Origin of the sequence: Acinetobacter sp. 102, from assembly GCF_037028485.1 — a bacterium.
Classification (GTDB): domain Bacteria; phylum Pseudomonadota; class Gammaproteobacteria; order Pseudomonadales; family Moraxellaceae; genus Acinetobacter; species Acinetobacter higginsii.
Genome location: NZ_JAZEZK010000008.1, coordinates 57,672 through 115,342, shown reverse-complemented (window position 1 = coordinate 115,342; position 57,671 = coordinate 57,672). Strand labels below are relative to the sequence as shown.

Below are 57,671 nucleotides of genomic sequence, written 5' to 3'. Positions count from 1 at the left end.
GATTATTTTGGCGATTGGAATTTTTTGATGTATTCGCATCGAGATGCTGAGCTTGGCTTTTGGATTACTCTATTTCGAAATGCTTATTATTGTGTGTTATCAGAAGTAAATCCGTATGCGCGTTACTTTGTACCAGATACGACGTATACTAAGAAATGGATGATTGAGCAGATTCTTGAAAAACTCAAGACACTATTTTGGACGACGGGCTTTATTGAGTTTTTACATCAGTGCAATGAGCAATATGAGAAGCATATCAATCAAATTCGAGATTCTTATATTGGGGTGAGCAAGACAAGTGTAGATGCACCAGATATTAAGTTTTATCTGAGCTTTCCTTCAGGGACAGAGCAACTGCAATCGATTGATTGGGTGATTAAATCCTTTCGAAAATTTGAAAAAAACTTGAAATGCCAACCTTGGTTTAGAGGCCAAGTCATATTTACTTACTATCACTTAATTCGTGATGGCTACAGAAACTGTTATGTGATTCGTTTTTATTTAACCTTTCAAAAAGTTTTTTATTCTATCGATACGAATTATTCAGCTTTGATACTGCGATTATGGCAGGAAGCAACTGATGGATTAGGAACATTGTTGATTGTAGATGAGGAGCGATCTAAGCAGCCATTAGGTAATCCTTTTGGTTTGGGTCGTGATGACGTTCTGGCATTTCCTGAGCCACAGGACCCATTAGATGATTTAGATAATGTGCCTGAAGTTGCTTCTAGTGTATCTGAAAAGATGAATAAGATTTGTATCCTAACACGTGGGTTTAAAGCCTTTCATGGCAAAAAATGGTGATTGAATCAAATCAAATGTAAAACAATTGACCTCTGTATCTATTTGATTAGATACAGAGGAGTTTGAGGGCATATATTTTTTTACGGTGATGGACATGATATGTGCAGAAAGCACGCCTTCATACCACATCTGAGTACATCAGATGAACGCGTTAAATTCACAAACATTTCAGATCAATCAAATTTTAAACATCAGGCAACTAGTTGAAATCACAGGGCTGAGTCGTGCCATAATTTATTCACTTCTAGACCCCAAATCAAAATATTACGAAGCCAGTTTTCCGCAGCAGATTAATTTAACGAGCAATCGAGTTGGTTGGGTTGCGCATGAAGTGAATACGTGGATTGATAAAAAGATCAGTGAACGTGGAATCAGTACTAATTGAATAAAAGCTATGAATTAAGATTGTTGCCCCATCAGTTGTAATACAAGCGCGTAAGCAAAATAAGGAAAAATTTATTCAGCAATGAAGAATGCTTGAGGTGGGGTAAAATCTAAGATTTGTTTACAGAAACGGGGCTGTTCATCTTTTTATTGATCACGAAAGGTGAATTCGTTATATGGATGAGAATATTCTTGCCTATACTTTGGACCACGAATACATTTGGGTCGCAACATTTATCTCCGTCAAGTTTACTACTGGTAAATTATATATCAGAATAGAACACTATGATTTTGGGTATATTAAGTTTATTTGTTATTCAAAATGACAAATATAATCTACGACTTCACTTGTATGAATCTTAAATTGGCTATGGGCTGGGATTTGAAACGACTCACCAGATTTAAAGATTTTTATGTCAGGCACATGACCAATTTGCACACTACATTCCCCAGAGATAATTTCCATACGTTCGGCTAGATGAGTCTTAAAAGTTAGTGGTTCCTCAGATGGAAGAATTACACCTAAAGTTTTTTTAGTTCCGTCTTTTAATACAATAGCATGGCTGATCGATGCGCCATTAAAATGAACATTGGCTTTCTTTTTTATTGAAATAAAATCAAATTGCTCTGACATAGGCTGGTTCCTAATATTTAATGTATTGAGACTATATTAATAAATTATACTAAAAATTCTCAAGGATTTAATGATTGATAAATTCTGACTAGATCATGGTTGATTCACTTACATTATGGCGTGTCGAATAAGCTATAAACAGCTAAACGTATTGACACCCTTTACTTCGCTGATTATCCTTTGCTTGCTGACCTACATTGTCAGTCGGTTTTGACGGACCGTTTTGTAAGACGACATCAGAGTTTTCCCTTCTGAGGGCTGACTTTGTGTGTACTTCTCGTCCTTCTCTCGTTGCGGTAGGGCGAGAGAGGGACACCTTCGGGTGTGCTGGAGTCTTACCCAGTCCGTCAACCCTTTCTCGTTCTGCCACCATAATCTTTGTATTTTGGGCAGAACTCCAAGTTGATAACGGAGTCGACCATGTGCACTACATTCTTAAATTATCATTCTATTTTTACCTCAGTGCTGTGTACGGCTTTGTCATCACTAAACCAATAACAGCATACATAAAACAATAATTTTATCTGGGGTAAACAAATGAAGGATGTCCATCCTCTGTTTGTCTGTGTGCTCGGATCATTTTTACTGATCGGCTGTGGAAATAAAAATTCTTCCACTGAAGTTTTAAGCCCTGACGAAAATGTAGCACTCAGCCAACGACTTGAACCAACACATCGACCTGTTCTGGTCGAAGCTAAAGCATTACAACCTTTCTTAAATCAACAACAACTGCCCGAAGCAGATGTCTCAGGCTTCCGTGACTATCTGCATGCCCAATCAGGCAATCGATCTGCATTGCTACAATTCCGAGAAAAACTGCAACTCAAGCCGAATCAAATTTTGGTCTTAGGGATAGAAAAACCAAGTCAGCAATCCTTACTGGAATTTCCAAAGAATGACCTATTTGCCAGTGCTAATGATCTGGTGATTAACCATGCACGAATGCTGAAGACCCCAGTTACAGGAGAGAGCAAAGGCGAATTTGAAACTACGGAGCAATACCAGCAACGGATTCAGGCAGAACAAGCCACTTTAAAAAAAGCCACAGCCAATCTCAATGTTGACCTTGGACGATTGGAGGATGCCTTAAATTATTTGGCTTACCCAATTGCGATCAATGTACTTAGTCCATCTAGTGAAGACTCAGCTCAGTATGATGCGGATCGGCAAGTCATGCATATACAGGCATCGAGCACCAATGCTGCGGGCTACTACGATTCGACTGTATCCAAGCTCAATCTAGTATTTAGTGCATCACCCAAAAATGCTGAAATTATCCTAGGCAATCTACGTGATGAACGAGATAAGCGAAACTATCTCGGTTTTATTTTGAGTATGCAGCAAGGGCAATTGGTTTTAGAACAAGCCATCCTCTATCAGCACAACAACAATGATCGCTATCTACGCCTTGCAACGATTAATCCGTCACAACTGTATTTGACCACCCGACCATTGAATGCAGATGAGTCCAACAAGAATCTCAATTCAGAACAACCATACTCACTCAAACAAAAGTTGTCCTTCCAGTTTGGGCTTAAGCATTACCGTAATCCTGAACAGCAGCAAGCTGAACCTGAATTAGAAGTCAGACCACCAACTGAGGAAGAAATCACCCAGCTTAACCTCAATGCAGGGTCAAGTGATATCGAGGGGACACTGTAAATGTTAGAGATCTTTAAAAATAAATCCGTTCGAAATATCCAACTCCTGTGTGGTCTGTTGTTACTCGGTAGCTTGTATGGATGTGGCAGTAAGGACATGCCAACGGAACTTCCCAAAGCAGATGCTGTACTTCAGTTATTACATGCTCAAGATGCTTCAGTGATCCAGATCAAGTTACAGCAATGTCAAGTCGGCAATTTATTTGCAGGTCAAGAAGGCACCAGTGCCAAGTACGACATCTATCGCTGTCAGATCACGGTTGAACGCTTTGATGATGAATATAAGCAATCCTTCCTCAAAAATCAGGTCATTGATTTACGTCCTTATGATTCAGAGACAGGCTGGCAATTGGTTGCATCGAACTAAGCACGATCACAAAGATGAAGAGAATAACTAAACATGAAAAAAGAATTTGTAATCCCTTACCTAAGTATCGCTGTGTTGTATTGGTTCAGTCTGCTATGGCGTATTGAGGACAGTGGTCCACTTGCAGCCTATCTATTGGGTCGTGCCCTGATGTGGCCGTTCCAATTATTGAAATTTATTTTTTGATTAAAGCCTTAACTTGCCCAAGAGTGAAAAAATAATGATGGACTTTAATCAATTTAAACAACAGTTTCCGCAGTTGGATTTATTACAGGCTGATCCTGCTATTTTCTTAGCACCCCAAATTCCCATGAATAAGATTCTGGGAGCAATGAGTTATTTGCCTCCCCAAACCAAAACTGAACAGGTATTGATCTTGGTGGATGAAACGGTATTTGGTCATGGCAAGAATGGATTGTGTCTGACGACGCAAGGGATCTATTTCAGGGAAGCCTTTGCCAATGCAAATACCTATCCAATGAAAGCAATCACTTCGGTGGGTTATTCGATGGGGATGCTTAGTAAACAGTTAGTGATCAATGGCACAGTTAAAGTGACCTTGGCTCAGCCTGAGAAAGCTGGGCTACGGCTATTGGCAGATTTCCTAAACCAATATTGTGCGCTTCATAAAACACAGACTGACTCATTGTCATCAGCATCCATACAGCAACAAAGCCAACCCACAACGATCCCAAACCTACAACCGATCATCAAACTGTATGCTTATTTATTACTGGGGTGGAGAGGTGAGTGGAGCAATCAGGTGAGGGCATTGATGCAACAGTTATTTGACCGTGAATTTGTTAATCCAGTGGATCAGGCATTTCTAGAACAGTTGATGCAACAAGATCAGCAGTTTGATTTTTTTGACCTCCTTGATGAAGTCACTGCGATTCAAAACAGCCTGCCACCCCAACTATGTCACAGCCTGCTTGAGGAAGTGCTAGTGTTGATGGAAAAAAGGAACTTTGAAATTGAAACAGCACGGGACCATTTCTTTCAGATCAGTACCGCTTTAAATGTTGATCAAGCAACTGCTACAAGCATTCTTGCACAATTCCCAGCATTTATAGCAGGGAATACTTAATCAGAATAAAGAAATTTCAAATACATATTACCTATGTGAAGACCCAGCACCCAGCCAAGACACAAGCTGACTTGGTGCTGTTTTAACATTCAAGAAGGTAAACCGAATAAAGGAAAAATAATTGTGAAACGATTAATGAAATTGATACTACCTACATTAATTACCCTGCCGCTGATGCTGACTGGATGTGGTTCAGGTTTTAACCCCGATCGTATGGAAGTCAACCTCAATACGGAATACAGCCAAGGAGGATTGTATGACCGTACCTATGTGATTCTAACCTTACGTTCACTGGACTCTGAGCCAATCACACTAAACAAGGTCGATGTAAACAATGGGCGCTGTAGTTATACAGGCAGATACAATGATCCAATCAAGCTGCCTGCCTATTTCCAAATTGGACAATCCCTACAGCTTTACTTGCGATGTTCCTACGATGCTGTAGTGAAGGTTGATATTGAGACTGATCAAGGTGCAGCAAGCTATAGCTTTAAATAAGCAGGCTCAAACCAAAATATAGACTTACCCAACACGCGACAAAGACCATGCCCAATATGGGCATGGTTTTTTTATGCCTGCAAATCTCAAGATTCGGATATCAAAATCAATATTCACCTCCACTGACAGGACTTTCGTGATGAGTACCGTACATTGTCCTTATTGCCATTCAGAACAGGTGATTCTTAGAGAATCTCAATCGAATGGTCCACAGTATTTTGAAAAAATCCTAGACGCATTTTCCCCGCCTGCGATGGCTGCACTGGGTATCAAACTGGCAAAAGAAGCAGGTATCCCTCCGTATATCGGTGGGCTGATTGGGGTGGTGGTCGGTGGAACACTGATCATGGTCAGCCAACATTATTTCTATCGCCATTATAAATCCGCTCAACATTATCACTGTCTGCAATGCGGACAGGACTTTGCTGTAGCTGCTTAAGCTTCATTACTCAATTATTGATTTATACAACCTGACTTCACTCAATTTTATTTTTAAACAACTTCACTTTTATAGAGGAATTATTTCTATGGCACATTTAGTTGAAACCATGGCATTTGTAGGACAAACCCCTTGGCATGGCTTAGGTAATCAACTCACACCAAACCAACCGATTGAGGTCTGGGCAAAACAGGCAGGCATGGACTGGCGGATTGAATCCTCGGATGTCAGTTATATGGCTGAAAACCATAAACAACAAAGCCTGATCTTGCCGTACCAAGAGCAACGGGTCTTATATCGCTCAGACACGCATGAACCTTTATCAGTGGTGAGTCAGCGCTTTCAGGAAGTACAACCCATGGAGATCCTACACTTCTACAAAGACTTGACTGAACAATCGGGCTTTGAACTGGAAACCGCAGGGGTACTGAAAGGTGGGAAGAAATTCTGGGCACTCGCTAAAACAGGACAAACATCTGCCTTAAAAGGAAAGGATGTGAGTAATGGCTATATTTTATTGGCAACAGCCTGTGATGGCACATTGGCAACGACAGCTCAATTCACATCTATTCGAGTAGTGTGTAACAACACTCTAGCCATTGCCCTCAAAGGGCAAAACACCAGTGCAGGTGTAGTTAAAGTTCCGCATAGCACCAAGTTCGATGCCGAGAAAGTTAAACAGCAACTCGGTATTTCGGTTCGTGCGTGGGATGAACATATGTATGAAATGAAGCAACTGAGTCAACGTAAAGTCACCCAGCAGGAAGCAGCAGCCTACTTTGATGCAGTGTTTAATAACACCAACTTGAGTATGGCTGAACAGGATGAAAGCATTATTCAGTTCTATCGCAATGCAGCCATGCCAAATCAAACAAGCTCAACCAAAGCCGACAATAAAACTGAACCGAATGGACGTGCGATGTCGAAAGTCATGACCATGTTTAACGGGCATGGACGTGGTGCTGAACTGAGTTCAGCGAAAGATACGGCGTATGGTTTATTGTGCGCAATTACGGAATTCACTGACCATGAACGTCGAGCGATGAGTACTGACCATCGACTCGATTCTGCATGGTTTGGCGCTGGGGCAGCGATCAAACAGCGCGGTTTAGAACAAGCACTTCGAATGATTGCCTAAATTCAGTTTCAGTTAAGTCTTCTACATTAGCCTAAGCATACGGTAACACCATACAAGTACAGCAGTACCCTTTGCCACATTTCCAGATGTGGCTTTTTTTATGCATAGATTTTGGTTCTGAGCTGAAATAATTTTCAATTCTTGATTGAAAAAATGAATTTTTGCTCAATCATAAAGGAAATAGCTGAGCGACAGCAGGAACTAAAATCACTATGCAGTATTCTAAAAATCTCTTTATCCAGCAAATTTCTGAGACAGAATTTGTGTTACAAGTAAACGATAGTAAATTAGCTGAAGAGCTAGAGCTGCGTTTACCTAATATCTTCGGGCGCTATATATCAGAGCCTAAATCCATCAGTAATGGTCAGGAATTGGAATATCACTTTAGTATTTCAGGCGTGGATTTAAACAGTTTTCAAAGACATTTAACTACTTTAACTCCTGAATTGCTTGATAGTTTATCGAGTCATTAAGCTCAACTATTGAGATTTTTTAAGATAAATCTTTATTGATTTGAAAAGACCACATCACGCGATGTGGTTTTTTTATGCCCAAAATTTAGTTTTTACGATTTTACCCATACAGGAATATTTCTAATGAATAGCAATACTCAAATTCAAAACACATTAAACCATCCACCGCTACAGCCGTATTCACCAAACCTGAATCCAACCACCCAAAACTCACTGACTCAACAGGTTGAAGTCGGAACTCGAACCAAACGAGACCGACTGAATACGCAGCCACGAAAAACTAAAGCTCCAGTAGCAAAACGTCTCGCCAATACCAAGCAGATGAATTACCAGCAATGGCTAGAGGTTAGAAAACAAGGTATTGGCAGTAGCGATGCAGCAACTGCCTGTGGACTTAATCCGTATATGTCGATGCTGGAATTATGGATGATCAAGACAGGGCAGATGCAGCAAAACATTGAAGACGAAAGTGCAGGCTATGCACCTTTGTACTGGGGCAAGCAGCTTGAGCCTTTGGTGGCACAGTACTACAGCATGCACACTAACCATAAAGTACGTCGAGTCAATGCAGTACTGCAACACCCTGATGAAGACAAACATTTTATGCTTGCCAATTTGGACTATGCCGTGGTTGGTAATGGTGAAGTTCAAATATTAGAGTGTAAAACAGTAGGTGAGTACGGTTCAAAACTGTGGCGAGATGGCGTACCACTGTATGTACTGTGCCAAGTGCAACATCAGTTAGCCGTGACAGGAAAACAGGCAGCACATATATGTGCTTTGATCTGTGGGCATGAAACTAAAATCTATAAAGTGACACGTAATGAAACCGTGATTCAGCACATTATCAATGCCGAACGCCACTTTTGGCAATGTGTGGAAACAGGTATTCCACCCAGTGTAGATGCCTCTGATTCAGCAGCCAAAGCCTTGCAACAGCTTTACCCAGAACAGATTCCATTAACAGTGGAAGACCTGACTCAAAATGAACAAGCCAATTACCTATTTAATCAGTTGCTTGAAGAGAGGTATAAGGTTGAGCAGCATCAACAGTATTTTGATGAACTCAAACATCAATTACAAATGATGATGAAAGAGGCAGAACGAGCAGTGTTTACAGGGGGATCAGTGACATGGAAGAAATCACAAGACTCAATCAGCCTAGACAGTAAATCCTTACTGAAACAACATCCTGAATATCTCCAGCAGTTTCCACAGACCAAAGCAGGAACACGAAGATTTCAGATTTATCCGAATGGTGGATAACGAATACCTCCAACCAAACCGATCCCATACCCTAATAGGTATGGGATTTTTTTTATGTCTAATTTTTATTTAAAGGAAATGACCATGATTAAAGGTTTAGCAATTACCCCACCTGTTTTGGGTCGTATCAGCATAGGCAAGATTGTAGAAAAGAATGGCAAACGTCTGCCTGAAAAAGATGACCAATTTACCATTACCAGCCAAATTCAAGGAAAAGACGGATGGATTAAGCATCCACTGGATGAACAACTACGAGCTAAAGCACAAAACCAAAAACTCAGAACCATACCTGTACGGATGATCTTCAATGATCCTGATCTCAACTTAAGAGCAGAGTACAGCCTATTTGACCGCCAAACTGGACGTTTAATTTGCTCAGGCAACGGTGAAAGCTGTCAGCGACTTGGACAACATGGGATTGAGCAACATCCATGTCCATCTCCAGATTTATGCCCATTGGCACAAGGTGGATTGTGCAAGCCCTACGGACGACTTTACGTCAATCTGGATGAATCGGATGAGTTTGGCACATTCATCTTTAGAACCACAGGCTTTAACAGTATCCGCACTTTGGCGGCACGGTTGCGTTATTACCATGCCGCATCGGGTGATTTGCTTTCGTGCCTGCCATTGCAACTCACTTTACGAGGCAAGAGCACCACGCAAAGCTATCGCACGCCGATCTACTACGTGGATTTAACCTTAAGGGATGGCATAAACCTGAAAGATGCAATTAGCTCAGCCAAACAGATAGATGAGCAAAGTAAGGCAGCAGGGTTTTATCAGGAAGCTTTAGATCATGTGGCACGGCAGGGCTATGGCAATGCCAGTTTTGAGGTGGGTGGTGAAGAGGGCTTGGATATTGTTGAGGAGTTTTATACGGATGAAACGAAGCCAGAGCAGCATCAACAATCTTATGATCTCACTCATGTTCAGGATATTCAGAAAGGGTTGCAGCAGTCGGTGCAGGCTTTGAATTGAAATGAATTTAATTAGAAAAGAGTACTCGTACTCTTTTTTTGCAGATTTTGGTCTGTAGATAAGAAGATATTCACTTCTAGAATATCTGAGAGATGGATTTACTTTAATAACGCTTTTTAGTATTTTGTTAGCAAATCAGAAGTATGTCCATCGTCATGCGTTCAAGTAGGTTGTCTAAGCTTATACTCGCATTTATCCTGTTTTTGTTTACGATAACAATTACGGGAGTTCATGCGTGGGCACCTGTTTTACTTGAAAATATTGAACACCAACATGAATTAAGTATTGTTGTGGAAGATGATGCATCAAGTCATTGGTCTTTGCAGCACTCAGGTGATTCTTTTACAAGTATGACTGATCATGATGTAGAAACACACACTTGGAAGAATTTTGATGAGCCAATCTACCATCACTCGGTGAAGCCTATTTCTTCTGATAGTGATCTAAGCATAGACCCTGTGTTTATTCTAAGTTTTATCACTGCTCTTATTTTTCTGTTCCTAAAGTTATCTGAACATCAGATTCGGGTATTTGACTTTAGAAAAAGAATATTTATTTTACGTAATTCTTATACCTATACAAAAGCTCTTATTGTTCTAAGAAATTGATTTTTATATACAAAAAATAATTATTCATTTTTTTGTATAGGTAAAGTCATGTCTAAAATTTATCAGCTATTCCTTAGCTGTGGTTTTGTAGTAACGGCAGCAAACGCATTTGCGGAAACGAATTATGCTGAACTACAAAAGCAGGTTATCGCAAGTGATGCTGTACTCAATAGCCTACAGCAGTCCGAGCAAGCTTATGAAATCAACCAAAAGTTTGCTGGCAGATTAAATAATCCTACTTTCAATGTGGAGTTGGATAATCTTGGTAATTCCAAATTGAAGGGTTTGGATGGCTCAACAACCTTGTTAGGGTTGTCACAAGAGATTCCTCTTAGTAATAAACTCTCCTTGAGAAAGCAAATTGCGAGTTTTCAAGGTGATCGTAATCAGTTCGAAATAGCAAAGCGTCAGGCTGAACTCAAAGCAGATTTAAGAATCTGTATGGCGAACTGGTATGTGGCAACTCAACGTGCTGAAGTTTATTCAACAGAAAGCAAGTTTAATGCAAGACAAGCCAATGTTCTTTCGGAAAGGCTCAAGTTTGGGCGAGTCATTCCTTCGGATGCTCAGCTCAGTGCAGCACTTTCATCTGAATCAAAACTACGTTATCAAAATGAAGTGAAAAAGGGGCAGTTTCAGAAGAATCTGTGCTCTAAGTTCACATCGAATCTACCAAGTAACGCTTTAGAAGTTCCTCTAAGTTTTAATTTCACAGACAAAATTAGTTTGGCTGAGCAAGAAGCGTTTCTGAGTTCAAAATTGAAAAAGACACAATTTGAACTCGCTCGTAAAGAAGCAATACCTGATATCACTTTGGGTGTTGGGGTCAAAAACTATCAAGAAACCAATGACAAGGTATTCCAAGTTTCAACCTCAATACCACTCAATATCTTCAACCGAAATAAAGGCAATATTGCGATTGCCCAAGCGGAACAGATGAAAGCTGAAACGCAGTCTGTATGGGTTAGCCGTAATTCTAAAATTGAACTGGAAAACAAGTCCATTGAGGTTTCTAACTTAATCGATGTGATCCACCAATATGATCAAACCGTTTTGCCCGCAACCAATGAAAGTCTTCGCATTGCAGAGATGGGATACCAAGCAGGGAAAAACTCGTTACTTGAGTTCAATAGCATTAAGCAAATTTGGTTAGACAAACATCTTGCTCGATTCGATTTGTGGTTGGCTTTGCAGACAGAAATTGCAGAAGTCGAGCGCAACTACATTACTCATTTAGATCAAGAATAAGGGCAAGAATATGAATAAACCAACCAATACTTTAATGGCTACGGGCATTATTGCCTTGCTTGTCGTGTTATGTGCTGTGGCATGGTACAAGACAGGTCAAAAGACTCAGTCTTCTTCAGCACATGGGGAAGCAACAGAAGTAAAAGTTGCAGTAGCAGGTGACGAGAAAGGACCTCATGGTGGACGTTTATATCGTGATGGCGATTTCTCAGCGGAAGTGAAAATCTTTGAGCAGGGCGTAGAACCACATCTCCGTGTTTATGGGTATTTCAAAGATAAACCGCTTAAACCTGAAGCATTAACGGCAAATGTCTACATCAAACGTTTGGATGCAGAGCAAAATATTCAATTTAAACCAGAGAGTGATTACTTGATCGGTAATGAAATTGTCTATGAACCACATTCATTTTTAATGATTGTCAACGTTGATTATCAAGGTAAAAAACATACGTGGAAATGGGACACCAAAGAAGGTCGTGTCACCATGTTGGACAGTAGTATCAAGAGCAGTGGTTTAGAGCTCCTAAAAGTTGAATCCATGATGTTTGAAAATGCTTTAGAGTTAAAGGGAGAATTGAAGTTCCCTGATAATTTTGAAAGTTTTATCACACCGAAAGCAAGTGGAACACTCATCAAAACATATCGCACGATTGGCGATAAAGTAAGTCAAGGTGATTTATTAGCTACAGTACAAAGCCAAGACTTGATCCGCTTAAATGCTGAGCGTTCTATTGCAGTAGATAATTTGCAATTTGCACGTAAAAAGATGGAGCAAGAGCGAACGTTATTTCAAAAACGAGTATCGCCTGAAATTGACTACATTAATGCAAAGCGTGAATTTGATAATGCTCAGATTCGTGCCAATGAACTGAACAATTTAATCAGCTCTTATGGTGGTTCAGGCAACGGTACAATTGAAGTTCGGGCTGCGATGTCTGGCACAGTCTTACAAGTGCTAGGGGCAGTTGGATCAAATGTCACACCAGCTTCGCCAATATTTAAAATTGCCAATACATCTCAGTTACTTGCAGTAGTCAATGTTCCTGCGGATAAGCTGAATACAATTAACCCGAATGCTAAGGTGACTGTAAAACCTCAAATTCAATCAGGCACAGAAGAAGCATTGGGGACGATCAAATACATCAGTGATATCATTGATCCAAAAACACGTACTGCTCAAGTCTTTGTTGAAATTGCCAACCAATTTAAATGGCGTTCAGGTCAATTGATCACCGCACATATTTTTGAAAATCAAAGCTTGAAGCCTATGGTGGTTCGTGAAGATGCTTTACAAAACTTCCGTGATTGGGATGTGGTGTTCATTCGTGTAGGCAATGATTTTGAAGCACGTCCATTAGAGTTGGGTGAAAAATATAACGGGTTTGTTGAAGTTAAGTCAGGCTTAAAAGCAGGTCAGGTTTATGCGGCAGGCAATTCTTATTTATTAAAAGCAGAGCTAGGTAAATCTGGCGCTACTCATGATCATTAAGGGGTAGTACTATGTTTGACCAAATTGTTAAGCTTTCGATTAAGAATCGTTGGCTTGTACTGATCGTCTTCCTATTCGTAGCTGCATTGGGTGTTTATAACTATTTTAAACTACCTATTGATGCTGTTCCTGATATCACAAATGTACAAGTCCAAATCAACAGTGAAGCACAAGGCTTGTCTCCTATGGAGATGGAGTCACAAGTCACTTACCCGATTGAAACAGCTTTGGCAGGTATCCCTAATCTTGAATATACACGTTCTGTGTCGAGATACGGTTTATCTCAGGTCACGGCGATATTCAAGGAGGGGACGGACATCTATTTTGCCCGTCAAATTGTCAATGAAAAATTGCAAGGCGTGACACCAACACTACCAAGCGGCATATCGACTTCAATGGGACCTGTTTCTACAGGGCTTGGCGAGATCTTCATGTATACAGTTGAGAATGCCAAGAATAGTCTAAACCCACTTTCACCCACTGAATTAAGAACCTTGCAAGATTGGGTCATTAAACCTCAGCTTCGAAATGTAGAGGGTGTGAATGAAATCAATACTATTGGTGGCTATCTAAAACAATTTGTTGTTCAACCTGATTATGCTTATTTGCGTAGTATAGGGCTGGATCAGAAAGCTATTTTAGAGGCGATCTCTAAGAACAGCATGAACAAAGGTTCAGGGTACATTGAGAAAAATGGTGAGCAGTATTTAATCCGTTCTGATTCTCAAATTAACTCGATTGAACAAATCCAAAATATTCCGATCACGACGAGCAATGGTTATATCCTCAGATTGAAAGACGTTGCAAAAATATCGATTGGTCATGAATTACGGACAGGTGCTGCGACCAAAGATGGGCAAGAAATTGTACTGGGTACAGCGTTCATGCTTATTGGCGAAAACTCTCGAAATGTTGCTCATGCTGTAGATCAAAAGCTACAACAGGTTCAAAAGTCGCTACCTGAAGGTGTTGAAGCGAAAGCAGTCTACAACCGAACAACTTTAGTTGATGCAACGATTCAGACAGTGAAGAAGAATTTACTTGAAGGTGCAATTCTGGTCATTGTGGTACTTTTTCTTTTTCTTGGACATTTCCGAGCAGCCTTGATTACGGCGATGGTGATTCCATTATCCATGTTGATGACAATTACAGGCATGGTTAACCAAAAGATCAGTGCCAATTTAATGAGTTTAGGTGCACTCGATTTCGGAATTATTGTTGATGGTGCGGTGGTTATTGTCGAGGCATCTCTCGCTAAATTAGCCATGAAGCAAAAAGAGTTAGGACGTATTCTGACTCAAAAAGAACGTTTTACGACTGTGTTTGAAGCAACAAAGGAATCTCGAAAAGCGATTCTTTATGGTCAATTGATCATTATTTTGGTTTATCTGCCTGTGATGACTTTGACTGGTGTTGAAGGCAAGATGTTTACACCAATGGCTGCAACGGTAGTTATGGCTTTAGTTGGTGCAATGATTCTGTCAATTACGTTTGTCCCTGCAATGGTGGCATTAGTTACTACAGGTGAAATTAAAGAAGAAGAGTCAAAGATTGTTCATTTTATTAAGAAATTGTATAGCCCAATTTTAGATTGGTCTTTAAATCACAGATATTTACTGATCGCCTTTGTCTCAATATTCTTTATATTCAGTGCAAGTCTTTCAACTCGTTTAGGTTCAGAATTTATACCTTCTTTAGATGAGGGGGATGTGGCATTACATGCTTTGCGTATCCCAGGTACTTCATTAACTCAAGCCGTTGAAATGCAATACACGCTTGAAAAAGAAATTGTGAAAATTTCTGAAGTTCAGACCATGTTTGCCAAAGTTGGAACAGCAGAAATCGCCACTGACCCAGTTCCACCCAATGTGGCTGATAACTTTGTCATGTTGAAGCCACGTAGCGAGTGGCCAAATCCAAAGAAACCAAAAGCGGAAGTCGTTGCAGATATTGAACGAGTAGCTAAAGGTGTTTATGGAAATAATTACGAGTTCACTCAGCCGATTCAAATGCGCTTTAACGAACTTATTTCAGGTGTCCGTACCGATGTTGCTGTGAAAATATATGGTGATGATCTAGGTCAACTACTTGAATCAGCAAACGCTGCCGCTAAAATTTTAGAGGGAGTGAATGGTACTGCTGACTTGAAAGTTGAACAGATGACGGGTTTACCCATGGTATCTGTCGAGCTGAAAAAAGACATGATTGCCAACTATGGGCTTGATGCTGAGGATGTACAGCAACAGGTTTCTAGCCTCATCACTGGTGAGACAGCAGGTAAGGTATTTGAAGGTGATCGAAAGTTCGATATTGTTGTTCGAATGGATCAAAACTCTGTCACAGACTTAGAAAAACTCTATCAAGTTCCTGTGAATCTGCCTGATGGTTCAAGTGTACTTTTATCAGAATTGATCGAGTTAAAAAATGTTCAAGGACCAAACCAAATTTCTCGTGAGAATGGTAAGCGTCGTATCGTCATCACAGCAAATGTCCGTGGTACAGATATTGGTAGTTACATTGCAGAAGCACAATCTAAGCTGAATGCAGATTTTAAATTACCAGAAGGCTACTGGCTGACTTGGGGGGGTACATTTGAACAAATGGAGTCTGCATCGAATCGACTCATGGTTGTTGTTCCAATTGCTTTAATTCTGATCTTTGCCATGATCTACATGGCTTTAGGTAATGTTAGAAACAGTGTCTTGGTATTCACAGGCGTACCATTTGCATTAACAGGTGGTGTGATCGCTTTAGCTTTACGGGATATTCCATTCTCAATTTCTGCTGCCGTCGGCTTTATCGCATTGTCAGGTGTGGCTGTGCTGAATGGCTTAGTTCTTGTTTCTGCCATTCAAAGGCTTCGAGTGCAAGGGGAAAGTGTCATTGATGCGGTGAGACATGGTGCAATGGAACGACTTCGCCCTGTGTTGATTACAGCCTTAGTGGCTTCTCTAGGCTTTATCCCAATGGCTTTAAACGTAGGTATTGGTTCTGAAGTTCAACGTCCAATTGCAACTGTCGTTATTGGTGGGATTATTTCATCAACCTTACTGACTTTGATTATTTTGCCGACCTTATATGTGTGGTTTAACCAAGGTTGGTCAAGAAAATCAAACGATGCTACTGAACAGGTTGTTTAGGGGCATCTTTAATGACAAATATATTGCGAGATAAACAAAGCAAATTTGTGATGATGTGGCTAGTCTGCATGATCAGTCTCGCTTTATGTTTGCACTTTAATGAGCATGTAACTGAAAATGAATTTCAGAGACACGTTTCAATTGACGCAATTCATTCTCATCATCATGAGGTCAGCCAACAACATTCACATGGTCATCAGGATAACTACTATGAACATTTTGTTGGTTATGACGTACTTAAATCGATTGCTTTAGCTCATCTATTAAAGGGGATATCGATTCTAGATTGGTGTAAAGAATATGTTTTTTTGATGATAAGCCGTATTTTTAAACCGCCCAAAAAGTGAATGGATTTTCAATTCATTTTAAATTTTGGAGTTTGATATACATGCAAATTATTGATTCACACATTGTGAAATTAAGTGCTTACATAAAGCGATTACTTACTTTATTCATTACATTGGCAAGTCCTACACTTTTTGCTCATGGTGTAGCAGAAGGTGATAAGGGCTACATTCAAGAAATTTATGGCGTTCATGTGATTCCATTCATCTATTTGGGTGCTAAGCATATGGTCACTGGATATGACCATTTATTATTTCTTGTTGGCATTATCTTCTTTTTATATCGAATGAAAGATATCGGCTTGTACGTCAGCCTATTTGCACTTGGGCATTCGATTACCATGCTCGTGGGTGTTTATTACAATATCTCGATAAATGCTTACATCATTGATGCAATCATTGGTTTTTCAATTGTTTATAAGGCTCTTGATAACTTGGGGGCTTATCAGCGTTGGTTTGGTTTTCAACCAAACACGAAAGTAGCGACTTTAATTTTTGGTCTGATTCATGGTTTTGGACTCGCAGTAAAAATTCAGGAGTATGAAGTTCCGAGTGATGGACTGTTGGCAAATTTAATCTCATTCAATATTGGGGTTGAATTAGGTCAGTTTATGGCTCTGTGCATCATCATGTTATTGATGACGTTTTGGAGAAAGACATCGTATTTCTTTAAAACAGCCTATCAAAGCAATGTCTTCCTCATGTTCCTCGGTTTTTTACTTGTTGGCTATCAACTTACTGGCTTCATTACTCAATAAGGATCTAAATTATGTATAACGCTGAAATTCCAAAAGATATCGAATTACCTTCATCAAGAAAGTTAATTAAATCAACAGCGATAGCTGCCGTTAGTGCTGTGGTCGTGTTGGTTACCTGTGTCATGCCTGCGGAGTATGCGATTGATCCGACGGGTATAGGTAAAGTGCTTGGCTTAACGAAAATGGGTGAAATCAAACAATCACTCGCTCAAGAATCAGTGAATGGTCTCAATGCTCAACAGGTAGTGAATAGTGCTGAAGAAATGTCAGTAGAAACTCCGACTCAAACGGCAATTGATACTGTTCAGATGACCATGCCTGCGATTAATAAAGAGAGCATTAGTATTGAGTTAAAACCTGGGCAGGCAACAGAGGTAAAACTAACAATGCCACAAAGTGCAAGTGTCAACTTTGATTGGAAAGCTGTAGGAGGTGGTCTTAACTATGATACTCATGGTGATCCCGTAAATGCCCCTAAAGGGTTCTATCATGGCTATGGAAAAGGCAAGAATGAGACAACTCAACAAGGTGTCTTAAAAGCAGCTTTTGATGGTAAACATGGTTGGTTCTGGCGTAACCGTACAGAAAATCCAGTGACTGTAACTCTACTTGTAGAAGGACAGTTTAGTGAAATGAAGAAAGTCTTTTAAGCTTTAATCAATCTCCTTGGAATAGTCTTCCAAGGAGATTTAATCGTTATAGATGTCAGATTCTAAAAAGGAATCCATAAAATGCTAGAAGTACTAAAAAATACCACATATCGGCATTTGTTCTTGGCCCAAGTGATTGCACTCATTGGAACAGGGTTAATCACGATCGCCCTAGCTTTACAGGCATACGATATTGCCAAGGGAGAAGCTGCTCAAGTTCTTGGTATTGCTTTGGCAATTAAGATGATTGCTTATATCGGTGTAGCACCTATAGCATCAGCATTTGCAGAGCGCTTACCAAGAAAACAGGTATTGGTTGGATTAGATATTATCCGAGCATTAACAGCTTTGTGCCTACCATTTGTGACACAAATCTGGCAAATCTATATTCTCATTTTTATTCTGCAATCTGCATCTGCTGCATTTACGCCAACATTTCAGGCAATGATTCCAGATGTTCTGCCTGAAGAAAAAGACTATACCAATGCTTTGTCATTGTCTCGACTAGCCTATGATTTAGAAAACATTATCAGCCCAATGTTGGCAGGTTTCTTACTCACTGTCATGAGCTACCATAATCTGTTTTTAGGAACAGTATTAGGTTTTATCGGTTCTGCTTTGTTTGTGGTAAGTGCAAAATTACCAGTCGCCAAAGTGCCTGAGTTTAGAGGTGTTTATAGCCGTATAAAGCAGGGAGCTAAAATTTATTTTAATACGCCGAGACTTAAGGCGTTGCTTGCTTTAAATTTAGCTATTGCTTCGGCGAGTGCTGTTGTGATTGTAAATACTGTTGTATTGGTTCAATCGACATTTAAACTTACCGAAAATGCAACGACATGGGCATTTGGTCTTTTTGGACTTGGGTCAATGTTATCTGCTTTTGTTTTACCAAAGATATTGGATAAATTTCCTGATAGATCAGTCATGTTGACGGGAACAACAATTCTTGTCATTGGACTATTCAGTGGTTCTTTGATTGCATCTTATAATGGTTTGTTAGCACTTTGGTTTGTCCTTGGTATTGGATATTCAGTTTCACAAACACCTACAGGTCGCTTGATTCGTAAGTCTGCATCAAGTGAGAATAGAACATCATTGTTTGCCGCCCAATTTGCTTTCTCTCATGCTTGTTGGCTGATCACTTATCCATTGGTTGGATGGTTGAGTACGAATATAGGCACATTACAGACTTTTATTCCGATGGCTGTTATTGCGATTATTGCTCTCATTCTTGCATTATGCTTATGGACAACTAAAGATGAAGATTTTCTAGCACATAGCCATGATGATTTACCCGCAGACCACGAACATGTGATTCAGCATCAAATTAATGGTGTACATGTGCATGAGTATGTGATTGATGACCATCATCAAAAATGGCCTAAATAATTCTTTTCGACTAATGGCTTAGAAGTAAATCGTTTGTTTGTTGTACAATTTCAAACTTGTTTTATCGTTCAATAAAAAGGGAAACAATATGAAAAAACTAATCTTGGTATGTTTAATGGGGCTTGCGGTAACAAATGCTTTTGCTCATTCAGGTGGTACTGATTCTTCAGGATGCCACACGAATAGTAAAACAGGGGATCGTCACTGCCACTAATGGTATAAAAAAAGGAAGCTAAGCTTCCTTTTTTATTAAAAATTATAAGTTTACGCACCAATGTACAAAATCAAACCACAGAATGCCGAAGCTAAAATGACATACATGACTTTGACTTCAAAATGGAACAAGGCGATGAATGCTGCAATCGCAATAACCATTGCTTCATAGTTGAATGGATGATCGAATCCATTTGGCCATAAAACGTGGTAACTGAAGAAAAGTGCAAGATTTAAAATTACACCAACAACAGCGGCAGTGATTGCCGTCAAAGGTGCAGTAAATTTTAATTCATTGTGGGTTGATTCAATCACTGGAGCACCAGCTAGAATAAAAATGAAAGAAAACAGGAAAGTAAACCAAGTCACAATCACAGCACCCAACGCACCTGCCAAGAACAGATGATCATTGCCTAACAGAGCATGATTAAAGCCACCTAAGAATCCTACAAACGCAACAACCATGATCAGAGGACCTGGGGTGCTTTCTCCAAGGGCTAAACCATCGATCATTTGTGTTGGACTCAACCAACCATAAAAATTAACAGCACCTTGATAAACATAAGGTAATACTGCATAAGCACCACCAAATGTGAGCAAAGCAGCTTTTGTAAAGAACCAAGCCATTTGAGTATAAGCATGATCCCAACCAAGCGTTAAAACCAAACTGAAAATTGGGGCAAGCCATAGGATTGCTCCAATCAAAAGTATCTTAGCTAAATGTTTCCAACTAAATATGGCATGTTCTGGGGTAGGTGTATCATCATCAATTAATGCGGGACCATAATCTTTTTTACCTTGCTGATGTGAACCTCCGCCTGTAAAAACGCTTGGATATTTTTTACTTGCTAAATATCCAATGATCGCAGCCGTTAGAACGATTAAGGGGAATGGCAAGTTAAAGAAAAATATAGAGATGAATGCAAGCGCAGCGATTGCCCATAAAAACTTATTTTTCAACGATCGGCTACCAATCCGATATGTCGCATGAAAAACGATAGCAACAACAGCTGGTTTAATCCCATAAAAAAGACCTGCAATAATAGGAACATCACCAAATTTTACATAGACCCATGACAGACCAATCAGGATAAATAGAGAGGGTAATACAAAAAGGATTCCTGCAACTAATCCACCAACGGTTCTATGCATCAACCAACCGATATAGGTTGCTAATTGTTGTGCTTCAGGCCCAGGCAGTAACATGCAGTAGTTGAGAGCATGTAAAAAACGCTTTTCAGAAATCCAACGTTTTTGTTCAACGAGTTCTTGGTGCATAACAGCGATTTGCCCCGCTGGTCCACCAAAACTAATAAACCCCAATTTAAGCCAAAATAAGAAAGCTTGCCAAAAATGAACTGGCTGTGCTGGTTCTTCATGTACAGCGGCTTGTTCTTGTTCCATGATTATTCTCTTTATAGGTTGGCATATAAGCCATCGAAAATGTGATTTGATAAGGCAAATAGGTGGTCATCGTCACTTATCTGGCTTCTAATTCCTTGAATAACCTTTTCAATACCGATTGCTTCGGGAGGCTCAATTCCACCGACATCTAAGTAATGAACAATTTCAGCAATTTTCTTTAATGCAGGTGTTTCTAAATTAAAACTATGTAAAAGAACTTCGAAGGTCACCCAATGATTGACATGACTGAAAGTTGCACCATCAAAATCGAATCCTAATGCTGCTTCTGGGCAGTCACTTGGCATTTCTAACCAAATGAATGTTGGTGAGGTATCAATAAATGTCTTTATTAGCCATGCAGAGGCTAGACGATCAATCCAAGGTCTTTTACGTGTTGCCCAAATTCTGTTTTGATAACTAGCTTTATCTAGAAGTTGAATATGAGCTTGTATCGCTTGAGGCTCATTCACTTCACCAAGACGTGCAATTGAAAGTTCTAATGAAGATAGCTCATTTAAAACCTGTGCTTGAGTCTCATCGGGGTAGAAGTCAATTTCTACAAGCGCATCGATACTTTTTCTCAGTTTACGAACTTGCTTGAGTAGCTCTTTCTTTTCATCTTTAGTCTGTCGATCTCTTAACTCAGAAAGTTGTTTATAGAGAGTGTCGTATTCTTCTTTTCGATTGAAGAAAGGAGCAAGTTCAAGATTTAAGGGTTGCTCAGCATGAAACACATAAGCAGTTCCTTGTTCTGAAATAACATCATTAGCAATAGGGTCAAACTTTTCACTATGCGAAATAGGGAGTAAGTAGACCCCATCTCTTAGAATTGCTGCGCCACTTGCTTTGAGAGATCGCCAGACTCTCATACGAGTGGTTGTGTTCTGCGTAGGCAATGAGGATATGAGTAAGGATATTTTCATGTAATATACTCAACTTATTTGTTTAATATATTACATATAAAAAATTAAAGGGCAAATACAAAGAAGTGATTTCTTATATCAGAAGAAATATTAAAGTGCGGAAATGACTAAAGAGCAGTTGTTTTTTAAGTTTATGATTTTATATAAATTATTTGGTTATATATTGTTTCAGCACACTTCAATATTTGTGAGTTTAGTACTACTTATCAAAAAAATTGTTTAAATTGCAGGGTGTGCAAAAGTTGACTGAGAATTAGGTTCTTTGTAAATCTCAGTCAAAATTTTAACTCTTAGAAGGTGCTTATCGATTTAAGATGACATCAGCTAATTGATGGGCAATTTCCTCAATACTATTTACAGAAGTATTTAAGGCGACTTTATCAGCTAAATTCGGACTATAATCTAAAACATCATTTTTAGTAATTCTGTGCCAAATCGGTAGAATCATTTTGTGACCATTCATTTCACGGGCTACTAAGCCATCAAGTTCATAGTTGGTCCAGTCTTTTTTTATAAAGTCAGTTGAAAGAACAACGGTACCGTATTTAGAGTTTCGGAGACCACTATCAATTTTACGACGCAAACTATCCCCAACTTTTAACGTGAATTCGTCGTACCAAACTTTTACTCCAAGTTGCTGTAATGTCTCTGCAAGTGGTCTGACAAAATCTTCTTTATCTTCTGAAGCGTGTGAAATAAACAAATCATATTCTGGTTCAATCTCAGGTATTGTATTGTTGTAAGATGGTATTGAAACATCAGTAATGTATTGGGTAGAAGCCTTAATAGCATCAATTTCACGTTTCAGTTTCTTTTGATGTTCAATTTCGTCTTTCTGATGTTTTTTAGTCAGAGCCTCTAATTTTTTTCTTTCCAGTATTTCTTCTTTTATAAGGTTCTGTTTTTCTTTCAGTAGCTTATTGTCAATATCAGTTTTCTTTTTTTGTAATTCTGAAAGTTTCGATTGTATACGAGCATTTTCTTGTTCTTTTCTATTAATTTCAGATAGCTTTAATTTGAGGGTGCTAGGACTAGTTGTTTTACCTATAGAATTTTGAATTTGTAAAATTTTGGAAGTGCTATCCGCTGCCTTTTTCTGTTCTAAGCTCATTCGATGAGTAATATCAGCTAACTCTTTGTTTAGTCTAGTTATGGTGCTGCTAATAGTTTGTATCGACATGTTCTCTCTACTATAAATATTTTAAAAGATAAGATTATTATTTGAGCTTATTAAATACAAGTCTTACGTATTGCATCATTCTTTAAGGTAAACAACAATATCCAGCCCAATCAGCCATCAGACCTTTCCGTTTTTCAAGATATGCCCCACGTAGATAAGCAGCTTCAACCTCATCTGGTAATTTATGTGCAAGTACCTCACAGACTTCACGAGGGTAATCAGTTTTATCAGCTGACCAGTCGCGAAATGTTGAACTTAAACTGTGTCTAGTGTTTGCAGGACTTTGTTTAGGCTCAATATAGCCTAGATGAACTTATACTGTACTTTATGGCCAAATGATCTTAGAACAAGTTAAGAGGCAAGTGATGAGTTTTTAATGTACAATCATCAAGTCAATTCATAAAAATAATTTTGATGGATTAAATGCCAAAATTATAAGTTGAATTTTTTGTAGTAAAAATAGTAGTAAAAAATTAAATTTAAATATTTTATATATATTTATCAGTAAACTACCATTCTAATGTGACTGCCACCGCTTCCGCCAAATACGAAAAAGCCCTTATGAAAATAAGGGCTTTTTTATTTCTCTGTGTTTTAGATTAGCAGCTTCGTTGCAATTGCCCACATCATAAGTCCAACAACAACATCTAGAATTCTCCATGAACTGGCCTTTTTAAACCAAGGTAATAAAACTCTTGCGCCATAGCCTAAAGCGAAAAAGAAGATCCATGAAGAAAGTATGGTTCCAGCTGCAAACAAATATAGATGATCTGCAAACTGAACTGAAATCGAACCAACCAGAATCACGGTGTCTAGATAGACATGTGGATTCAGCCAAGTGAAGGCCAAGCACATACCAATAATTTTAAATAGCGAGTCTTTTTCAATTTCACTGGGGTTGAGTGATGAGCTATTGTTGATGGCAGAGTAAAAATTTCTAAGTCCATATAAAAATAAAAAAGCAGCACCAAAGTATTTGGCAATGGTGACGATCAAAGGGAAGTCAATCACGATTTTTGAAAAGCCCATGACCCCTAAATAAATCAAGATAGAATCCGAAAGTGCACAGATTAAACAGACCCAAAAAACATGCTGCTGCTTTAAGCCTTGTTTTAGAACAAAAGCATTTTGTGCGCCAATGGCTAAAATTAAAGAAAAGCCAATACCAAGCCCATAGAAAAATGCAGTCATATTTTGGTTCCTCAATCATATAGGGTGGTTTGTGCTGGCTTTGGCTGGAAAACAACGTGCATATGCTTAGGCAAAAGCAGTTCGTCTAACGCTTAGATCAAGTGTTAGATGCTTTTTTTCCATTAAAAATTTACTGTTTGCTATTATCTTTTTTTATTTATAAAAGTCAGTAAAATTAAGATTGTTTTGGTTTGGCTAAATTTTTTTAAGGTTTAGCGATCGGGCGATGTAACAAAGCTGCTTAATCTCGTTGTCCGAATTACCCCCCCTTATTTTTCAAATATTGCCCTTATTTTTAGAATCGTTTTAGATCAAAATTAAAAACAATCGACACAGGAAGTGCTCGAGGAAATATCCAGATAAATATTTAAAAATAATGCAGTGAGTCAGGCATGGACCTCAATCATAATATTCATAACGAAAACAATCTGATGCTCAGCAAAACACGGAAAGTGATTGCACTTGGTTTTGCTACACAAGGCCTTGGCTACGCGACCGTAATGACGGCACTCCCCACAATAAAAGGTCGATTCAGACTTTCAGATGATCAGTTATCGCTAATTATTCTAGGGGTATGCATTGCAGCAGCGCTCGGTTCAATTTTAGCTGATCGTATCGCAGTCAAGCTTGGCTCACGACTTGCTGTTGTGACTGGCTTTATTTTTGAAGCACTAGGAATAGCAATTGCTGCATTGAGTCCAAATGTAATCCTCATGATTGCGAGTTTTTTGCTTTATGGACTTGGATTAGGCTGTTTAGATGCAGCACTGAATATGCAAGCAGTTATCATGGAACAACGGCTTGGTAAAAGTGTATTTGGTGGTTTCTTTGCATGTTATACCGCGGCGGCATTTTTAGGGGCATTGATTATGTCAGCCACCGTTTCAACAGCACTTGGAGCAACGACAGCATTATGCATTGCAGTGGCGATTGCCTTCATCACCTCACAACTTTCTAAACACTGGTTATTTCAGCAAAAACAATGTTCAGAAATACTTTCGCAAGAGAAACCAGCGATTCCATATCAACAGCTTCTTACTTTTGGGCTGATTATTTTGATTGTGTTTACTGTCGATTCTGCAATTAGTACATGGAGTTCAATTTATCTCAAAGATGTTTTGGCAAGTTCGGCAACCATTGCTCCTTTAGGGTATGCCGCTTATCAAATTGGAATTCTACTCACACGCTTAAGTCTTGATTATTTACTGCAATTTAAAACAGCGACATGGATTGCTTTGGTCACGCTCCTGATCGGGGCATTCGGATGTGTATTGTCTGGAATCAGCCATTCATTAGTGACCGTTATTTTGGGTTTTGCATTGGCTGGTGTTGCCGTAGGTGCTTTGGTTCCACTTACATATTCTGCTGTAGGTCGTTTGGATGAAAGCCGACGCGATGAAATTATTGCTCGTGTTAATATTTTTAATTATGGCGGCGCAGTAGCGGGTGCGGTCATCGTTGGGCTGCTGGCAACGCCTTTTGGTTATGCGCCGTCCTTTATTGGTTTGGCATTTGCCTTACTCAGTATTATCTATTTAAGAAAAAGACTGGTTTGATCTATATCAATCATGGCAAAGCTATTTTGTACGGGTCATGATCATCTTTTTTTATTTTTAAAATTTAGTAAGATTAAGGCTGTTTGAATTTTCCTAAATTTTTCTAAGGTTCTTATGCTGGACAATAAACAATGTGAAGCCTTCTTTGCAGTTGCGGAACATGGAAGCTTCGAACAGGCAGGTGCCAAGCTCTGTATTACTGCATCAGCGGTGACATTAAGGGTGCAAGCACTTGAAAAAGAATTAGGGCAACTACTGCTGATCCGGGGTCGTCCTTGTGTTTTAACACAAGCAGGTCAGCAGATCTTTGAACACATACAGCACATCCGACGTTTAGAACAAAACTTACTTCATGGTTTGACTGGTGGAGGAGAATCACATTTTTTTAAGACTGTGATTGGTTCAAATGAAGACTCGCTAGCAACATGGTTGCTTCCTGCACTAAAGGATGTGTTACTCAAAGAAAAGATTGTGATTGAGCTGAGAACGGATGATCAGTCTCATACCTATTCATTATTAGAAAAGGGGACGGTAAGTGCCTGTATTTCAATTGAAGATCAACCCATGCGCGGTTGCCGTGCGCAATATTTAGGTTTGATGCGTTATCAAATGATGGCGACAGCGCAATTTAGACGGAAATGGTTTGCAGAAGGTGTTCATCGAGAAACTTTACGTGCTGCACCAGCGATTATTTTTAATGAAAAAGACCGTATGCATTTTGATCTGCTGGAAAAAAACTATGGATTGATGAAAGGGACTTATCCTTGTCATTTAATTCCATCATCAGAGTCTTTTGTGACCGCCATTAAATTAGGGTTAGGTTATGGCATGGTGCCCGAACTGCAAATGAATATTGAAAATAAAGCAGAAGTATTGGTTGGGTTGTTACCTGATATTAGCGTTGATATTCCACTGTATTGGCATCATTGGGATCAACAATCAAAGCCATTACAGCTTTTGACAGAGCATATTGTAAATCACGCTCGATTAATTTTGGCCTAAGATGAGAGAATAACAATAAAAAATTATTATATCGTGTATAGAACAAGATTTTAAATGCATGAGCTAACATTACTTCTAAAACGTTTAATTGGCGAAATGAAACCTAATAAATGTTTAGAAGTAATGTCAAAACTAAAACAAGTCTGAATATTATATTGGATGACAATGATTAGAAAATTCTAGAACTTCCAATATATTGTTTAGAGACATTATTCAAGGCAGTTAATATACGGTTAGCATCTTTCGTGCTTAATGCTTCATTGAGTTCATGCATATAAGCGACAATTTGTGCTTTTACTTTGTCTGCGAAAACGGGCGTGACAGCTTGATCTTCATAGAGTAGGACATAGTTTTTTGCAAAACCATAAATAAGAAATAAGGCGTTGTGTTCAAGCGGGTGCTCAGCAGCAACAATGGCTTGTTCACATTGATGTTTTAATTGTTGGTAGGCATCCGTTCCATTTGGAAGAGTTTGAAACGTTTCAAATATAGATTGGAAATTCATTTGAATTACTCGCTCAAAAAGAAAATTTACAGATGATTGAACTAAAAATCAAGAAAAATTTATTATTTTTGATGATGAATTATTTATGCAATGATTCAGATTATTTTGCTTTAAAGAATTAAATATTTATTGGCAGATTTAGTTTTATCTCTGTAAAAAAGTTGAATATAGCGGTGGTGTCAGAAATTTATTTAATGTTTTTTACATTTCCAATACTAGTCATATACATGCCGTACAAATCAAAAAAGGCCTTAATATGGGAAAATGGTAACAATTATTTGATTTTGATCGGTTTAGGTAATGGTTGTGAAGAATATTTTACTACCCGCGATTTTGGTATTGGGTTTGGTTGGTTGTACTTCGATCACAACGATGTCTCCTGCTCAATTTAACCAACTCAGTACAACACAGATCCCATTTTCAGGAAGTTGGACCGGTGAAGCGGGTGCTGCATCAGTCGCGTTAAGTCTGAACCGTCAAGGCATTGGGATGCTGTGTATGGATGACCGTAAGGAAGTCATTTCTTATCGGGTAAAGTTGGTTGATAACACCCTATACAGTGATAAAGGGGTCAAGTTTAAAGTCAAAGCGTTGAATAACAGCGAGGCTAACATTCACATGAGTCTATTGGGATTAGGGTTAATCTTGATCTGAATAAAGATGATTCGTTAAAGAATGCCACTGTGGGTTGTAAGCAAGCCCTAAATTAATTTTGTATTGCGATTCTAAACCTTGCCTGTGATTGCAGGCAGTTAAAATTTTCCGCAGATTAAAGAGACCGTTATGTTTTCTCCTTATATTCATGCGTTTGCATTATTTTTCTCATTGCTCAATCCCTTCCTGATGAGTGTTTACATGGTTGGGATGATCCGTAATACCGATGCAAAGGTATTTAGTAAAGCCTTGATACAGGGCAGTTTGATCGCCTTCGGGGTGTTTATTCTATTTGCTTGGGGCGGTGAGAATATTTTTAGTCGCTATTTAAATGTTCGTTTCGAATCTTTTCAAATTTTTGGTGGTCTAATTTTCTTGGTGATCGGTTATCGCTATGTGTTCCAAGGGGCTGAAACCATTGGCGAGATGCGGGGTGCGCCTGAGCATTTGGCGGGTACCATCGCGATGCCATTTATGATCGGTCCAGGCACAATTAGTGCGGCGGTGGTCACTGGGGTGAGTGTACCTTTTACTGGGGCAATGGCCGTTATTGCAATTACCTTGATCTTGACCTGTAGTATTTTGATCCTGATGAAGTTTGGTCATGATCATTTACGCTATAAACATGCAAAATATATCGATCGCTATTTTGATATTGTCGGACGTTTATCTGCTTTGCTGATTGGTACGATCGCAATTGATATGATTGTAAACGGTATCATTGGTCTGATTCGTTCAGCTAATCTGAGTTGAATTGTATTAAACCCAGATTCCTACATCTCAGGTATTTTTCAAACATTCTCTTTCTTTTGAGGATGTATTGAATCAAATATACTTGGGATGTCATTATTTTGAATTAAACAATAACAAGATCATAAAAAGAATTGATGATGTTTTATCGTTTTGCGCATATGTTTATCCCCATGAATAAACGATAATAATCATGTTGTATTCTCTATGAGCTCTTCCCATGTATCAATTAGATCAAGCAAACCAAGCACCTGACGACCAGTCAGAGCTGACAATGACCGTTTTGATGACACCTGATATGGCCAACTTTTCAGGTAATGTTCATGGTGGAACGATTTTAAAGCTACTTGATCAAGTTGCTTATGCTTGTGCAAGCCGATACTCAGGCAGCTATGTTGTGACGTTATCTGTTGATCGCGTTAATTTCAAAGAACCAATTTATGTTGGTGAGCTAGTGACCTTTTTAGCCAGCGTGAATCATGTTGGACGCACTTCGATGGAAATTGGTATTCGTGTTGAAGCGCAAAATATTCAGAAGCGTACCATCCGCCATACCAATACTTGTTATTTCACTATGGTTGCAGTGGATGAGCAGCGTAAGCCGAAAGAAGTACCACAATTAAATCTAGATACAGAATGGAAGCGTTGTCGCTTTGAAGCCGCAGAGCAGCGTAAGGCGACACGTTTACAAGAAGTTCATCAGCCTTCATGCAGCATGTTTAAGAAAACCACTCAATGTTAATTTTTTAATGCAGAGCTTATTCAAAAATAAAAGATCGAACCGCAGCATGGTTCGATCTTTTTTACATTTGTAATGAAATAAATTTTAAATCATTATAAATGTGGGTCTAAAGGGTCTGGAGGAACCTTAAGATCTGATTAGTTTGTTGGTGCAGGTGTAGATGCAGGTGCTTCAGTTGCTGTTGCATCAGTTGCAGCTTGACCTTGAGTTTCAGGTTGCTCTTGAGTTGAAACAACAACTTTTTCTTCAGTTTGTTGTTCTACTGGTGCTGCAAATGTAGAAGCGGCAGCAAGAGTAAGTGTAGTCGCAAGAACAGTTTTGATAAATTTCATGTTTGGCATCCTTATTTCATTTAAAATAACAACCGCAATAGGAGGATTCGGTTAATCCCAATCTCTCAATTTCGGCATGAGGTCCATGCTATGTGCCAAACGTATTTGCGGCAATGTTCTTAACAATCTATTACGTCTATCTTAACAATATGAAATATTGAATCGCTTTATGTAGTTACTATGTAAAACATCATGAAGAAATTAAGGATTAAAATGTATGTAAATATGTTTTTGTGGTTAAAAAATAATCTATTGTTTTACGTGTTTTAAACACTAGCCTTCGTTTTCTATAATTTTATTAATTGAATAAACCATTTATATCTTATTTTTAAATAAGATTTTTAGATTTAATATGTGATGAATATCTCCTTATTTTTATTTAATCGCTTTTAAGTCTAATTATAGGGGGAAATCATTCTTTATTTTATTTCATCAATTTTTCGCTTTAGAATGAAATAAATTTTCAATGCGAGTCGATCGTGAAGGTTATTGCTCCCAAAACAGTTCCCACTCATATTATTTCTGGCTTTTTAGGGGCTGGTAAGACCACATTATTGCAGCATTTACTCACTCAAAAGCCTGAGCATGAAGTTTGGGCGATTCTGATGAATGAATTTGGGCAAATTGGGGTTGACCAACAACTGATAACCCAACAGCAAGGTTATGCGGTGAAAGAGCTGTTAGGTGGTTGTTTGTGTTGTAGCAGTCAATTACCGATGCAGATTGCACTTTCTCGCTTACTCAGTGAAAGCAAACCTGATCGATTATTTATTGAACCAACGGGCTTAGGGCATCCAGCGCAATTATTGGAGCAATTGACTGAACCGCATTGGCAAACGAGCTTGGCAATGCGAGCTTTGGTGATTGTTGTAGATGGAAGTCGCTTACATGATCAGGATTGGGTCAAACAGAATTTATATAGCGATCAATTAAAAGCGGCTCAAATTGTGGTGTTGTCGCATATCGACTGTATGACAGCAGCAGATCATCAAGCTTATGCGGCTTTAAAACAAGAATATGAAACCTATGTCCAGTATTGGATTGAAGCTGAAAATGGGCAGGTGGATATTCAACAATTGGATATTCAGCAGCAACCTGTACAACGTAAGATCCAACCCTTATTAAGATTGCAGCAAACACAAGCTATTGAACAGACGCCAGAAATAAAGCAACTCCCTTATCATTATGTTGAAACGGCTCAGGGCTATACGGTCGCAGGTTGGAAATTGCCGAAACGCTGGCAATTTAATTTTCATGATTTATTAGATGTGTTGTGTGCTCAACAAGACTGGGTACGAATTAAAGGAATTTTTAATACCGATCTAGGTTGGAAAAGTTTTAATTTTAATCCGCAGCAGTTTAACTATAAGTCGGCTGAGGAGAGCATCGATAATCGAATTGAGGTGATTTGTCAGTCATCACATGACTGGTTGGCTTTTGAAACAGAATTATTGCAGTGCCGTATCGATCCGATTGATGATCAACATGATCAAATCGCACATGCTTCTCGGTAAAATAGAGTATGCTTAGCGCCAAATTTGAGAACACTGTATTTAAGAGTTTAGTTTATGGCGTTAAAAGCAACGATATATAAGGCAGACCTCAATATTGCCAATATGGATGAGCATATCTATGCCGATTATCAGCTCACACTTGCTCAGCATCCTTCTGAAACCATCGAACGTTTAATGGTTCGTATTCTGGCTTATGCACGGTTTGCCGATGAACGTCTAGAGTTCACCAAAGACTTATTTGAAACAGATGAGCCAGCGTTATGGCAAAAAGACCTGACTGGACTGCTAGAGCAATGGATCGAAGTGGGCTGCCCATCTGAAGATAAAGTGAAAAAGGCCAGTGCACGTTGTAAGAATGTTGCAGTTGTGACTTATGGTTCTCAGTCAGACGATTGGTGGCAGAAAAACACCAAGATTAAAACCTTGAGTAATGTGCAAGTGTGGCAATTGGCCCCACAAACTACGCAGGCACTTGAGAGCTTATGCGAACGTACCATGCAATTGCAGTTGAATATTATGGATGGCGAATGGACTTTGTTAAGTGACAAAGGCCAAGTCGACATTCAGTGGCAACAATTGCAATAATTTTAGTTTGAGTGATGTGGAGAGATAGCAATGAGCGCAGAATTAGAAATCATTGACTTGAAAGTAGGTGAAGGCAAAGAAGCGGTTCGTGGTGCTTTAATCACGACTCATTATACTGGTTGGTTGGAAGATGGAACCAAGTTTGACTCGTCTTTAGATCGTGGCAACTACTTTGAAACCGTGATTGGTACCGGTCGTGTGATTAAAGGTTGGGATCAAGGCATTATGGGTATGCGTGTGGGGGGGAAGCGTAAGCTGATTGTGCCTGCACATTTGGCCTATGGCTCACGTAAAATGGGCAAGATCATTCCAGCCAATGCCAATCTGACTTTCGAAATTGAACTGTTCGACGTAAAAACACGCGACGAATAACCAGTTTTGATTGAGTAAATTGAAGCGGTTTGGTTTATTTTTAGACTAAATCGCTTTAAAATCATAAAGATAAAATAATATTGATAATTGTATAATAAGATTTTGATTTTAAAAACATTTCTTTCATCTGAATTTTATTACAGCCCAAGAAAAATATATTGATTCTGTATACAGTCCTGTATATCTTTGAGTTAAAAGAGCAATTTTTCTATGGCCCTTATTGTTAAAGCATCAATCTGTATTTTCAGGGTGTGAAATGTTGTGCTTCAGGTGACTCTAAGTTGATGGGGGTAAGTCAGCTATAGTTCATCGATGATAAAAAATGTCGCAAAAAGTAATGATAAGAATTTGAGTGAGTAGAGGTCGATATGAATGATTATTTGGATATCACTGCATCAGAACTATTAAGAGAGTTAGATCATTTTTTTCTGATTGATACCCATGATGGCGCCCAGACTGGTTTTTGGGTCAATGAAAAAGCGCTGACGGACAAACACTACTGGATGGATGGGGATTATAAGGTTGAAATCCTCAGATCTTTACAGCCTTCGCATCAGTATGCGCCACATGACTATAAAATCACGCGTTTGGCAGTCGGCGAAAATGATAGCAATGTGGTGTTATTGGACTATGATGGGGTGCACAAAAAAATTCAGACTTTCCGCCGTGGTGAATGGGTGAACCGTCTGAATAAATATTTTTATCAAAAAGAGCGCCACTATTTACAGCAACTTGCAGATCATCCTAACTTTCAATTAATACAATATTAATCTCGTATAAGGATGCTTAAATGCCCCTAATTCAAATCTTGAAATAGGGGTTGATGTGCTTACCAAAAAATATTCAATTAAAATGTGATTGATTTCATAAAAAATACATTTAAGTTTATTTTCAGCTTTTAAAATTATAAATACAATCCGTACTTCCAGCTGACCATCAAAAACATCTTATTTGTCCATAAAATTGTAAGATGATGCAGGCATGATCTGCGATCAGCGAATTTCTAATCTTGAGACGATATCTCTATGACAACACGTTTAGTGTCCCCAACTTTAAAAACTGTTTTAGGTCTTGTGTTTGGGGTGGTTGCCTGCACCACAACTTTTGCGGCAAATCCAAAAATTGATGCAACCACATTGACTGTCATTGGGTATCATGAAATCACAGAACGTAAAGATGCCTTGATTCCAAGTTATGCTGTGACAGCCAAACAATTTGGTGAACATATTGATTGGCTAAAAAAGAATGGCTATCACTTTATTAATGTCGACCAACTGATCAAAGCACACCAAGGCAAATATAAATTACCAACGAAACCTATTTTGCTGACGGTGGATGATGGCTATCAGTCGTTTTATCAAAATGCCTATCCGATTATTCGCGCAAAAAAAATTCCAGTGGTGTTGGCTGTGGTCGGATCTTGGCTAGAACCTAAAGCAGACCAAAAAGTTGATTTTGGTGGTGAGCTGATTGAGCGCAATAAAATCTTGAGTTGGGATGAGCTGAAGGAAATGCAGAACAGTGGTTTGGTTGAAATCGCCAGCCACAGTTACCATTTACACCAAGGCATTAATGGCAATCCGCAGGGCAATCTGGAACCTGCTGCGATTACGCGTATTTATGATCCTAAAACCAAGAGCTATGAAAGTGATGCAGCTTATCAAGCCCGTGTTTATCAAGATTTAAAAAAGAACAATGACCTATTAAAAGCACATGGTTTACGTTCACCGCGCGTAATGGTCTGGCCGTATGGTCGCTATAATATGCAATTGGTACAAACCTCCAAACAGTTGGGGATGCCGATTACCATTACTTTGGATGATGGGGCAGATCATGCCAAGCAATCACTTCAAAATATGAGTCGTATTTTGATTCAGGGCAATATGTCGACCAGTGCTTTGGCACAAGAGATTAAGAACCGTGAATTGAATTTGAATGATAACAATCGACCGCAAAAAATTATGCATGTCGATTTAGATTACATTTATGACCCAGATACCAAACAGCAAGAACGTAATCTCGATCATCTGATTGACCGTATTAATGGAATGGGCGTAAACACGGTGTATTTACAGGCCTTTTCTGATCCAGATGCCAATGGTTCTGCGGATATGGTGTATTTCCCAAATCGTCATATTCCAATGCGTGCAGACTTATTTAACCGCGTCGCTTGGCAAATCCAGACCCGTACACCAGTTCAGCGTTTATACGCATGGATGCCACTCTTGGCGTGGGAACTGCCTAAGACTGATCCAGTGTCAAAAGATTTAGTGGAAACCCAGCAAGCCAAAGCAGGCGAACATTTGAATATGGGCTATATCCGTCTCAGTCCATTTTCACCACAAGCGCGCCAAACCATTAAAGAAATTTATCAGGATTTAGCTAAATCAACGCCGTTTGATGGGTTATTGTTCCATGATGATGTGACTTTGTCAGATTATGAAGATGCCAGTCCTGATGCGTTGGCGGCGTATGCCAAACAAGGCTTACCAACTGACCTTGCTAAAATTCGTGATAACGATGCCGACTTGCAAAAATGGACGGCTTATAAAACCAATTATTTAGATGATTTTGCAATGGAGTTGGCGGGAGAGGTTCGTCAGTATCAACCATTCCTAGTGACTGCTCGTAATCTTTATGCGCAGGTGGCTTTAAATGCTTATGCAGAAAACTGGTATGCACAATCTCTAGAGCAATCACTAAATCGCTATGATTTCACTGCGATTATGGCGATGCCATATATGGAACAATCGGACAATCCAGCGAAGTTCTATTCAGACATTATGAATCGCGTGAAGCAGTATCCAAACGGTATTAAAAAGACTGTGATGGAGTTACAGGCGGTAAACTGGCGCAATGACCAAAAAGTGCCGTCTGAAGAAATGGCTGCGACGATTAAGTCCTTATATGAACAAGGTGCAATGCATGTGGCATACTATCCAGATGATCCGATCAAAGGACATCCAGATGTTGAAACCATGCGTAAGGCTTTTGGTCTAAAATCATCTCAATTAGTACCATAGTCGAGTAATGTAGATGAGTTGGATTGCTTTATTGTGGTCATATGCCATTAAGTTTGTTTTTTACTATCCATTATTTATGTCGTATTTATGGATGGTGGGAGCACTCATTTTCTATTGGAGAGAGCGTCAAGATCCTCCCTATCAGCAACCTGCAGCTTTAGCTGAATATCCTAAAGTTGCGGTCTTAGTGCCGTGCTTTAATGAAGGGGATAATGCTGAAGAAACCATTAGCCATGCACTTAAGCTGGATTACCCTAACTTTGAAGTGATCGCGATTAATGATGGTAGTTCTGACAATACGGGTGAAGTACTCGATCGATTGGCGACACAGTATGAAAAATTACGTGTGGTACATCTGGCACAAAACCAAGGCAAGGCAATGGGGCTACAAGCCGGTAGCTTGATGACCGATGCAGAATTCCTGATCGGGATTGATGGAGATGCTCTGCTTGATCCACACGCGGCCAAATGGATGATGCGTCATTTCTTGGAAGATCCAACCGTGGCAGCGGTAACTGGTAATCCGCGTATTCGGACACGTTCGACTTTGCTTGGGCGCATTCAAGTGGGTGAGTTCTCTTCGATTGTCGGTATGATCAAGCGTGCACAACGAACCTTTGGTCGTTTATTTACCGTATCGGGGGTGATTACCGCTTTTCGTAAAAGTGCAGTACATCAAGTTGATTATTGGTCACCGAACATGTTGACTGAAGACATCGACATCACTTGGAAATTACAACGTGCAGGTTGGGATGTGCGCTTTGAGCCAAATGCCTTGGTGTGGATCTTGATGCCAGAAACCTTAAATGGTTTATGGAAGCAGCGTCTACGTTGGGCTATGGGTGGCGCACAGGTCTTGGTTAAAAATATTGATGTGTTTTTAAAACCTAAACTTAATTTTTTATGGCCTTTGATGTTTGAACTGTGTTTGACACTTGTTTGGTCATATTTGATGCTTATTATGGCGATCATCTGGTTATTGCATTTTATCTTTGCAATTCCAGCACTGGCGGTCGTGAGCTCGCCATTTTTACCTTACGGTAGTGGAATTTTATTGGGAGCGACCTGTTTAATTCAGTTTGCTTTAAGCAAATGGATGGATAGTCGTTATGAACCAAACCTTGGGAAAAATTATTATTGGATGATTTGGTACCCGTTTGTGTTTTGGTTGATCACAATTACTGCTACAATCGTCGCCTTTCCAAAGGTACTGTTGCGTAATGATGAGAAGCGTGCCCGTTGGATTAGCCCAGATCGTGGAATTCGTTGAATCCTAAAGATTCATTTTGCTGAGTAAAAAGCAATGAAAGCAGACAGCTTGATTATTGATGTACGTCGCCAACTCCCATGGCATAAACGCTACTTCTCGACCACTACCACCGCAATGATGTGGGCAGGGTGGTTATTGTTATGGCGTCCATTTATTTTGGTATGGGTGTTGGTTGAATTACAAAAGACCCATATCGCACAGCGTTTAATGTCCGCATTTGGTGATGGCATTGAGCATGGTGTAACGGCATTGTTTATGTGCGCGGTTGCATTATTGCTTTGGAGTTTGTTACCTGCAAAACGTGTGCATAAAAAGCATGCAGTTGAAAAGACACTCCCTGATTATGCGCGTTATTTCGAATTAGCTGAGCAAGAAATTCAAGCTGGACGTCAGCAGAAGGTGAGTATCGTCCATCATGATGAGAATGGTAAGATTGTTCGCGTAGAATAAGACTTATTGTTCTAAATTAAGAATATCAAATGCCTTAATTTTTAATTAAGGCATTTTTTATGATCTGATCATAAATTTCAGGCATAAAAAAACCAGCTTACGCTGGATTTTTATTTGCACCATCTTTCACTAGTTGGAAGATGGTGCCCGAGGCCAGACTCGAACTGGCACGCTTTGTGGGCGGGGGATTTTAAATCCCCTGTGTCTACCGATTTCACCACTCGGGCATGTGCGCAATAATAGAGGACACTTTAAAACTTGGCAAGAGCAAAACTTGCTATTTGCTTTCTTTTCAATCAATTCATGTGCTTATCTGATGAAAATTAAGCACTGTCATATAACTTTCATGATTCTTTCATCAAACTGAGATCAAAGCTTCATTTAAGCCGATTAATTTAAATCATTTATTTATAGTGATAAAAGTTAAGGTAGCTATCCAAATGACAGCAAAAATTTCACGACGGGAACTTATTCAAAAAAGTCTATTCGGTTTCGGGGCGTTGTCTTTATCTGCGGGTTTTACAGGATGTAATGACAGTTCGGATCAAGAGACGGCAACATTACAAGTGAATTTTGAACATGGGGTTGCCAGTGGTGATCCTTTACAGGATCGCGTGATCTTGTGGACACGCTTGACGCCAAGTGAGAGTAGTGCGCGTCTGCAAGTGACGTGGGAAATTGCTTTAGATCAGCAATTCAAACAAATCATTAAAACCGATAAAGTCACCACAACAGCTTCACAAGATTTTACGGTGAAGGTAGATGCAACAGGTTTAAAACCAGATCAAAGCTATTTCTACCGTTTTATCTTCGGGGATAAAGTTTCACCTGTGGGTCAAACCAAGACTTTGCCAAGCAGTGCGACAAAAGTCAGTTTTGCAGTATGTTCATGTTCAAACTATCCAGCAGGTTATTTCTATGTATATCGTGAAATGGCCAAGCAAAATGTCGATGTGGTGATCCATTTAGGTGACTATATTTATGAATATGGCGCGGATGGTTATGCAGCAGAAGATGCAGCTAAATTAGGTCGTACGCTTGCTGCAGACAATAATAAAGAAATTATTAAATTGGATGATTATCGCAAGCGTTATGCGTTGTATCGTAAAGATAAAGACTTGCAGGCCTTGCACCATCGTCATCCATTTATTGTGATTTGGGACGACCATGAGTTAGCCAATGATGCATGGCGAGAAGGGGCTGAAAATCACCAGCCGAATGAAGGGCCATTCCTTGACCGTAAACTAGCCGCTTTGCAGGCCTATTTTGAGTGGATGCCAATTCGCCCTGTCGATGATCAACACACCAAGATTTATCGCCAGTTCGATTTTGGTAATCTGGTTCAATTAACGATGTTGGATACGCGAATTATTGCGCGTGATGAACAGTTGGATTATGCCAACTATATGACAGCGAATGGTTTGGATATTGCAAAATTCCAAGCAGATTTGACCAATCCAGCACGTACTCTAATGGGTTATACCCAACGTGATTGGCTGATTGGAAAATTGCAACAGTCGACAGCAAACTGGAATGTGCTTGGTCAGCAAATTCTAATGACCAAGATGTTGGTTCCTGCTGAGTTACTGCTTGCTTTAGCTGAAATTACTGCGGGTAATCCGAGCGCAGATACTTTAAATAAGATGAATGCACAAATTACCGAGTTGGTGACTTTAAAAATTCGCTTGCAGAAAGGTGATCCGAATTTAACAGCACAAGAAAAAGCACGTGTTCTGACGGTTGCACCTTATAACCTAGATGCATGGGATGGTTATTTTGCTGAGCGTGAGATTGTGTATGCTGCATTGGCGCAATTAAAGAAAAAAGTCGTGGTACTGGCAGGGGATACGCATAACGCTTGGTCGTCAAACTTATATAGTAAAGACGGTGTATTTGTTGGGGTGGAGCTGGCGACCAGTTCTGTGTCTTCACCTGGTTTGGAAAAATATTTAAATATTCCATTAGCGCAGTTGCAACAGTTTGAATTTGCATTCACAACGTTGATTGATGAGTTGAATTACTGCAATTTAAATCAAAGAGGCTATTTGATTGTTCAATTTGATGCTGCACAAGTGCAATCACAATGGATTTATGTCGATTCGATCAAAAAGCCTGAATATGTGATTGATAAAACTCGTGGTTATCAATTGAGCTTGGATAAAAACTTATTGCCTGTGAAAACAGGGCAGCAAGTGGCTTAAGTTTCAAAAGTGGGGGAAGCCAAGTCAATGAACTTGGCTTTTTTATGATCTGTCCTTAAATTTTGGACATAAAAAAACCAGCTTACGCTGGATTTTTATTTGCACCATATTTCATTAGCTGAAATATGGTGCCCGAGGCCAGACTCGAACTGGCACGCTTTGTGGGCGGGGGATTTTAAATCCCCTGTGTCTACCGATTTCACCACTCGGGCTTTACCAATGGAGGCGGAGGTCGGAATCGAACCGGCGTACACGGAGTTGCAGTCCGCTGCATGACCACTCTGCCACCCCGCCATCTCTTGGTGATGCACATATTAGCAATCTTTAAAAAAAAAACAATAGTGTTTATTGCGAATATGCACATAAAAACAACATCTAAAAGAATATTGCTCAAATTATCATGTATTATTTACGCAATTGATTCATACCCACTTTGGAGATGCGCTGTGGCATTGGTTTTAGACGGTCGTGCATTAGCAAAACAAATTGAAACGGATTTGTTGGTACGTGTAGAAGCATTAAAAGCAAAATCGGGGCGTACCCCAATCTTGGCAACCATCTTGGTGGGTGATGATGGTGCATCTGCCACTTATGTGCGTATGAAAGGTAATGCTTGCCGCCGTGTTGGCATGGACTCATTAAAAGTTGAACTTCCAAAAGAAACCACAACTGAACAATTATTGGCTGAAATTGAAAAATTAAATGCCAATCCAGATGTACATGGCATCTTATTGCAACATCCAGTGCCAGAACAAATTGATGAAAGAGCATGTTTCGATGCGATTTCATTGGCAAAAGATGTGGATGGCGTGACGTGTTTAGGTTTTGGTCGTATGGCAATGGGCGAAGCGGCCTATGGTTCAGCAACTCCAGCTGGCATTATGACCATTTTGCAAGAAAACAAAATTGAAATCGCAGGTAAACATGCGGTTGTTGTGGGCCGTTCTGCTATTTTGGGTAAACCAATGGCGATGATGCTATTACAAGCCAATGCAACGGTCACCATTTGCCATTCTCGTACTCAAAACTTGCCAGAATTGGTAAAACAAGCTGATATTATTGTTGGTGCAGTCGGTAAAGCTGAATTGATTCAAAAAGATTGGATCAAGCAGGGTGCTGTTGTGGTTGATGCAGGTTTCCATCCACGTGATGGCGGTGGTGTAGGCGATATCCAATTGGTCGGTATTGAAGAGATTGCTTCTGCTTATACCCCAGTGCCAGGTGGTGTGGGTCCGATGACGATCACCACGTTGATTCGTCAAACTGTAGAAGCTGCTGAAAAAGCATTAGCGTAAAGATTAATAACCCCTCGCGAAGAGGGGTTTTTTTAGAATTAAACAAATATGAGTTGTACTTTTCAATTTGCCAAAGCGCCTGAACATTTGTTGCAGGCCTTGCATCAGGTGATTCCCAATACTGATTTATTGGCACAACAATTACCTGAAACACCGATTTCACTTTGGTTAATTCCTCCGGTATTTCCAACGGATCGCTTAGATGATGAAGTGATTCGACGGATTTGGAATGAAACGCCGTACTGGATTTTTTGTTGGGCCTCTGGTCTTGCAATGGCACAATGGCTTTTGGCAGAGCCACATCATGTTAAAGATAAGGTGGTGCTGGACTTTGGTGCAGGTTCAGGTGTGGTTGCGATTGCGGCAAAAATGGCTGGTGCTAAACGTGTGATTTGTTGTGATATTGATCCCGTGAGTCTGGCATCATGTCGTGAAAATGCGTTGCTGAATGATGTTGAGCTTGAATATTTGGACGATTTGTATCAGTCCGAGCAAGTCGATGTGCTGCTGGCGGCGGATGTATTGTATGACCAATCCAATCGATTCTTTTTGGATGAGTTCCTTAAGTTCGCACCTGAAGTCTGGGTCGCCGATAGTCGAGTCAAAAACTTTAGTCATCCTCAATATCTAAAAATTGACGAACGTAGTGCAAGTACTTGGCCAGATTTGGATGAAGCCAAAGAGTTTAGAAACGTCAGTTTTTACCGAACCAAATAAATATTCCTTGTTAAAAAAGAACAATAGAGTTGAGGTTATCAAATCTCAACACAATCGCCTCACCACGCATGCTAAAACATTGAAATGAAATAAACAGATAGCCTTTGGGCTGTTATATAGCAGAATCTTTAAAAAAGGAACGTGTATGAGTATTCAGCAGATTGATGATGGGAAACATGGTGCATTTAAGCTGTTCGAAGGCGAGGTGCTTGCGGGTGAGATGGCATACACTTGGGCAGGAGATAGCATGCTCATTATTGACCATACCGATGTAAGTGATCAATTTCGTGGGCAGGGTGTAGGACATAAGTTGTTAAAGGAGTTGATCGCCTTTGTACGTGAACGTCAGGTGAAAGTCATTCCTTTATGCCCATTTGCAAAATCGGTGTTTGATAAAGATCTTTCGATTCATGACGTATTGAAAGGATAGGTTGAGTTGGATGTATTCTCAATGATGGAATACATCCATTTTTATTGATCAAGTCATAAAATTAAGAACAGGTATAGCGAACCACTTTGAGTGTGCTTGGACGTGTTTCAAGTGCCTGACGGGTTGCATAGCCTTCGCTATTATTCAAATCTGGCGAATTAGATAAGCCAAATGTTGCGCGGCTATTACCAATTTTTACGCCATATTGCTCTTGTTGGGTTGGATTAACGATTTCATTGACACTCAATACTGCAAGTTTATAGGTTTTGTCTGCACCTAAAATTTGCTTGCAGGCATGTTGTAATTTTTTCTCATCTAGATCGCTATTGCTACGTGCCGCGAGGGTATAGGCAACAGTCGCAGAAGTGGCCGTTTTATTTTCAATTTGATAACCCGTTGTGCCATTGTATTGATGTGGACTACTTTGACAGGCTGCAAGAACAAGAGCACCGCTCATAATTAACAATAAATTGGTTTTTTTCATATCAATGATCCTGTTATTTCTGGTTTTAGTATCGCATAAAATAAGTTTTTTATTGTGAGGAATCTTTAAAACACAGGCTATTCATCGTTTTTTAGCTTCAAATATAAAGAAAGAATTTTCGTTTTCGAACAATTTTGCATATAATCTGCCAAGTTTTTTATTTAATACAGAAGTCATTGCTTTTTTGTAGTATTTGAGCCCGTTTTTTAACGGGCATTTAATTTATTGCACTATACATAAGCAAGTCTGGATAGGTATGTCATGATCTCTACAGATAGTCAAAAGAAATACGTGGTTGCATTTGACCAAGGTACAACCAGTTCACGTGCGATCGTATTGGATCACGATGCGAATGTCATCAGTATTGCCCAGCGTGAATTTACGCAAATTTACCCACAACCAGGTTGGGTTGAGCATGATCCAATGGAAATCTGGGCAACGCAAAGTGCGGTATGGGTTGAAGCTTTAGCGCAAGCAAGTATTTCTAGCGAGCAAATCGCAGCGATTGGGATTACAAACCAACGTGAAACCACTGTCATCTGGGATAAAAAGACAGGTAAACCTATTTACAATGCAATTGTATGGCAAAGCCGCCAAAGCAATGAAATTTGTAATCAACTGCGCCAAGATGGCTGGCAAGATTACGTTCATAAAGTAACTGGTTTGGTCCTTGATCCATATTTCTCTGCAACTAAAATTAAGTGGATTCTTGATCGTGTTGAAGGCAGCCGTGAACGTGCAGAACGTGGAGAGCTTTTATTTGGTACCATCGATACCTGGTTGCTTTGGAAATTGACCAATGGCCAAGTTCATGTGACTGACTATACCAATGCATCTCGCACCATGTTATTCAACATCGAAACGCTTGAATGGGACGATAAACTGCTTGAAGCGTTAAATATTCCTAAAGCGATGTTGCCCGAAGTTCGTGGTTCTTCTGAAGTCTACGGTTATACACATACCATTAGTGGTCAAGAAATTGGGATTCCAATTGCAGGTATTGCAGGGGATCAACAAGCCGCATTGTTTGGACAAATGTGTGTTGAAGCGGGTCAGGCAAAAAATACCTATGGTACAGGTTGCTTCTTGCTCATGAATACGGGCAAACGCATTGTGCAATCTAATCATGGTTTATTGACGACAATTGCATGTGGTCCGCGTGGTGAAGTGAACTATGCACTGGAAGGTGCGGTGTTCAATGGTGGTTCATGTGTGCAATGGTTGCGTGACGAACTTAAGGCGATCAATGATTCGCATGATTCCGAATACTATGCAACCAAAGTAAAAGACAGTAACGGTGTCTATGTGGTGCCCGCATTTACAGGTTTAGGTGCGCCATATTGGGATCCAACAGCACGTGGTGCAATCTTGGGTATCACTCGCGGTGTAAGTATCGAACATATTATTCGCGCCACATTGGAGTCGATTGCTTACCAAACCCGAGATGTATTGGATGCCATGCAGCAAGATTCGGGTGAGAAATTGCGTACCTTGCGTGTTGATGGTGGTGTAACTGCCAATAACTTCTTGATGCAATTCCAAGCCGATATCATGGGCACTTCAGTAGAACGTCCTGCGATGAAAGAAACAACGGGTATGGGTGCTGCATTCTTGGCTGGTTTAGCTGTCGGTTTCTGGTCGGATTTAAACGAATTGAAGAGTAGAATGACCATCGAAAATACCTTTGTGCCAGAGTGCGGTCAGGATGTGACTGAAAAACTCTATAAAGGTTGGTTAAAAGCTGTCGGACGCACTCGTGATTGGGCGGAAGATTAAGCTAAAATAGACCGTTTAGTATGACTTAAAACAACACAGGATGGATGAGCATGAGCTTGATACTACGCCAACAAAAAACCCTCGAACTAGTGAGAGAGCGTGGCTATATCAGTATTGAAGAACTTGCTCAACATTTTGATGTCACCCCGCAAACCATCCGTCGTGATATTAATCAATTGGCGGATGAGGGCTTGCTGAGACGTTATCACGGTGGTGCAGCGCATGATTCAAGTGTGGAAAACACCGAATATACGATGCGTGTCGGGTATATGTTGGAAGAAAAGAGACTGATTGCAGCCGCTGTGGCTGCAGCCGTTCCAGATCATGCTTCTTTGTTTATTAATATTGGGACCACAACTGAAGCAATCGCGCATGCGTTATTGAACCATACGGGTTTGCGGATTATTACCAATAACCTCAATGTTGCCAAAATTCTGAGTACCAAAGAAGACTTTGAGGTACTGATTGCCAGCGGGCGTGTGCGTCCAGATGGTGGCGTGATTGGTCAGGCGACTGCGGATTTCTTTAAGCAGTTTAAGGCAGACTATGCACTGGTAGGCATCAGTGGTATCGAAGAAGACGGGACTTTACTGGATTTTGACTTCCAAGAAGTGTGCGTATCTCAAGAGATTGTTTCGAGTGCCCGTCAAGTTTTCCTTGCTGCGGATAGCAGTAAGTTTGGTCGTAATGCCATGATTCGTTTAGGTTCACTTAAGCAAGTGGATTGTATTTTTACCGATCAACAGCCGAATGAAGAGTTTATGAAAACCATTCGCGATTTGGATGTTGGGTTGATTGTTGCCAAGTAAATCTTCATTTCCGAAAAATTGTTACTTTTCTTGAGCTGAATATTTTTGGCTCAAGAATATTTAAATAAGAATAATGCTGTAACCATGAGCAGTCTTTGTATTGCCAGATCATCCTCTTTTTAATCTACACATTTTCAATTTTGACCATTTATCTAAAAACGCCTATAAATTGGCATTTTTTTGACGTTTTTTTATTGTTTGTTTTCATTTTACATGTTTAAATGTTCGTTATTGAACAATAATGAAAATTTGCGGTGACTTATGCAAACTTCTCCTCAGTCAAATGACAAAATTTATGACCTTGCTGTCATTGGTGGTGGTATCAACGGTGTTGGTATTGCAGCAGATGCTTCAGGTCGTGGCTTATCAGTATTCCTCTGCGAAAAAGATGATTTGGCCAGCCATACCTCTTCTGCAAGCAGTAAGTTGATCCATGGTGGTTTACGTTATCTTGAACACAAAGAGTTTCGCTTAGTCCGTGAAGCGCTGGCTGAACGTGAAGTATTGTTGGCAAAAGCACCACACATTATCCGTCCCATGCGTTTTATCATGCCGCATCGTCCACACTTACGCCCAGCGTGGTTGATTCGTACAGGTTTGTTCTTTTACGATCACTTGGGTAAACGTGAAAAATTATTGGGTTCGAATAACGTTTATTTTAAAGAAGACAGTCCATTAAATGCTGCGATTACTCGCGGTTTTGAATATTCAGACTGTGCGGTAGATGATTCTCGCTTGGTGGTGTTGAATGCCATGCATGCGCGTGAAAAAGGTGCCGACATTGTCACACGCACACGTTGTTTATCAGCACAACGTGAGGGGCAGTATTGGGTTGTTGATTTGGAAAATGCACAAGGTCAATTCCAGATTAAGGCCAAGGCTCTAGTGAATGCAGCTGGCCCTTGGGTTGCACAATTTATTAAGCAAGATTTGCAGCTTAAATCGCCGTATGGTATTCGTTTGATTCAAGGCAGTCATATCATTGTGCCGAAGCTGTATGAAGGCGACAAAGCCTTTATCATGCAGAATGATGACCGTCGTATTGTGTTCGCAATCCCTTACTTAGACCAATACACCATGATTGGAACCACGGATCGTGAATATCAAGGTGATCCTGCACAAGTAAAAATCACCCAAGAAGAAATTGATTACTTGATTGAAGTAAGTAATGCACATTTCAAAAATCAGTTAACCCAAGCGGATATTATTTCGACTTTTGCTGGTGTACGTCCATTGTGTGATGATGAATCAGACAATCCATCTGCAATTACCCGTGATTATACTTTGGCTTTATCGCAAGAAGCAGAAGATCAGGCACCTTTACTTTCGGTCTTTGGTGGTAAGTTAACCACGTATCGTAAGTTGGCAGAATCTGCAATGCAGCAGCTCAAAGCATTTTTCCCAGAAATGACGGGCAGTTGGACAGCAACTGAGGCTTTACCTGGTGGTGAAAATATGGCAACAGCTGAACAGTTGGCGAAAGAGATTCGTGCACAAATCACCGATGCATCTGAGGCTTTGGCAAAACGTTGGGCATCTGCTTATGGTTCACGTATTTGGAATATCTTGGGAGAAGCAACTTCGGTTGAGCAGTTAGGTCAGCATTTTGGTCAAGGTTTGTATGCGAAAGAAGTGGATTATTTATGCCGCTTTGAGTGGATAACGACCAGCCAAGATATTCTGTGGAGACGTTCAAAGCTTGGTCTCAATTTTGCACCAAGTGAAATCGAAAGCTTAGATGTGTATTTAGCAAATAAACCAAATACCACGGTTGCTGCTTAAAAGTTCTCAATAAAAAAGCCCCTTTGAATAAGGGGCTTTTTTATGGGTCTTCATTAGTATTTGAAGCGGAATGCAACAGTGTAATTTGCAGGTGCTCCGTAGAAGGCTTGTCCATCGGTAAAGCTGTTTAAATATTTTTTATCCGTTACGTTATTGGCGTTGGCCTGAATACTGAGATTTGGACTAATGTCATAACTTGCCATCAAATTGAGCAGCGCATAATCACTTTGTTTAAGGTAAGTGCTATAGCTTGGGTCAAAACGGGTGATTTTACTTTGCCATTTCACACCTGCACCAACTTTCAGTTTTGGTAGCTGAGCAGGAGAGTAGGTTGTTAAAAGATTAAAGCTTTGCGTTGGGTTATAGGTTCTTGCAGCACCGCCATTCTTTAGGTCTTGCAGGCTAAATTGGGTATAGCCGAGAGAAACATTGACTTGATCTGTTAATTGTCCAGCTAAACCGACTTCTACGCCTTGCGAACGTAAATCACTGATTTTAGATGTACGATTGAGAGGGTGGCTATCTGTTGGGCGAAGTGGGTAATTATTCTCTTCGGTTCTAAAGACAGCAAGTGTTCCAGTAAGTTTATTATCTAACCATGAACTCTTGAAGCCAGCTTCATAGCTTTTTCCTTTGATTGGGTCGGCAACCTGTTTTGTTATATCATCAACTGCAGTTTGTGGGCGGAAAATAGAGGTATAACTCATATAACCCGTATATTCAGGTGTAAAGTTATAGGTGATACCTGCATAAGGGGAAACTTTACTTTCATCGTAAACCATTGGTGCATTGTAACTTGTACCTTCACTTTTGGCTTTGACGTAGTTTGCGCCTAAAGTGAGTTTTAGGTCTTCATTTAAATGAAGGCGTGTCGCAGCATAAACCGATTGATTGCGCTGTGTATAGTCGGCTGTTTCAGAAAAATCAGACCAAGTAACATTGTTTGGGGTCCAACTTGACCAATCTGTTGTATAAGGGACATTATCCACATAGTTGATGTTACTGTCGTGCAAAGTGCCATTTTTTGCATGGTCATTTTGGTGGCTATTTGAGAAGGTATAGCCGATGATTGCTTCATGCTCACGATTAAACAGGTCAAATTTGCCTTGTAGATTTAAATCGGCTGTATGTAGTTTATTATTTTCTAAAAAGCCGCTTGGTGTTAGGGAAATACCTGAGCCATCAGCATTTGGATAGCCATAGTAGTAGAGCAGTTGGCTTTTACGATCCTTCTCATTGTAGTTGTAGCTTAGGTTGGCAGACCAAGTTTCTGATAATTTTTGTTTTAACTCAAAAAATGCATTACGTGAAGTATTGTCCCAATAGGTCCAATCTGGATTAGGGTTATAGGAGCGATCATAGCTGATTTGTTTACCCGTAGAATCCATCAACGGTAAAGCCCCCCAGTTATTGGCATTGGGCTTATTTTTTTCTTGGCTGGCACCAATAGTTAGTAAGGTATTGTCTCCAAGATCAGCTTCTAAAATTCCTGCAATGCCATTTTTCTCAGAACTATAGCGGTCTAAGTTTGAATCGCCTGTTTGTTGAAAACCAGAAACACGGCCGCGAACAGTACCGTTTGGTGATAGGCTACCCGAGGCATCTGCCTCATAACGTTGTGTATCCCATGAGCCATAGCTTAAGCCTGCATTGGCTTGAAACTCTTTGGTGGGGCGTTTACGGATATAGTTAATGGTTGCGCTTGGATCACCAAAAGCATTGGTCAGTGCATCTGCACCTTTAATGACTTCAATGCGATCATAAAAGTAGCTGTCTGGATTGGTGTCATTATAATTCCATTCACTTGATGGAAAACCAACTCCATCAACCAGAATGTTTGAAATTTCAAAACCACGTGCCATATACACAGAGCGTTCAGTTTCAAGTGAATTAACGGTCACACCGGGAGTATTGTTCAGCACATCTCGAGAACTGGTGAGGCCAAAATCTTCAATTTGCTGGCGTGTCACTACATTGATAGTCTGAGGGATTTCTTTGGCTTCAATATCGAGTTTGGTGGCGCTTGAACTATTTTTAATGGTATATGCTTTGGTTTTTTCACTGGCATCGCTATCTTGCGAGGCTTGAACTTTGATGGTTGGGAGTTGTTGTGATCCTTCCTCAAGTGCATGGCTATATGAGCTGATACTGACTAATGTGGAGATTGCTAAAAAAAGGGGGGTGCGTTTGAACAGTGTGGAAGAACTCATGTCTACAACCATGTAAATGAGAAATATTATTATTACAATTATTGTTAATATTCGTTAACTTTACAATTTATTTCGTCCGAAGCTTAATGGGAATACCTAGCGTGGGGTGGAGGGTTGATAGGAATTTTCGAAAATTGGGCATTAAAAAAGGCCGCTGTGGCGACCTGTGATCAGTTATGTCCAGTCAAATGTAAATAGGACCCGTTGAGTTTCGGGTTGGTAAAACATCAAGATATTGTCGGCACCATGATTGCAATACTCCCAACCCGATGCTGAGGCAATGAAATAATAGCGTCGTTGCTGTCGATCAAAGATGTGTACAAAACAGTTGTCATCTTGTTCAATATTTTCCAGTTTAAGTTGTTCTTCAATCGGATAGCACCAGTTGCCATATTCAGCATCACCACCCAGTTGATTGAGTAAAATGGTAGGTTCCTTATTTTGATAATTGATATCAGATGTACTAATCACTCTTTTTTGTTCTAAGAAGCGTTGTTTGACCTGTCGAAAATCTGCATGCATTGCTTGGCTATGCGTCAAAACCTCAGCATATGAAGGATGACTTTTATTTTCTAAAATAAAATAGTGTTGATCAGCCAGCCAATGGTATTGAGACTGCTCATCCAACTGTAAAATAAACCAATTTTCATGCGCAAATTCATTATGAAACTCAGCAGTCTCTGAGCCGATATAACACTCATAAGGTTCAATTGGATTAACTAAATGAATCCAACCGTGCCATTCAGGATTGATCTGGGCAAGGTCAATCGAAATGAGGGGGAGTAAATGCTTTGCGAGAAAGGCGTCTTTGCTTGTAAAGACGGTGTCTGAGTCTGGGAGTAATTTTAAAAAATCTTGTGCAGTTGTAATCTCTTGTTGCATAACTTTTCCTGTTTAAATCGATAAAATACGGATCTCTTTATATTTTTTAACTGACTTTTGCTGGCACATTAAAGTCTTAATTTGTTCATCTTCGATGGATGAAAATTACTTTTGAGGCTGCTAGTTTATTATAGTTTTGCAATGTAAGATGACAAAAAAGGCCGCCGAAGCGACCTTTTTATGTCAATTATGATTAAGCAGATTTAACAGCTGCTAATAATTCATTTTGACGATCTTTAAGTGCTTGAGGTAAGCGAGCACCAAGTTTAGTGAATAACTCAGTGTGGCTTTCAAGTTCTTTGATCCATTGATCTTTGTCTTGAGCTGTAACAGTGTTGAATTGCTCTTTAGAGAAATCAATACCATTCCAGTTCAACTGTTCATAAGTTGGAACATAACCGATTGGTGTTTCAGTCGCTTCAGCGCGGCCTTCACAACGATCAATGATCCATTCAAGAACACGCATGTTTTGACCGAAACCAGGCCATACGAAGTTGCCTTCAGCATCACGACGGAACCAGTTTACGTTGAAGATTTTTGGTAATTTATTACCGGCAGCTTCAGCTTTTGCACCAACTTCTTGACCAAGTTGTAACCAGTGACCGAAGTAATCAGCCATGTTATAACCCGCAAATGGAAGCATTGCGAATGGGTCACGACGAACGATACCTTGTTGACCAACCGCTGCTGCAGTTGTTTCAGAACCCATCGTTGCCGCTTTATAAACGCCATCAACCCAGTCAAACGCTTCGGAAACTAAAGGCACAGTGTCTGCACGACGACCACCGAAGATGAATGCAGAGATTGGTACGCCTGCTGGATTTTCCCAGTCAGCGTCAATCGAAGGGCATTGACCTGCAGAAACGGTAAAGCGCGAGTTTGGATGCGCTGCTTTTTCGCCTTCAACGTATGGTTGACCTTTCCAAGTGATCAGGTCAGCTGGAACTTCTTTAGTTAGACCTTCCCACCATACTTCGCCATCTTTAGTTACGGCAACGTTGGTGTAAATCACATCTTTATGCATGGTTGCGATACAGTTCGGGTTAGTTTTGGTATTTGTACCAGGTGCAACACCGAAGAAACCTGCTTCTGGATTGATTGCATATAAACGACCATCTTCACCTGGTTTGATCCAAGCAATATCGTCACCTACAGTTTCAATCTTCCAGCCTTCGTAACCTGCTGGTGGAATTAACATCGCAAAGTTTGTTTTACCACATGCAGAAGGGAATGCCGCTGCGATGTAGTGTTTTTCACCTTGTGGGTTAGTTACACCTAGAATTAGCATGTGTTCAGCTAACCAGCCTTGCTCACGACCCATTGCAGAAGCAATACGTAATGCTAGGCATTTTTTACCAAGTAATGCATTACCGCCGTAGCCAGAACCGTAAGACCAGATTTCACGCGTTTCTGGATAGTGAACGATATATTTTTCGTTGTTACATGGCCAAGCAACGTCTTTTTGACCATCTTTTAATGGTGCAGCAACAGTGTGTACGCATGGGATAAACTCACCATCTGTACCTAACACGTCATAAACTGCTTTACCCATACGTGCCATTTTAGTCATGCTGACTGCAACGTAAGGTGAATCTGTTAACTCGATACCAATGTGAGCAATGTGGCTTCCTAAAGGACCCATCGAGAAGGGAACCACATACATGGTACGGCCTTCCATTGCACCGTCAAATAATCCATTTAATTTTTCGCGCATTTCTGCAGGAGCAACCCAGTTGTTTGTTGCGCCAGCATCTTCTTCATTTTGCGAGCAGATATAAGTACGGTCTTCAACACGAGCAACGTCAGAAGGATCAGAATTTGCAAGATAAGAACCAGGATGTTTTTCTTGGTTAAGTTTTTGCATGGTGCCGTTAGCGATCATCAAGTCCATGAGACGTTGATATTCTTCTTCGCTACCGTCACACCATTCGATTTTTGCTGGTTTGGTCAATTTTGCAATTTCTTCCACCCATGCAATCAGCTTAGGGTGACGAACGAATTCTGGTGCGTTCACTTGGGTCATGGTGATGCCTTTTTAAAGTGTGTACGACGTACAAATTCTATCCACTGGATGGCAGTGAGACAGATGAAGTAAAAAAAGTGGCTGTATTAAAGCATAAAATCATAAAAAATATAAGACTAAAGAATAGGTAGGTGTGTAAGGTGGGAAATGTTGGTTTGTGATTATAATATTGTTTTTTAATAATTTTATTATTCTATGTTTTATTATTTTGTTTTTTTATATGTAATATTTTTTTTATAAATTTCTTTGTTAATCAGTGTTTTAATTTATTTTTAATTTTTTGAGAATTGTTATTGATTATATGAATAATGTTCATTCAAAAATTACATAAACTTGCTTTTATTTGTTGATTTTGTAAACAAAAATAGGCTTATCAAAAGCCCTAAGGTTGATGCGAATGAGTCGAAATTTACAGCCTTTATCTATTATTTATAATCAAAAATCAGGTTTCCATGCTGCGCAGCAAGATGATGAATATGAGCGCCTTATGACATATTGGACACAATATGGATTTGAAATTCAGGTTTTTGAATTAAATCAGCAGGTTAATTTTGATGACATGATGAGAACTGTTTTGGCTAGGCATCAACAGACTGAATTACGTGGCGTTGTGGTTGCGGCTGGGGGAGATGGAACTTTAAATGCGGTTGCAAAACAGTTAATCCATACGGATATTCCGATGGGGATCATACCACTGGGTACGTTTAATTATGTTGCACGGGCGTTGAATATCCCGATTGATGTTGCGCAAGCGGCAGAAGTGATTGCAACGGGCAGGATACAAGCAGTGCACGTTGCTGCAATCAATGATCAAATTTATCTCAATAATGCGAGTTTAGGGCTGTATCCTTTATTTATAAAAAAACGTGAACTATACAATCAGCGACTTGGACGTTTTCCACTAAATGCCTATACATCGGGTTTGGATGTATTACTGCGTGAACATAAATCCTTAAAACTTGCGGTGACCATTGATGAACAGCGCTATCCTGTTGCAACACCGTTAGTTTTTTTTGGTAATAATCAACTGCAACTGAGTGATATGAAATTAAGAGTTGCAGAATGTGCTGCTAATGGAAAGTTAGCAGGGGTTGTTGTTGCCAAAAGTGATCGTTTCAGCTTAATGAAAATGTTATGGAAATTGGTTCAGGGTAAAATTGATCAAGCTTCTGATGTATATTCATTTTGTGCCGAACATATACTGGTCAATTGTAAAAAGCCAAAATTAACGGTGGCAATAGATGGAGAGCTTATGGAGATGGACACCCCATTAAAATTTTCAGTGAAAAAATCTGCGTTAAAAGTGATGGTTCCGAATGTTATTACACCTGTCTGATCTACATTTTGGAACGGAACGTGAAGGTTGCATTCAAGCAATCAAGCAATTTTGCCAACAACATCGTCCTGAAGCTATTGTAGTCAGTGGCGATCTCACACAGCGTGCGCGTTTTAAGCAGTTTTATGCATGTCGCCAATTTCTAGATTCTCTCAACCTTCCTTATATTGTTGTTCCGGGTAATCATGATATTCCGCTGTATCATGTTTGGAATCGCTTCTTTTCTCCCTTTGTCCGTTATCAGGCTTTTTTTGGCCGTTTAGAAACAACCTTAGAAACCGAGCATTTTTATATTGTCGGGATGAACAGTATTCGGCGGCGCTATCATACGCGTGGGCATATTTCACTGGATCAAATTCATGAAACCTATGAAAAGTTAAATCATGCGCCAGCGAATAAAATAAAACTGGTGGTTTTTCATCAGCCTTTTTATACCTTCCCAAATGAGCATGGTGATAAAGATTGTCCTGTGCTTGGAAAAATTGCTTTAGAACGCTGGGGAGAGACGGGGTTATTTGGTTTATTGCACGGACATTTACATAAAGTTGCTGTGCATGATTTAAATCAAATTTTTCAGTTGGGATTTGATCATCCAATTTTAGATATCCATGCAGGCACAGCGACTTCAAATCGATTACGTTTTGGATTAACCAATAGTTTTAATGTAATTTCGGATGATGGCAAGATTGAACATTATTGGTTTGATGAGAGCTTGGGTAACTTTCACACATTGAAATAAACCAGTTATAAAGATTCTTGTGTGCTTAAGTAGATGATGGTTATAGGTTATATAAATTTAGCTTTACTTGTTTTTTTCGGCGATAATTGAAATGTGCTTAATCGTTAAAATTTTTATTAATATTTTATTAATCAATTGATTGGTTTGGATTTTAAAGTAAAAAACACATTTTATAATTGAGCTTATTCTTTCTTAAAAAATATAAATTACTTTGAAAACTGCTGAGTTTTTCTTTCTAAATTTTAGTTTGTAATATGTTGTAACTGCCTAAGTTTTGCTAAGATTTGCTTTTTAATAATATATGCAAATCGCAAATAAAATATTGAACATTTTTGCGATTTCAGTAGGCAGTTAGGGATCAAAATGAAACGTGTATTTTTACTAGATAAAAATAATCATAAAGCAGCCGCCACATCTGAGATCGGAATAGCAGGACAAACAAAACCAATCCCTTTAAATCAAGCTTTGCTTGCAAAATCTGGGGTTAACGTTGATCAAATCGCTTCAATTACACGTATTGGTAATGATGCAATTGTGCATCTAATTGATGGTACAAAAGTTATTCTAGAAGGATTCTTTGTACAGGATATTTTGCAGCTTCCGTTACAGGATGGAGAAAGTTTATGGGCTGCAATTGTCGACACTAAAGATGAAGAGCAACCGATTTCCGATTATTTAGTCTTAGATGGTGTTCCGTCCGATGTTTTGGCTTCAGATAGCTCGGTTGTTCGTCCCTTATCTGAGATCCCGAATGCGATTGCAACTGATCGTTCAGTTGAGACTAGCCATGCAATTGCAACGACAGCTTCTAGCACAGTAGGGAGCATCCCGACTTGGGCATGGATTACTGGAAGTGTGGCAGGTGTCGGTGCAATCGCTGCTGCCAGTGGTGGCGGCGGTAATGGCAGTAAAAAAAATGATCCAGCCCCTGATACCACAGCGCCTGTATCACCTCAAGGTAGTTTTACTGCGCAACAGGATGGAAAAACCATAACCGGTCAAGCTGAAATTAGCAGTACGGTTATTGTGAAAGATGTGACTGGTAAAGCGTTAGCGGAAACGAAAGTGGGAGCTGATGGTAAATTTAGTCTGACTTTAGTTCATGCTTTGACCAATGGTGAACAGCTTTATGTGACTGCTAAAGATCAAGCTGGCAATGAAAGTACGGCTACTCGGATCACGGCACCTGATACAACCGCACCTGTTTCACCTCAAAGCAGTTTTACTGCACAACAGGATGGAAAAACCATAACCGGTCAAGCTGAAATTGGCAGTGCGGTTATTGTGAAAGATGTGACTGGTAAAGCGTTGGCGGAAACGATAGTGGGAGCTGATGGTAAATTTAGTCTGACTTTAGCTAATGCTTTGACCAATGGTGAACAGCTTTATGTGACTGCTAAAGATCAAGCTGGTAATGAAAGTACAGCTACTCTGATCACTGCCCCTGATACAACCGCACCTGTTGCAGGGCATCTGGCTTTTACTCATTTTGTTGATAGTGGTCATTCGGATACGGATTATATTACACAAAATAATACGTTTGATCTGCGCTTGACAGGGCAAGAGCAAGGAACAGCGGTTATCTATCAAGTGTCTAAAAATGGCGGTGAGTGGACTGAGACCGTTGTCGCACAAAAAGATCTGTTAGATGGGGTTTATCAATTTAAAGCCATTGTGACGGATCAGGCGGGGAATAGCAGTGAAGTGTTGTCTCCGCTTGTGACTGTTGATAAAACGCCACCGCAGACTGGTGTTTTATTATTTACAGATTTTACCGATACAGGTGTTTCAGCGACGGATTACATCACCAATGATCAGACCTTTAATTTGAATCTTAAAGGACAGGAACAGGGAACAGTAGTTAGCTATGAAGTGTCTAAAAATGGCGGTGAGTGGGCTGAGACCGTTGTCGCACAAAAAGATTTATCAGATGGGGTTTATCAATTTAAAGCCATTGTGACGGATCAGGCGGGGAATAGCAGTGAAGTGTTGTCTCCGCTTGTGACTGTTAATAAAACGCCACCGCAGACTGGTGTTTTATCATTTACAGATTTTACCGATACAGGTGTTTCAGCGACGGATTACATCACCAATGATCAAACCTTTAATTTGAATCTTAAAGGACAGGAACAGGGAACAGTAGTTAGCTATGAAGTGTCTAAAAATGGCGGTGAGTGGGCTGAGACCGTTGTCGCACAAAAAGATTTATCAGATGGGGTTTATCAATTTAAAGCCATTGTGACGGATCAGGCGGGGAATAGCAGTGAAGTATTGTCTCCTATCGTCACGATAGATACGATTGCACCAGCTGCAGGCACTTTAAAAATTGTTAATTTAAATGACACTGGTAATTCAGCTTTTGATCGAATTACCCAAGATAATAGTTTTGATTTACATGCATTAGATCCAATTGTAATTAATAAAGAAGCTACGTTTAATAATCGCTATGAAGTTTCTAAAGATGGTGGGAAAACCTGGGCAGAAACGACTACCAAGCAGGTCAATTTAGCTGATGGTACTTATTTATTTAAGGTTGTTGGAACAGACATTGCGGGGAATATTGTAGAAACTGCAATCGAAAAAGTTGTCGTGGATACCATGGCTCCAAAAGTTGCGACTACGCTTAAGCTTGTAGAGGGGAGATCAGGTTCAATCTTGACGGGTAGTGCAGAACCTGATGCCACGATCCAAGTCTATGATCAAAATAATAGTTTGGTTTATCCATGGAACACGACAGTTAATTCTGATGGCACATTTGCTGTAGATTTTAGTCAATATTATTTAAAAGAGCAGACTTTAACTGTAACAGTGACTGACCGCGCGGGGAATGTCAGCGAAAAGGTAACCATTGTTGCACCTTTAGATAATATTAAGCCTGACCCCATTCAATTGATTGAGTTTAATGAGGATGGGCGTCGTTTTACTGCAATAGCAGAAGCCAATAGCATAGTTAGAATCTATGATGTAAATCATAACGAAATTGGGCGTGGTGATGCTGATAGTGAAGGTAAAGTTTCAGGTCAATTAAATTATGTTTATTTAAAGGGGCAACAATTAAGTTTTATTGTTTTTGATCGGGCAGACAACCAGAGTGAAGCCGTTACTGCTTATGCACTAAATGATAATACACCACCAGAGGCAGCGACAAATCTTCTTCTGGCTGAAAGTCATAATGGATCGATTCTAACGGGTATGGCAGAAGCAAATACCACGATCTTGATCTATGATGAAAATAGTCAGTTAGTTTATTCATGGAATAATACGGTTAATACGGATGGAACATTTGCTGTAGGTTTTAGTCAATATTATTTAAAAGGCCAAATATTAACTGTAACTGTGATTGACCGTGCAGGAAATGTCAGTGAAAAAACCAGCATCGTTGCACCTTTAGATAATACTAATCCTGACCCTATTCAATCTGTTGAGTTTGATCAGGATGGACGTCGTTTTACGGCAATAGCAGAAGCCAATAGTATAATTAAAATTTATGATGCAAATCACAATGAAGTTGGAGGTGGTTCTGCGGGGAGTGATGGTAAAGTTTCAGGTTGGTTTGATAATGTCTATTTAAAAGGACAACAATTAAGTTTTATTGTTTTTGATCGAGCTGGAAATCAAAGTGAAACTCTTTCACTTGAAGCCATAAACGACTCAACTCCACCAGATGCGGCTAAGAATCTTAAATTAACGGAGGGCAGCGATAGCTCGATTTTAACGGGTATCGCTGAACCTAATAGCATCATTCAAGTTTATGATCAGAATAATAATCTAGTCAGTAGGTGGAGCAGTACGGCATATAGTGATGGCACATTTACTGTTTATTTGAATCAATTTTATTTAAATGCGCAGACGTTAACGGTCGCAGTCACTGATCGTGCAGGCAATGTGAGTGAAACAGTAACGATTGTTGCACCATTGGATGAAGTGGCGCCTCTCGCTGCTGAAAATATCAGCATAAATGAA

General features: G+C 39.7%; 53 protein-coding genes, 3 tRNA genes and 2 pseudogenes (2 of these 58 cut by a window edge). 43 read left to right on the top strand and 15 right to left on the bottom strand.

The annotated features are described in order from the left end of the window. Both WA352_RS09870 and WA352_RS09865 read left to right on the top strand, forming a co-directional pair. Positions 1 to 804 carry the 3' portion of a hypothetical protein gene (locus WA352_RS09870; protein WP_005202028.1) on the top strand. Its footprint begins 156 nt before the window's first position, so only the last 804 of its 960 coding nucleotides appear in the window; its start codon lies beyond the left edge, outside the window; its stop codon occupies positions 802 to 804. Between the two features lie 142 nt (positions 805 to 946). Further along, positions 947 to 1,189 (top strand): AlpA family phage regulatory protein, encoded by a 243-nt coding sequence (locus WA352_RS09865; protein WP_005146011.1) that lies wholly within the window; start codon positions 947 to 949, stop codon positions 1,187 to 1,189. A 312-nt stretch (positions 1,190 to 1,501) separates the two neighbouring features. Here the strand turns inward: WA352_RS09865 and WA352_RS09860 are convergent, their stop codons facing one another. Then, positions 1,502 to 1,822 carry a pyrimidine/purine nucleoside phosphorylase gene (locus WA352_RS09860; RefSeq protein ID WP_005146015.1) on the bottom strand — a complete coding sequence of 107 codons (321 nt, stop codon included), beginning with the start codon at positions 1,820 to 1,822 and terminating at the stop codon, positions 1,502 to 1,504. 537 nt (positions 1,823 to 2,359) lie between these two features. On the opposite strand from WA352_RS09860, the gene WA352_RS09855 reads away from it, so the two are divergent. The 19 genes from WA352_RS09855 (at position 2,360) to WA352_RS09765 (ending at position 19,572) form a co-directional block, all read left to right on the top strand. Then, positions 2,360 to 3,484: a hypothetical protein gene (locus WA352_RS09855; protein ID WP_005150491.1), complete on the top strand. Its 1,125-nt coding sequence runs from the start codon at positions 2,360 to 2,362 to the stop codon at positions 3,482 to 3,484. Continuing rightward, the gene (locus WA352_RS09850; protein WP_005150493.1) at positions 3,485 to 3,850 is read left to right on the top strand and encodes a hypothetical protein; all 366 of its coding nucleotides are present in this window, start codon (positions 3,485 to 3,487) and stop codon (positions 3,848 to 3,850) included. It abuts the gene before it with no gap. A gap of 33 nt (positions 3,851 to 3,883) precedes the next feature. After that, complete coding sequence (locus WA352_RS09845) at positions 3,884 to 4,036, top strand: hypothetical protein (protein ID WP_005150496.1); 153 nt, start codon at positions 3,884 to 3,886, stop codon at positions 4,034 to 4,036. A gap of 34 nt (positions 4,037 to 4,070) precedes the next feature. After that, a complete protein-coding gene (locus WA352_RS09840) occupies positions 4,071 to 4,937 on the top strand; it encodes a hypothetical protein (RefSeq protein WP_005150497.1) in 867 nt (288 codons plus the stop codon). A 123-nt stretch (positions 4,938 to 5,060) separates the two neighbouring features. Continuing rightward, the gene (locus tag WA352_RS09835) at positions 5,061 to 5,435 is read left to right on the top strand and encodes a hypothetical protein (protein WP_005150499.1); all 375 of its coding nucleotides are present in this window, start codon (positions 5,061 to 5,063) and stop codon (positions 5,433 to 5,435) included. 139 nt (positions 5,436 to 5,574) lie between these two features. Then, entirely contained in the window at positions 5,575 to 5,874 is a 300-nt protein-coding gene (locus tag WA352_RS09830) for a hypothetical protein (protein ID WP_005150504.1), read from the top strand. A gap of 88 nt (positions 5,875 to 5,962) precedes the next feature. Further along, positions 5,963 to 7,012, top strand: coding sequence for a DUF932 domain-containing protein (locus WA352_RS09825; RefSeq protein ID WP_005150506.1), 1,050 nt, complete (start codon positions 5,963 to 5,965; stop codon positions 7,010 to 7,012). A gap of 212 nt (positions 7,013 to 7,224) precedes the next feature. After that, positions 7,225 to 7,485, top strand: a complete 261-nt coding sequence (locus tag WA352_RS09820; protein ID WP_005150507.1) for a hypothetical protein — start codon at positions 7,225 to 7,227, stop codon at positions 7,483 to 7,485. A gap of 123 nt (positions 7,486 to 7,608) precedes the next feature. Next, positions 7,609 to 8,751, top strand: coding sequence for a YqaJ viral recombinase family nuclease (locus tag WA352_RS09815; protein WP_005150509.1), 1,143 nt, complete (start codon positions 7,609 to 7,611; stop codon positions 8,749 to 8,751). Positions 8,752 to 8,835: 84 nt separating this feature from the next. Then, the gene (locus tag WA352_RS09810; RefSeq protein ID WP_005202042.1) at positions 8,836 to 9,732 is read left to right on the top strand and encodes a recombination directionality factor; all 897 of its coding nucleotides are present in this window, start codon (positions 8,836 to 8,838) and stop codon (positions 9,730 to 9,732) included. A gap of 155 nt (positions 9,733 to 9,887) precedes the next feature. Further along, entirely contained in the window at positions 9,888 to 10,340 is a 453-nt protein-coding gene (locus WA352_RS09805; protein ID WP_005058242.1) for a hypothetical protein, read from the top strand. Between the two features lie 48 nt (positions 10,341 to 10,388). Beyond that, positions 10,389 to 11,588 (top strand): TolC family protein, encoded by a 1,200-nt coding sequence (locus WA352_RS09800; protein ID WP_005150543.1) that lies wholly within the window; start codon positions 10,389 to 10,391, stop codon positions 11,586 to 11,588. A 10-nt stretch (positions 11,589 to 11,598) separates the two neighbouring features. Continuing rightward, positions 11,599 to 13,077, top strand: coding sequence for an efflux RND transporter periplasmic adaptor subunit (locus tag WA352_RS09795; protein ID WP_005058244.1), 1,479 nt, complete (start codon positions 11,599 to 11,601; stop codon positions 13,075 to 13,077). Positions 13,078 to 13,088: 11 nt separating this feature from the next. Next, complete coding sequence (locus WA352_RS09790; RefSeq protein WP_005058246.1) at positions 13,089 to 16,217, top strand: efflux RND transporter permease subunit; 3,129 nt, start codon at positions 13,089 to 13,091, stop codon at positions 16,215 to 16,217. Between the two features lie 11 nt (positions 16,218 to 16,228). Further along, on the top strand, positions 16,229 to 16,564 hold the full coding sequence (locus WA352_RS09785) for a hypothetical protein (protein WP_005058248.1): 336 nt from the start codon (positions 16,229 to 16,231) through the stop codon (positions 16,562 to 16,564). Between the two features lie 41 nt (positions 16,565 to 16,605). Further along, on the top strand, positions 16,606 to 17,319 hold the full coding sequence (locus tag WA352_RS09780) for a HupE/UreJ family protein (protein ID WP_005058251.1): 714 nt from the start codon (positions 16,606 to 16,608) through the stop codon (positions 17,317 to 17,319). Positions 17,320 to 17,330: 11 nt separating this feature from the next. Continuing rightward, positions 17,331 to 17,969 (top strand): hypothetical protein, encoded by a 639-nt coding sequence (locus tag WA352_RS09775; protein WP_005058253.1) that lies wholly within the window; start codon positions 17,331 to 17,333, stop codon positions 17,967 to 17,969. A gap of 81 nt (positions 17,970 to 18,050) precedes the next feature. After that, on the top strand, positions 18,051 to 19,358 hold the full coding sequence (locus WA352_RS09770; RefSeq protein ID WP_005058254.1) for an MFS transporter: 1,308 nt from the start codon (positions 18,051 to 18,053) through the stop codon (positions 19,356 to 19,358). 88 nt (positions 19,359 to 19,446) lie between these two features. Next, positions 19,447 to 19,572, top strand: coding sequence for a YHYH domain-containing protein (locus WA352_RS09765; protein WP_000733641.1), 126 nt, complete (start codon positions 19,447 to 19,449; stop codon positions 19,570 to 19,572). A gap of 50 nt (positions 19,573 to 19,622) precedes the next feature. On the opposite strand, the gene chrA is transcribed toward WA352_RS09765, so the two are convergent. The 5 genes and pseudogenes from chrA to WA352_RS09740 all read right to left on the bottom strand — a co-directional run bounded on the left by chrA (position 19,623) and on the right by WA352_RS09740 (position 24,269). Beyond that, positions 19,623 to 20,975, bottom strand: a complete 1,353-nt coding sequence (gene chrA / locus WA352_RS09760; protein ID WP_005058256.1) for a chromate efflux transporter — start codon at positions 20,973 to 20,975, stop codon at positions 19,623 to 19,625. A gap of 11 nt (positions 20,976 to 20,986) precedes the next feature. Continuing rightward, positions 20,987 to 21,898: a chromate resistance protein ChrB domain-containing protein gene (locus WA352_RS09755; RefSeq protein ID WP_005150545.1), complete on the bottom strand. Its 912-nt coding sequence runs from the start codon at positions 21,896 to 21,898 to the stop codon at positions 20,987 to 20,989. Between the two features lie 301 nt (positions 21,899 to 22,199). Continuing rightward, positions 22,200 to 23,078 carry a toll/interleukin-1 receptor domain-containing protein gene (locus tag WA352_RS09750; protein WP_005202047.1) on the bottom strand — a complete coding sequence of 293 codons (879 nt, stop codon included), beginning with the start codon at positions 23,076 to 23,078 and terminating at the stop codon, positions 22,200 to 22,202. A gap of 82 nt (positions 23,079 to 23,160) precedes the next feature. Then, positions 23,161 to 23,385, bottom strand: a pseudogene (locus WA352_RS09745) (integrase); the annotation flags it as partial. A gap of 287 nt (positions 23,386 to 23,672) precedes the next feature. Beyond that, positions 23,673 to 24,269 (bottom strand): LysE/ArgO family amino acid transporter, encoded by a 597-nt coding sequence (locus WA352_RS09740; RefSeq protein ID WP_005184309.1) that lies wholly within the window; start codon positions 24,267 to 24,269, stop codon positions 23,673 to 23,675. Positions 24,270 to 24,661: 392 nt separating this feature from the next. Between WA352_RS09740 and WA352_RS09735 the strand changes: the two genes are divergently transcribed. Next, entirely contained in the window at positions 24,662 to 25,825 is a 1,164-nt protein-coding gene (locus WA352_RS09735) for an MFS transporter (RefSeq protein WP_336142345.1), read from the top strand. A 114-nt stretch (positions 25,826 to 25,939) separates the two neighbouring features. Next, positions 25,940 to 26,827, top strand: coding sequence for an ArgP/LysG family DNA-binding transcriptional regulator (locus WA352_RS09730; RefSeq protein ID WP_336142342.1), 888 nt, complete (start codon positions 25,940 to 25,942; stop codon positions 26,825 to 26,827). A 169-nt stretch (positions 26,828 to 26,996) separates the two neighbouring features. On the opposite strand, the gene WA352_RS09725 is transcribed toward WA352_RS09730, so the two are convergent. Continuing rightward, a complete protein-coding gene (locus WA352_RS09725) occupies positions 26,997 to 27,332 on the bottom strand; it encodes a hypothetical protein (RefSeq protein ID WP_005208114.1) in 336 nt (111 codons plus the stop codon). Positions 27,333 to 27,632: 300 nt separating this feature from the next. On the opposite strand from WA352_RS09725, the pseudogene WA352_RS09720 reads away from it, so the two are divergent. The 3 genes and pseudogenes from WA352_RS09720 (at position 27,633) to WA352_RS09710 (ending at position 29,478) form a co-directional block, all read left to right on the top strand. Continuing rightward, positions 27,633 to 28,042 (top strand): annotated as a pseudogene (locus WA352_RS09720) (J517_1871 family lipoprotein). A 73-nt stretch (positions 28,043 to 28,115) separates the two neighbouring features. Beyond that, a complete protein-coding gene (locus WA352_RS09715; protein WP_005184297.1) occupies positions 28,116 to 28,739 on the top strand; it encodes a MarC family protein in 624 nt (207 codons plus the stop codon). A 217-nt stretch (positions 28,740 to 28,956) separates the two neighbouring features. Continuing rightward, positions 28,957 to 29,478 (top strand): acyl-CoA thioesterase, encoded by a 522-nt coding sequence (locus WA352_RS09710; RefSeq protein ID WP_004801507.1) that lies wholly within the window; start codon positions 28,957 to 28,959, stop codon positions 29,476 to 29,478. 137 nt (positions 29,479 to 29,615) lie between these two features. Here the strand turns inward: WA352_RS09710 and WA352_RS09705 are convergent, their stop codons facing one another. Then, positions 29,616 to 29,810, bottom strand: a complete 195-nt coding sequence (locus WA352_RS09705; RefSeq protein WP_004801506.1) for a hypothetical protein — start codon at positions 29,808 to 29,810, stop codon at positions 29,616 to 29,618. A gap of 479 nt (positions 29,811 to 30,289) precedes the next feature. Here WA352_RS09705 and WA352_RS09700 point away from each other — a divergent pair, with 479 nt between their 5' ends. The 7 genes from WA352_RS09700 (at position 30,290) to pgaD (ending at position 37,024) form a co-directional block, all read left to right on the top strand. Then, the gene (locus tag WA352_RS09700; protein WP_336142335.1) at positions 30,290 to 31,324 is read left to right on the top strand and encodes a CobW family GTP-binding protein; all 1,035 of its coding nucleotides are present in this window, start codon (positions 30,290 to 30,292) and stop codon (positions 31,322 to 31,324) included. Between the two features lie 54 nt (positions 31,325 to 31,378). Continuing rightward, a complete protein-coding gene (locus WA352_RS09695) occupies positions 31,379 to 31,909 on the top strand; it encodes a YaeQ family protein (protein WP_033134293.1) in 531 nt (176 codons plus the stop codon). A gap of 30 nt (positions 31,910 to 31,939) precedes the next feature. Continuing rightward, positions 31,940 to 32,281, top strand: coding sequence for an FKBP-type peptidyl-prolyl cis-trans isomerase (locus tag WA352_RS09690; protein WP_004652009.1), 342 nt, complete (start codon positions 31,940 to 31,942; stop codon positions 32,279 to 32,281). A gap of 368 nt (positions 32,282 to 32,649) precedes the next feature. Next, on the top strand, positions 32,650 to 33,051 hold the full coding sequence (locus WA352_RS09685) for a hypothetical protein (RefSeq protein WP_004801498.1): 402 nt from the start codon (positions 32,650 to 32,652) through the stop codon (positions 33,049 to 33,051). A gap of 255 nt (positions 33,052 to 33,306) precedes the next feature. Beyond that, a complete protein-coding gene (pgaB, locus tag WA352_RS09680) occupies positions 33,307 to 35,304 on the top strand; it encodes a poly-beta-1,6-N-acetyl-D-glucosamine N-deacetylase PgaB (protein WP_336142332.1) in 1,998 nt (665 codons plus the stop codon). Between the two features lie 13 nt (positions 35,305 to 35,317). Next, positions 35,318 to 36,574, top strand: coding sequence for a poly-beta-1,6-N-acetyl-D-glucosamine synthase (gene pgaC, locus WA352_RS09675; RefSeq protein WP_004801493.1), 1,257 nt, complete (start codon positions 35,318 to 35,320; stop codon positions 36,572 to 36,574). 33 nt (positions 36,575 to 36,607) lie between these two features. Further along, positions 36,608 to 37,024: a poly-beta-1,6-N-acetyl-D-glucosamine biosynthesis protein PgaD gene (gene pgaD / locus WA352_RS09670; RefSeq protein ID WP_004801491.1), complete on the top strand. Its 417-nt coding sequence runs from the start codon at positions 36,608 to 36,610 to the stop codon at positions 37,022 to 37,024. 141 nt (positions 37,025 to 37,165) lie between these two features. Here pgaD and WA352_RS09665 read toward each other — a convergent pair. Further along, positions 37,166 to 37,251: transfer RNA gene (locus tag WA352_RS09665), tRNA-Leu, on the bottom strand. Positions 37,252 to 37,464: 213 nt separating this feature from the next. On the opposite strand from WA352_RS09665, the gene WA352_RS09660 reads away from it, so the two are divergent. Beyond that, on the top strand, positions 37,465 to 39,225 hold the full coding sequence (locus tag WA352_RS09660) for an alkaline phosphatase D family protein (protein WP_336142330.1): 1,761 nt from the start codon (positions 37,465 to 37,467) through the stop codon (positions 39,223 to 39,225). A 126-nt stretch (positions 39,226 to 39,351) separates the two neighbouring features. Here WA352_RS09660 and WA352_RS09655 read toward each other — a convergent pair. Together WA352_RS09655 and WA352_RS09650 are read right to left on the bottom strand one after the other, a co-directional pair. After that, positions 39,352 to 39,437 (bottom strand) — tRNA-Leu (locus WA352_RS09655). Between the two features lie 8 nt (positions 39,438 to 39,445). Then, a tRNA-Cys gene (locus WA352_RS09650) sits at positions 39,446 to 39,519 on the bottom strand. 152 nt (positions 39,520 to 39,671) lie between these two features. Between WA352_RS09650 and folD the strand changes: the two genes are divergently transcribed. From folD to WA352_RS09635, 3 genes are all read left to right on the top strand, one after another. Next, positions 39,672 to 40,520: a bifunctional methylenetetrahydrofolate dehydrogenase/methenyltetrahydrofolate cyclohydrolase FolD gene (folD, locus tag WA352_RS09645; RefSeq protein ID WP_004652016.1), complete on the top strand. Its 849-nt coding sequence runs from the start codon at positions 39,672 to 39,674 to the stop codon at positions 40,518 to 40,520. A gap of 48 nt (positions 40,521 to 40,568) precedes the next feature. After that, complete coding sequence (locus WA352_RS09640; RefSeq protein WP_004801487.1) at positions 40,569 to 41,237, top strand: class I SAM-dependent methyltransferase; 669 nt, start codon at positions 40,569 to 40,571, stop codon at positions 41,235 to 41,237. A gap of 145 nt (positions 41,238 to 41,382) precedes the next feature. Next, complete coding sequence (locus tag WA352_RS09635) at positions 41,383 to 41,667, top strand: GNAT family N-acetyltransferase (RefSeq protein ID WP_005322836.1); 285 nt, start codon at positions 41,383 to 41,385, stop codon at positions 41,665 to 41,667. Between the two features lie 61 nt (positions 41,668 to 41,728). Here WA352_RS09635 and WA352_RS09630 read toward each other — a convergent pair whose 3' ends face one another. Then, positions 41,729 to 42,151: a hypothetical protein gene (locus tag WA352_RS09630; protein WP_004801483.1), complete on the bottom strand. Its 423-nt coding sequence runs from the start codon at positions 42,149 to 42,151 to the stop codon at positions 41,729 to 41,731. A gap of 261 nt (positions 42,152 to 42,412) precedes the next feature. Here WA352_RS09630 and glpK point away from each other — a divergent pair, with 261 nt between their 5' ends. From glpK to glpD, 3 genes are all read left to right on the top strand, one after another. Next, complete coding sequence (gene glpK, locus WA352_RS09625; RefSeq protein WP_336142322.1) at positions 42,413 to 43,927, top strand: glycerol kinase GlpK; 1,515 nt, start codon at positions 42,413 to 42,415, stop codon at positions 43,925 to 43,927. A 50-nt stretch (positions 43,928 to 43,977) separates the two neighbouring features. Continuing rightward, the gene (locus tag WA352_RS09620) at positions 43,978 to 44,736 is read left to right on the top strand and encodes a DeoR family transcriptional regulator (RefSeq protein WP_336142319.1); all 759 of its coding nucleotides are present in this window, start codon (positions 43,978 to 43,980) and stop codon (positions 44,734 to 44,736) included. A gap of 261 nt (positions 44,737 to 44,997) precedes the next feature. Next, complete coding sequence (glpD, locus tag WA352_RS09615) at positions 44,998 to 46,518, top strand: glycerol-3-phosphate dehydrogenase (protein ID WP_336142316.1); 1,521 nt, start codon at positions 44,998 to 45,000, stop codon at positions 46,516 to 46,518. A gap of 53 nt (positions 46,519 to 46,571) precedes the next feature. Here glpD and WA352_RS09610 read toward each other — a convergent pair whose 3' ends face one another. The 3 genes from WA352_RS09610 to WA352_RS09600 form a co-directional block, all read right to left on the bottom strand. After that, positions 46,572 to 48,740 (bottom strand): TonB-dependent siderophore receptor, encoded by a 2,169-nt coding sequence (locus tag WA352_RS09610; RefSeq protein ID WP_336142313.1) that lies wholly within the window; start codon positions 48,738 to 48,740, stop codon positions 46,572 to 46,574. Positions 48,741 to 48,902: 162 nt separating this feature from the next. Continuing rightward, positions 48,903 to 49,610, bottom strand: coding sequence for a hypothetical protein (locus WA352_RS09605; RefSeq protein ID WP_336142310.1), 708 nt, complete (start codon positions 49,608 to 49,610; stop codon positions 48,903 to 48,905). A 193-nt stretch (positions 49,611 to 49,803) separates the two neighbouring features. Beyond that, positions 49,804 to 51,633: a phosphoenolpyruvate carboxykinase (GTP) gene (locus tag WA352_RS09600; protein WP_004801473.1), complete on the bottom strand. Its 1,830-nt coding sequence runs from the start codon at positions 51,631 to 51,633 to the stop codon at positions 49,804 to 49,806. Between the two features lie 397 nt (positions 51,634 to 52,030). On the opposite strand from WA352_RS09600, the gene WA352_RS09595 reads away from it, so the two are divergent. The 3 genes from WA352_RS09595 to WA352_RS09585 form a co-directional block, all read left to right on the top strand. Beyond that, entirely contained in the window at positions 52,031 to 52,969 is a 939-nt protein-coding gene (locus WA352_RS09595; RefSeq protein ID WP_336142307.1) for a diacylglycerol/lipid kinase family protein, read from the top strand. Further along, positions 52,950 to 53,708, top strand: coding sequence for a metallophosphoesterase family protein (locus tag WA352_RS09590; protein ID WP_004801468.1), 759 nt, complete (start codon positions 52,950 to 52,952; stop codon positions 53,706 to 53,708). Before WA352_RS09595 ends, WA352_RS09590 begins: the two co-directional genes overlap by 20 nt. A gap of 363 nt (positions 53,709 to 54,071) precedes the next feature. Further along, positions 54,072 to 57,671, top strand: partial view of an Ig-like domain-containing protein gene (locus tag WA352_RS09585; RefSeq protein ID WP_336142305.1) — the 5' portion only. Its footprint extends 2,391 nt past the window's final position; the window shows 3,600 of its 5,991 coding nt (coding positions 1-3,600); it begins with the start codon at positions 54,072 to 54,074; its stop codon lies beyond the right edge, outside the window.

Bases quoted from the DNA above. Each gene is read 5' to 3' on its own strand.
- WA352_RS09590 (WP_004801468.1), top strand. From the start codon at position 52,950: ATGTTATTACACCTGTCTGATCTACATTTTGGAACGGAACGTGAAGGT.
- WA352_RS09715 (WP_005184297.1), top strand. From the start codon at position 28,116: ATGTTTTCTCCTTATATTCATGCGTTTGCATTATTTTTCTCATTGCTC.
- WA352_RS09820 (WP_005150507.1), top strand. From the start codon at position 7,225: ATGCAGTATTCTAAAAATCTCTTTATCCAGCAAATTTCTGAGACAGAA.
- WA352_RS09825 (WP_005150506.1), top strand. From the start codon at position 5,963: ATGGCACATTTAGTTGAAACCATGGCATTTGTAGGACAAACCCCTTGG.
- WA352_RS09865 (WP_005146011.1), top strand. From the start codon at position 947: ATGAACGCGTTAAATTCACAAACATTTCAGATCAATCAAATTTTAAAC.
- pgaD (WP_004801491.1), top strand. From the start codon at position 36,608: ATGAAAGCAGACAGCTTGATTATTGATGTACGTCGCCAACTCCCATGG.
- WA352_RS09735 (WP_336142345.1), top strand. From the start codon at position 24,662: ATGGACCTCAATCATAATATTCATAACGAAAACAATCTGATGCTCAGC.
- WA352_RS09635 (WP_005322836.1), top strand. From the start codon at position 41,383: ATGAGTATTCAGCAGATTGATGATGGGAAACATGGTGCATTTAAGCTG.
- WA352_RS09850 (WP_005150493.1), top strand. From the start codon at position 3,485: ATGTTAGAGATCTTTAAAAATAAATCCGTTCGAAATATCCAACTCCTG.
- WA352_RS09845 (WP_005150496.1), top strand. From the start codon at position 3,884: ATGAAAAAAGAATTTGTAATCCCTTACCTAAGTATCGCTGTGTTGTAT.
- WA352_RS09810 (WP_005202042.1), top strand. From the start codon at position 8,836: ATGATTAAAGGTTTAGCAATTACCCCACCTGTTTTGGGTCGTATCAGC.
- WA352_RS09660 (WP_336142330.1), top strand. From the start codon at position 37,465: ATGACAGCAAAAATTTCACGACGGGAACTTATTCAAAAAAGTCTATTC.
- WA352_RS09605 (WP_336142310.1), bottom strand. From the start codon at position 49,610: ATGCAACAAGAGATTACAACTGCACAAGATTTTTTAAAATTACTCCCA.
- WA352_RS09620 (WP_336142319.1), top strand. From the start codon at position 43,978: ATGAGCTTGATACTACGCCAACAAAAAACCCTCGAACTAGTGAGAGAG.
- glpK (WP_336142322.1), top strand. From the start codon at position 42,413: ATGATCTCTACAGATAGTCAAAAGAAATACGTGGTTGCATTTGACCAA.
- WA352_RS09730 (WP_336142342.1), top strand. From the start codon at position 25,940: ATGCTGGACAATAAACAATGTGAAGCCTTCTTTGCAGTTGCGGAACAT.
- pgaB (WP_336142332.1), top strand. From the start codon at position 33,307: ATGACAACACGTTTAGTGTCCCCAACTTTAAAAACTGTTTTAGGTCTT.
- WA352_RS09750 (WP_005202047.1), bottom strand. From the start codon at position 23,078: ATGTCGATACAAACTATTAGCAGCACCATAACTAGACTAAACAAAGAG.
- WA352_RS09830 (WP_005150504.1), top strand. From the start codon at position 5,575: ATGAGTACCGTACATTGTCCTTATTGCCATTCAGAACAGGTGATTCTT.
- WA352_RS09690 (WP_004652009.1), top strand. From the start codon at position 31,940: ATGAGCGCAGAATTAGAAATCATTGACTTGAAAGTAGGTGAAGGCAAA.
- WA352_RS09695 (WP_033134293.1), top strand. From the start codon at position 31,379: ATGGCGTTAAAAGCAACGATATATAAGGCAGACCTCAATATTGCCAAT.
- WA352_RS09640 (WP_004801487.1), top strand. From the start codon at position 40,569: ATGAGTTGTACTTTTCAATTTGCCAAAGCGCCTGAACATTTGTTGCAG.
- WA352_RS09855 (WP_005150491.1), top strand. From the start codon at position 2,360: ATGAAGGATGTCCATCCTCTGTTTGTCTGTGTGCTCGGATCATTTTTA.
- WA352_RS09725 (WP_005208114.1), bottom strand. From the start codon at position 27,332: ATGAATTTCCAATCTATATTTGAAACGTTTCAAACTCTTCCAAATGGA.
- pgaC (WP_004801493.1), top strand. From the start codon at position 35,318: ATGAGTTGGATTGCTTTATTGTGGTCATATGCCATTAAGTTTGTTTTT.
- WA352_RS09815 (WP_005150509.1), top strand. From the start codon at position 7,609: ATGAATAGCAATACTCAAATTCAAAACACATTAAACCATCCACCGCTA.
- WA352_RS09600 (WP_004801473.1), bottom strand. From the start codon at position 51,633: ATGACCCAAGTGAACGCACCAGAATTCGTTCGTCACCCTAAGCTGATT.
- WA352_RS09860 (WP_005146015.1), bottom strand. From the start codon at position 1,822: ATGTCAGAGCAATTTGATTTTATTTCAATAAAAAAGAAAGCCAATGTT.
- WA352_RS09710 (WP_004801507.1), top strand. From the start codon at position 28,957: ATGTATCAATTAGATCAAGCAAACCAAGCACCTGACGACCAGTCAGAG.
- WA352_RS09610 (WP_336142313.1), bottom strand. From the start codon at position 48,740: ATGGTTGTAGACATGAGTTCTTCCACACTGTTCAAACGCACCCCCCTT.
- WA352_RS09790 (WP_005058246.1), top strand. From the start codon at position 13,089: ATGTTTGACCAAATTGTTAAGCTTTCGATTAAGAATCGTTGGCTTGTA.
- WA352_RS09795 (WP_005058244.1), top strand. From the start codon at position 11,599: ATGAATAAACCAACCAATACTTTAATGGCTACGGGCATTATTGCCTTG.
- WA352_RS09705 (WP_004801506.1), bottom strand. From the start codon at position 29,810: ATGAAATTTATCAAAACTGTTCTTGCGACTACACTTACTCTTGCTGCC.
- WA352_RS09630 (WP_004801483.1), bottom strand. From the start codon at position 42,151: ATGAAAAAAACCAATTTATTGTTAATTATGAGCGGTGCTCTTGTTCTT.
- WA352_RS09770 (WP_005058254.1), top strand. From the start codon at position 18,051: ATGCTAGAAGTACTAAAAAATACCACATATCGGCATTTGTTCTTGGCC.
- WA352_RS09840 (WP_005150497.1), top strand. From the start codon at position 4,071: ATGATGGACTTTAATCAATTTAAACAACAGTTTCCGCAGTTGGATTTA.
- glpD (WP_336142316.1), top strand. From the start codon at position 44,998: ATGCAAACTTCTCCTCAGTCAAATGACAAAATTTATGACCTTGCTGTC.
- WA352_RS09755 (WP_005150545.1), bottom strand. From the start codon at position 21,898: ATGAAAATATCCTTACTCATATCCTCATTGCCTACGCAGAACACAACC.
- WA352_RS09740 (WP_005184309.1), bottom strand. From the start codon at position 24,269: ATGACTGCATTTTTCTATGGGCTTGGTATTGGCTTTTCTTTAATTTTA.
- chrA (WP_005058256.1), bottom strand. From the start codon at position 20,975: ATGGAACAAGAACAAGCCGCTGTACATGAAGAACCAGCACAGCCAGTT.
- WA352_RS09780 (WP_005058251.1), top strand. From the start codon at position 16,606: ATGCAAATTATTGATTCACACATTGTGAAATTAAGTGCTTACATAAAG.
- WA352_RS09595 (WP_336142307.1), top strand. From the start codon at position 52,031: ATGAGTCGAAATTTACAGCCTTTATCTATTATTTATAATCAAAAATCA.
- WA352_RS09775 (WP_005058253.1), top strand. From the start codon at position 17,331: ATGTATAACGCTGAAATTCCAAAAGATATCGAATTACCTTCATCAAGA.
- WA352_RS09805 (WP_005058242.1), top strand. From the start codon at position 9,888: ATGCGTTCAAGTAGGTTGTCTAAGCTTATACTCGCATTTATCCTGTTT.
- WA352_RS09785 (WP_005058248.1), top strand. From the start codon at position 16,229: ATGACAAATATATTGCGAGATAAACAAAGCAAATTTGTGATGATGTGG.
- WA352_RS09685 (WP_004801498.1), top strand. From the start codon at position 32,650: ATGAATGATTATTTGGATATCACTGCATCAGAACTATTAAGAGAGTTA.
- WA352_RS09800 (WP_005150543.1), top strand. From the start codon at position 10,389: ATGTCTAAAATTTATCAGCTATTCCTTAGCTGTGGTTTTGTAGTAACG.
- WA352_RS09765 (WP_000733641.1), top strand. From the start codon at position 19,447: ATGAAAAAACTAATCTTGGTATGTTTAATGGGGCTTGCGGTAACAAAT.